Origin of the sequence: Tenacibaculum ascidiaceicola (assembly GCF_047470925.1) — a bacterium.
Taxonomy (GTDB): domain Bacteria; phylum Bacteroidota; class Bacteroidia; order Flavobacteriales; family Flavobacteriaceae; genus Polaribacter; species Polaribacter discolor.
This window is the reverse complement of sequence record NZ_JAZKJP010000009.1, coordinates 1-56,127: the sequence shown is the minus strand read 5'-3', so window position 1 is coordinate 56,127 and position 56,127 is coordinate 1. Positions and strand designations below refer to the sequence as shown.

The following is a 56,127-nucleotide window of genomic DNA, read 5'->3' as shown; positions in this document are numbered from 1 at the left end:
CCCCCGTTAGCTCCTGTCGCTCCAGTGTCTCCTTTTAAAGAAGTGATAAAATCGGCTTCGGTTCCGGTGTTTCCAGCATCCAACCATGTTTGATACGCAGATTTTCCGTCTACTCCATCTACCCCGTTAGCTCCTGTCGCTCCAGTGTCTCCTTTTAAAGAAGTGATAAAATCGGCTTCGGTTCCGGTGTTTCCAGCATCCAACCATGTTTGATACGCAGATTTTCCGTCTACTCCATCTGCCCCGTTAGCTCCTGTCGCTCCAGTGTCTCCTTTTAAAGAAGTGATAAAATCGGCTTCGGTTCCGGTATTTCCAGCATCTAACCATGTTTGATATGCAGATTTTCCGTCTACTCCATCAACTCCATCTGTCCCGTTAGCTCCTGTTGCTCCAGTGTCTCCTTTTAAAGAAGTAATAAAATCGGCTTCGGTTCCGGTGTTTCCAGCATGCAACCATGTTTGATATGCAGATTTTCCGTCTACTCCATCTGCTCCGTTAGCCCCTGTCGCTCCGGTGTCTCCTTTTAAAGAGATGATAAAATCAGCTTCGGTTCCGGTATTTCCGGCATCTAACCATGTTTGATATGCTGATTTTCCGTCTACTCCATCTACTCCATCTGCCCCGTTAGCTCCTGTCGCTCCGGTATCTCCTTTTAAAGAAGTGATAAAATCGGCTTCGGTTCCGGTGTTTCCTGCATCTAACCAAGTTTGATATGCTGATTTTCCGTCTACTCCATCTACTCCATCTGCCCCGTTAGCTCCTGTCGCTCCGGTATCTCCTTTTAAAGAGGTGATAAAATCAGCTTCGGTTCCAGTATTTCCGGCATCTAACCATGTTTGATATGCTGATTTTCCGTCTACTCCATCTGCCCCGTTAGCTCCTGTCGCTCCGGTGTCTCCTTTTAAGGAAGTAATAAAGTCTGCTTCGGTTCCGGTATTTCCGGCATCTAACCATGTTTGATATGCTGATTTTCCGTCTGCTCCTGTTGACAGTATTGGGCTCCATGAGTTTCCATCTGAACTATAAATTTCTCCAGAATTGGTATCTACATATAAAATACCTGTAGCTGGATCTATAGAATTACTAATAGGAGATCCTTTACCTGTTAATAATTCATTCTCTCCTAATAGAGATGATAAATCAACTGATTTTGAGCCCGCATTTTCTAACTCTAGGGTAAGAATGTTAGAACTATTTAAGAAGAAACTTTTTATTTGTTGGTTATCTACCTGTGTATCAATAAGACTTGAAACTGTAGCTAAATCTACCAGTTTTTCCCATAGCCTTCCATTCCAATAATAAAATCCTTTCCCGGATGTACTATTTGTATTATAAACTAATAAACTTTCATTAATTGTCGTACTACTTACTGGTGAAGCTGTACTTAAATTATCAATATTCAATCTGGGAATTAATAAACCTTTGCTATCTGACTTGATATCTAACTGAGCAGATACATTAGGTGTCAAGGTTCCTATTCCTACTTGTGCAGTAATAGTTACACTTAAAATTAAGAGTACGAGGGTTGTTACTTTTTTCATTAGTTTTTTTGTTTTGGTGGGACTTCTTAGTAATCATATATTACATTTAATTAAATTTTATTAATAAATTAAATTTTGATGTTCTATCTAGTAAGTAAAAGGGTTAATATCAGCACTGTCTTCATAGCTAAAAGGCGATAGATTTGAAGAAACACCTAAAACAAACTGATTTACAACATACTAACCTTTTACAATTTAGTAAAAAAATATTGATTCTGGTAAATCCTTTTTTTATTCTTCTTAATTATTAGGTAAAGTCCTCTAGAAACAACTCTTTTCATTAATGAATATAATTAGGCATTTTAAGTAGTTTAGAGTAGTTTGATAATTACAAAACGGAAACATTAAACAACAAAAAAGCCTTACTATTTCTAGTAAGGCTTATTGTGATCGCGACAGGATTACACTACTAATTTAATATTTTTTTATTTCATTTAACTCATTATATTTGAATTAACAAAGGCTTTGAAGTTATAAATTCAATACAGTTTAATTTGTTTTAATTTGAGTTTATCCCCCTTTTTAGCCCCCTATTTAATTTTAATTAATTCCTTTTAAAGTATTATTAAATTAAATCTAATTCAAAAGAGTTACACATTATATGGAACTAACTTATACCTTAAGAAAAGATAAAATAGATAAAAAAGGGTTAGCCCCAGTTAGATTACTTATTACAGTTAATGGTGAACGTATTAGACAAACAGTTAAAAATGTAAAAGTTAATCCCAAAGACTGGAAAAAGGAACGTATTAAGCCTAATCTTAAATCAGAACCTTATAATTTACATATTGAATACAATGAAAAGCTAGACAAATTAGAAACTAAGATTAAGTCAATATTTAGGTATATATTATCAAATGAATTACCACAAACAAAAGACATTGTCATCAAACTCTTAGAGGATGAAAATTTTGGTGAGAAGAAACTATCTAAAAAATTCTTTGATGTTTACGATGAATATATTTTAGCTAATAAAAACATAAGAACACCAGGAACACTTAGGAGATACAAAACAAATAAAAAGTTTTTTCAAGAATTTCAAGATTTTACTAATTATGAAGTAAGATTTGACACAATTAATTTGAAATTCTATCAAAAACTAACTGATTATGCTTTTGAAGAAAGAAATACTTTAAACAACTATTATGGCAAAATAATAGACGGTCTGAAAACTTTTATGAGATGGAGTTTTGAAAGAAATTATCATCAAAACTTGGAATATAAAAAATTTAAGTCATTGAAAGACAAAATAGAAGTTATATACCTCACTTTAGACGAATTAATGAAATTATATAAATTTGAATTCGAGTCAGAAAAGCTAGAACATGTAAGAGATTTTTATTGTTTTGGTTGTTTCACAGGTTTACGGTTTAGTGATATTAAACAACTTAAAAGCGCTAATATTTATGAAGATGAGATTAGATTAAATATTCAGAAAACTAGATCTATAGACCATACAATTCCCCTAAACTCATTCGCTAAAGAAATTTTAAGCAAATACAGAAACACAATTTACGAACCGTTACCTAAAATTTCCAGCCAAAAATTCAATGAGTACATAAAAGAAGCTTGTAAAAAAGCTAAAATCAACACCCAAATAAATATAACAAGATACGTAGGTCAAAAAAGGATTGATAAGGTAATTCCTAAACATAAATTGATCACTAGTCATACCGCAAAAAAAACCTTTGTTACCAACAGTTTGATATTAGGTATGAAAGAATCTGTTATCCAGCAAATAACTGGAAACTTAGATCACAGAACTTTTAAAGCTTATGTAAACATAGCTAACTCACTTAAAAAACAAGAAATGAATCAAACTTGGAATAAATTATAAATACTATGATTAAAACATTAAACTATCTACAACTTTATTTATTTAAAATAATAAGTTTCATTCCTAGTCAATGGAAAAAATTTGCAATAAAACATAGAAATTGCAAAAAAACACCTCTGATATTAATTATTCTTTTAATGGCTTCAGGATATCTGGCTTTATTTAAAGGACTGTTATCATATCTACCCTTACTTTGGAGTCTTCCTTTTCATTTCATTTTTTTTATTCTAATATCCACCCCTATAACTAAACTCCTGACAACTTGCGGATTTACTCAATTTGAAAATGCAATAATAGATCCATTCTTTAAACAAAAGAATGAATTAGATAAGGAATATAACAATAACAAATCAGGCATATTAGAAAAACAACAAATCGACATTAAACACGATATATATAGTCAAAAAAAACATTTTGAAAAAAAAATATTAATTCTCAAAAAAAACTTTAACCATTCAATAAACTCAAAAACGGAAGAGCTAAAAAACCTAACATATAACAATCTAGAAAAACATCAAGAAAAAATAAACAACATTGAAACCCTTTTAAAAACTAAAACTAAAAAAATAGTTTTTTCCAACAACAGTAAACAATATAACATAGAAAACTTGTTTAAAAACTATTTTAAAAAACATATAAGTAAAATTGATGGTGAAATTTTTTTGTATGAAGTAACTAATTATTTAGAATTAAATAAAATTGAAGTTTCTAATAAAACTTGCTACAAACACCTTAAAATTAAGTTAAACAAAAAAGAAAGAGAGGATCTAATATGTTTTCTAAAATTTTGTAAAGAAAAAGAGATTTTTGCACATCCACCATATAAAAACAACACTCTAAATTCATCCAAAACTATTGCACTTAGCTTAAAAGAAAACTACCCCTATTTAAGTGAGTCTAATGAAACATTAAGAAAAGACATAGATAAAAAAGAACTTGTCCTTACTGATTTTCTTAGAAAAGACTTCAATTATTACCTAACTAAACAATAAATTCTAAATATTTTTATTCTAATAAGGTTTTCAAAACCTCAATATCAAATACCTAACATACTAGGTATTAAAAAAAAACTCTAATCAGAATCTAATTTAGCCATGTAGAACTCAAAACAAATTAAACATGGCTAATGTATATGTACTTACACAAAAGCAACTTGACCAAACTATAGAACGAGTTGTAGAAAAGCTTCGCAAAACCGATTTAATTCATAAAGAATTAAAATCAGACATTAATGATCGTCTAACTCAAGTTCAGGCTTGTGAACTTCTAGGTGTTACAGTTCAATGCTTAATAGGCTGGAAAAAGAAAAATTTAATTCCATTTTATCAAGTAGGTAGAAGTATTTTTTATTCTAAATCTGAGTTACTTGAAGTAGCTAGAAAAAACCCTTCATTAATTAAACCTAGTCGCAAATAAAAAAGCGTAATGGCTCCAATCCATTACGCTTTAATATTTTCTCAAACAGTATTAACTACCGTGTAGGACAAATATACGGATATTCTTTAACTAATTATGGAAGAAACACCATACTTAAGAATTGGTACGTCATATTTTAAAATAGTGCAAGTACCAACAATTCACAATCAGTTTAATGAAACCCTTATTAAATGGGACAGAAATACCATTATACAAGACCATAACAGAAACTACTTAACCAAGATTCCAAAATACGATGGAAGTATTTGTTTTCCAAACCATATTAATTTCTCAAAAACTATTCATGGTTTCTATAACACCTATTCTCCCCTATCTCATCAACCCGAAAATGGAGAAGTAAAAAACACCTTAAGCTTCTTCAAACACATTTTCGGTGATCAATTAGAATTCGGGCTAGATTACTTTAAGCTTTTATACGAAAACCCAACACATCCTTTACCTGTTTTATGCTTAGTCAGCAAGGAAAGGGCTACAGGTAAAAGCTCATTTTTAAAATACTTAAAAGAAGTTTTTGGACACAATATGAGTTACCTAGACAGCCATTCATTAAATAGTAATTTCAATTTAGACTGGGGAAATAAATTAATATTAGGACTAGACGAAGCTTTTTTTCAAAAAGAAGAAATTACTGAAAAGATAAAATACCTATCTACTTCTAATAAAAATAAAATTGAAGCTAAAGGAAAAGAACGTTTTGAAGTGGACTTCTTCGGAAAATTTATAATGTGTAGTAATAAAGAAGATTCTTTTATTAAAATTGATGCTGACGAGATTCGATTTTGGGTAATTAAAGTTCCGAAATTACAATTCGAAGACGTAAATTTTCTAAACAAGTTAATTTCAGAAATTCCAGCATTCTTAAACTATACATTAAAACGAAAGCTTGCTAGTGAAAGGAAAACTAGAATGTGGTTTACTCCGCAACAAATCCACACAACAGCATTAGCTAAACTGGTTAGTAATAATCGGAATCGGGTTGAAAAGGAGATTGCTCATTTGCTAATTAGTATAATGGAAAAATTCGATTTAGAGGAAATCAATTTCAGCATAATGGATTTGTTAAATGCATTAAATAAAACTAGAATTAAAACCGATTTAACCCAGCTAAGAAATCTACTTAAAAACAACTGGAATTTACCTCAAAAAAACAACTGTTTTAAATATCAGAAATTCACCATTCTTAGCGATGGAGAAATTGTGCTTTTAGACACAAAAGGTAGATTTTTCACTCTTAAAAAAACATTTTTACTCAAAAACTTTGATGATTTGATGACGGAATAGATTATTTATCTATTAAACCTAGTAACAATAAGGGTTTAAGCCGTCATCAAAACCGTCATCAAAACGTCATCAAGATTTAACGTTGATGACACCAATAGAAAAAAGCTGATGATTTGATGATATTTTGATGATGAAACAAAGTCTTATTAATAAAGGGCTACAGACGAATCGTCATCAAATCATCAACTTTTACATTTTTTTACATACGCACCACATCATGAAAATAAACTGTTCAAAAGCTAAAAAAATAGATATTGTTTCTTACTTAAAAAAGCAAGGGTTTAAACCTATAAAAAACACATCAAATTCCGTTTGGTTTTTCTCTCCATTTAGGAGTGAAAAATCACCCTCATTTAAAGTAGATATAACTAAAAATGTTTGGTACGATTTCGGCGAAGGTAAAGGTGGAACTGTGATAGACTTTGTAATGATGTATTATAACTGCTCTATTAACGAAGCCTTAAAAAACCTCGAGAAAAATGATTTTTCTTTTCACCAGCATAAAAACTTACAAGAGGTTGAAATCAAGCCTAAATACTCTATCAAAAAAGTAGGAGAATTAACTAACTCTTTTTTGATAGAATATTTGAAATTAAGGAAAATAAACATTGAATATGCTAAGCGTTTTTTATTTCAAGTCCACTACTCTTTTGATTCTGAAAAAGAATATTATGGAATTGGATTTATGAATGATTTTGGAGGACTAGAAATTAGAAACAAATTCTTTAAAGGGTGCTTAGGTAAAAAAAGTATTACAACTATAAATAATAATTCTGATGTAATATCCTTGTTTGAATCTTGGTCTGATTTTCTTTCTTATTTGACTTTAAAAAAAATAATTCCAAATGAAAATTTTATCATTTTAAATTCTACTTCTCTTATTCAAAAGATTCCTGAACTAATTAAAGATTATTCCAAAACCAAATGCTTTTTTGATAATGATGAAGCAGGAAATAAAGCTCTAAAACACCTTAAAGAAAAAATATCTAAAGAGTTAATTGACTGTAGAATCCATTATAAAAACCATAATGATTTAAACGATTACTTAATCTCAAAATGTACCTGATTTAAGGTAGCAAGTTGAACAGGGGCAGACCCCCTATTATTCAACTTGCTCTGCGAGGCTTAACTTCTGTAAATGTGAACATTACAACTATAAACTATTTGTAAAATTTTATAACCCAATCATAAACAAACTCTTAACCTACTGAAAACCAACTCTAAAAATTATAAAATGAAGAAAAAAAGTATCATTATTGATGAATTCCACCACAAAGAATTAGTAAAGATTTCTAATGTATTCGGCGCTAAATATGGAGACTTTGCCGAATCTATGATTCTATATTTTAAAAAGACAGGCATTAACCCATTAGAAACTACAAATGATAATCCTGCTACAATGATTAAGGTTTTAGACAAACGAATTGTTTCTTTCCTAAAAGTACAAGAAAGAGACATTCTAAAACCTCTAAGAAATGAAATTTTCGAATATTCTGCTGAGCAAAAAAAACAGTATGAAAGCTTATCAAAATGGATTCAAGAAAGTATTATAAAAGTGAATCATTTTGACAAAGAAAGAACACAAAAAATCAATCAAGAGCTTAAAAATATATTCCAAAAAATAGAACACATTGAGAAAAAAATAGAAAAACAGCAAGAAGCTTTTTATACTATATGTGAATTGATAGATCAAAAAAACAAATCTGGTCTTAAAGGTAAATTAAACTCAATTTTTAACAATGCCAATTAGTAAACCTCATAGCACATTAGGAGCTACTAATACAGGTAGTTGTTCAGACCTTGCTTTGTATTTAGAAAAAGAAAATCAAGATTTAGATAAATTGTTACTAGCTCAAAACTCTTCTGAAGCTAAAAGGAATATTGAAGCCAGAAAACAATTCTTTTTTTCACACAATGAGCAAAATATTAGCACCAATGAAGCTATTAACTCCATAGACACTAACATAAAAAAGTTAGGCAAAAATGATGCTAAATATTTTGCTCCAACTATTAGCTTTAGTCAAGAAGAACTAAAACATATTCTTTGTATAATTTCTAAAAGTGAAGAAATAAAAAATATATGGCAATTAAATACAACTCAATACAAAGAGTATAACCGTATCATCATAGAATATACTCGAAAAGTAATGACCAACTATGCTGTAAATTTTAACAGAAAGGAAAAAGGTCTAATTTCTGGTGATGACTTGGTTTATTTCGGGAAAGTTGAACACTTCCGACGATTTAAAGGAACTGACGAAGAAGTTATAAAAGGAGACTACAAAGCAGGTGACCTGAAACCTGGTATTAACACTCATGTACACATTATTGTCAGTAGAAAATGTAAAAATCAACGGTTAAAACTTACTCCTACTACTAAAGAAAGAAAAACAGACAGATCTATTGGAGGAAACAAATATCGTGTTGGCTTTGATAGAATGCAATGGATTAACACAAACGAAGCAACTTTCGACGCTTTCTTTAATTATAAAAGAAAAGAACTCGAAAAATTTCAAAACCAATACATACTTAAAAATGGCTCTCCTAAAGAAATTAAAAAGCTAAAAGAGCATATCAAATTAAAAGAAACTTTAAACACAAAAAAAAACATCCATGAGCAAAAAAATACTCATCAAAAGCATGAAGGGTGGCGTAGGTAAATCGACACTCACTTTCAACCTAGCTCAAAACATATCTGAAAACGCCTCAGTAACTATTCTTGATTTAGATTTACAAGGTAGTTTATCTCAAGTTAAAGAGTTAGCTTCTGGTTTTGATATTATTCCTTACAAAGGGAAGATTAATGAAATTCAAAATCTGGAGTATGATTTCGTTTTTATCGACACTCCTCCCTACCTATCCAATCAATTACCTGAGCTTATTCAATTAGCTGATTTGATTATCATACCTACAAAAGCTGGCGTGTTAGATCTGTTAGCCATTAAAAGTACTATTGAGCTCATTGAAAACGAAAATAAAACTGATAATGCCTTGGTTGTTTTCAATATGATAAAAGCTAACACCACTTTAACCTTGGATATTTTGGTTGGATTAGAAGAATACAATATTCCTATTGCCAAAACTCACATATCTGACTTAGTTGCTTTTACTCGTTCAGTTTTGGTTGGTGGTGTTCAGGATGATAAAAATGCTCAAAAGCAATTAGACAATCTAACAAAAGAAGTACTAACAAAACTCATATAATTCTATACATCTACATTTATATAAAACTACAATTCTAGCATTATGGAAAAACAAAATTTTAACGATCTAATCAATAAAGCTAAGGCTAATAATCAAACCAAAACGATTCAAAAGATAGTTCCTATTCCTGCTAAAGAAAATGAAGAAGTTCAGTTTTCTTTTTACCTAGATAAAAACCTACTTAAAAAGATTAAACAACAAGCGTTAAACGAAGATAAGAGCATTAAAAACATCATCAACAAAGCCTTAGAAAACTATATTAAAACAACATAACATTTAAAATATCTGTAGTATCTTGCAAGAGATTTACGGATATAAAAAGACATATTAATTTATAAAGCGTTTAGCTTTTGGATTGGAACTAGAAAATCGCCAATTTTAAAACCTCCACATTCAAAACTAAGACGCCCACGTGCTGCGTGGGCTGTTCTTATTTGGAGGAAGGGTGTTTGGCGATACCACTAGTTCGATAAGATTCAGTTCCACGCTTTTTTTATTCATTTTATATCATGGAAAATCAAAACAAACAAATCGCCAACATTCAATTACACTTATCAGAAAACTGTTCTGACTTAGAAAAAGAAATTCTTCAACGTTACTGGAAACTTAATGAAACTGAGTTTGTAAATACTCCTAAAGCAATTAAAAAAAAGTATGCTATTTCTCAACCCGAATTAACTAAGATAACGGCTACTTACAGTACTTTAACTTTTTATCTATATTGTGATCATTGTCATTCATTTGAAAAATATGAAGCTAAAAGTCAATCTAGTTTTAATCAAACTATAAGAGAATTCCACAGTCGCTATTATCAGGCTTTTAAATGCAATCATTGTAAGGAAGTTCAAAAACAACAATTCCATTTAGAACAAGAAAGAAAGCGCAACGAATTAATAAAGAAGTTAGATGAAGCTATTGAGAATAAAAACTGGAAAAACCTATCAAATTTTGAAAAAGGTGTTTTAAAAAATAGCTTAGAAATGAACTTTTACACCTTAAAAAAACACTATGGAAAAATTTTAGGATCAGCAAACTTCAAACAACTAATTAAAGCTTTATATAACATTGAGAACCAAGAATTAATTATACTCGAAAGAGATAGAGGGGATTATATAATTAATTATCAGTATTTAAGCAAAATAAAAGACTTCAAAAATGAAATTACTACCCATAAAAATAACTCCGAATCTAAAGCTAGTTTTAACTCTGAAACCAACGAATTAAAGCTTAAACTTACTATTAATAAAGAAAAATTTCATCCTGATAGTCCATTATATGCGGGAACAATAACCTTTAAAAAACAAATTGTTATTAATCCTGATATTGAATATGTTTTTGCCCAATGGGAAAGAGCTAATGACAACTTATATTTCACGTTGATTCCAATCTCTGAATTTGAAAAGTTCCCCGAACAAAAGCCTATTTCAAATGTCCCTAAAATTTTAAGACAAGGAATTCATGAATTTTTAAAAAACTTAGGAAGTAATTTAGACGTCTAAAAATACCAAGCTCTTCTTATCTTCAAAAGAAGAGCTTTTTTATCCTATATTTATATAAAAATAGAATTATATTTTTATATTTATGCCAGTTAACTTGCTATGTTTAACTTCTTTTATTGATATAAGAAAATTGCTAGACTCTAAAAACATATATCAAATCAAGTATTGATGAAATAAATAGTCTTGTGCTTTTATTTTTTTAGTTAAGAACATACTTAGCAAAGAGTAACTAAAAGGATAAATCAAGGTAAAACTTCTCTTATCTCAAAATATAAACTAGATAAACAAACTATTTGTTTGCATATAACAAGTTGTGCGAAATGCCAAGACCGAGTGAGCAGAGAACAATAAGAACCTAAATGAAATAATATGGCTAGATATAAAAAATCACCCATAGAAAAATTACAAACTAAACTAAATAAGTTAACTGCAGAACCAGAAATAGTTGAGCAGAATAAGAAAATAAAGGTTCGAAATAAAATCCTTCTTGAATATTCTTCCCGATTGATTAAGTACTCTAAACGCAGATATTATCCGAGTAAAATAGAGGACTTAATTGACGAATACTTTACAGTTAAAATTCCTTTAAATCATAATAACCTAGAGATTCTTGGCTCAAACCCAATTAATCCGCCTTTTGGTGCTAGAAAAGTTATCGACTTATTCAGAAATGTAAGTACTACGCTTTTTGACTCAATAACAATTGGAGCCAGTGAAAATAAAATTACAGGAAAATCAATATCAATCACGAAGGAGTTATACGATACAATATTGAATATTGACAAGGAAGAAGGAAAAGATAAAAAAGCTAGATTCACTAGTCGTATCGCACCATTTTTGAGAACTGATTTTAACTTATCAATAAGTGTTGCATCAGTCGGAAGGAACTATTCTTTGTTACTTCAAGAAATGATTGCTAGTGGAGAACTTACAAAAACCGATCTTATTGCACTATCTGATAAGCTTGAATCGGGCGAAACAAATCAGGTCATAATCGAACGTCAGATTAATAAGCAAGTTAAATGGTTGATTGAAACTATTGAAAAGTTGCTAGAAGATACAGAACTAAATTCATCAAAAGCTAAAGATTTTGGTAATGAGAATTTTGGTTATAGCAAGGCTAGTATAACAGGACCAGAGCATTTAATTGAAAAGATTTTAAGTGATTATGGTCAATCTACTTTATTTGGCGTGCCTGCTTTATTAAATACAGATAAATATGTAATTACACCAGGCTCTCAGTCAAGGTCACAGTTTGATTTAATTTTAATAACTCATTTAGGTGATGTAGAAGTTGTTGAGCTAAAAAGAACAGACGAAACTATCTTAGATTATGATAGTAGTCGAGGAAAATTTTACCCATCCAAAAGTTTATCTATAGCAGTGGCTCAAGCCGAAAGATATATTTCTGCAGTTATTAAAGATAACGATGATGAGTATCAAATTGAAGGGAAAAAGATAAGAGAATACATAAATGAACAAGTTGGTGGAACTATGTTGATAGAATCTGTTAGACCGACAGCTTTGATTTTAATAGGCTCTTGGGAAACACTAACTAAGGACTATAGTAAATTAACAGCGGAAACGAGGTCTAAAGTTTCAGAATCTGATTATCGGGATGATGGATTACGAGCTTATAAAGAAATAAAAAGTTCATACAAGAATATTAAGGTTTTAAACTATTCGGAACTCTTAGAGCACGCAAGAACGAGACTTGAAATATTGAAAGAAGAATAAAGCACATACGCACAACATTTTGTATAAGTAATGGCAGGGAAAGTGCTAAATATCAAAGTTTGTAGCCCGCTCAAACAGCGTAACGATTTAACAGGAAACTACCACGCAATCTGCCACTACTCATACAATTTACCGTTAGGTGTAACTTTACTGATAAATTTGATTAAAAGAAAAACAAAAAATGATAGACTTAACAAAAACCCCATCTCAGAAATTTAGCAAGAAATTAGCTAACATCAAATTCTCGCAACTAATAATCAAAGACTTAGAGAAGCAATCTGACGTAGTTAAAATGAATTTAAAAACTCATTACCTTTTACAATCATATATCATAAATCTTGTGGCTGTTTGGCAGGTATTTGTAGAAGATCTTTTGAAATATGCAGTAGATGAATATATTAAAAGCAACTCAGATCCTAACACAGCAAAGAATTTAAAGTTTAAACTTAAGAGAAATTTAAAAATATTTAATACTCCTAATACTAAAAACATTGACAAAATATTTAAAAATGTATTAGGAATAGAAGGGGTTACTAGTACATTAGAGTTTGAAGGAATGAATTCGGAGAAGGCAAAAGATAGAATAAATAAAATATTAAAGATTAGACATAAAATTGCTCATACAGGTTATTCCGAAAAGAAATTAAAATTGAAAGAAAATTTTGATTTCATGAAACATTTATTTGAAGCAAGTAAACAGCTTGAATCAAAAGTAAAAGAAATAAAAGTAACTACACCCAACAGCAGGTCATAGCACATGCCGTGGTTTGGCTCGGCTGGATGCGGAAGTGATAATTTGAACAACAGAACACTAAACAACTAACCTGCGGAAACAACGGCACGCGAAACGTTACCAGCAATAAAAGAATCGACATCGCTACAATAAAATGACACAAAATGACAGAGTTAGAACTACAAGAATATATTGAGTCTCATTTTGACGAGTTCCAGTCATATATTTCAAATTATGACGATTTTACAAATGAGCTTGAACAACAGCAAAACAATATATATTCGAATGGAGATAAAATTCTCATATCTGACTTAATTAAATTTTCAGCAATAAAAAGGTTAAAAGTATCATTTTCAATGTTAAATAATTTGAAATTGATAGCTAAGGAGTATCCTCTTCTCAAAACAGGAAAGAGAGGTAAACAACCGTCAGTTGATTTAATTGCTCATAATGATGTAAATTTCTGTACTGCCTTAATAGAATTGAAAATTAACAATGTTTCAGAAAGAGAAGCGGTTTCTGAATTAAGTGCTTATACTCAAGGACTTCAAAATAGATTTCGAGGACTTTCAAATCTAGAAACTCTATGGATTCCTATTTCACCAGAATGGCGAACTACGCCAAAGTCAGCAGTTGAATATATATTGATTTGGCAGAATATATTAGTATCTCCCCTAAAACTATATATTCAAAACAACGATTTGACATCAATAAAACTGGAATGCTATAATCCTATCAATGAGATAACTGAAATTGAGTGTTTGAATTTGTTTTCATATGATTGCTTTGATGCATTTGATATTTATTTGCAAAATGAAGTCAACTCAAAAAAAGGACTAAAAAGTTATATAACTTCAATCTGTAGCAAATTGAATATAAATGGGTTTGTTATCTTTCATGAAGCCGAAGAGGGAATGATGTATCCATATGGTTTTACATTATGTATTTTTAATCCATACAAAGCATATTTACATAAAAAATTGTCTTTAGAGTTTGTAAAGCATAGTGGTGAGAAAAAATATTATGAGGCATTAGCTAAAACTGCAAGTATTGTAGATTTTGAATATGTAGATATAGATTTTTTAACAGATGAAATAAAAGAGTTTTATCCAAAACAAAAAAAAGTTCCAGATGATGTTAAAATTGAAGATTTAAACTTCTTTGATTTAATGCCAAATGGTTGGAATAAAGATTTTTTGAGTATTGCCAATTTTGCAGATAATGAGGTCGGTATTAATATTAATTATGTGTACAATGAGATTAAAGATAATTTAGAAAGTAATGGTTATGTTACAAAAGCACTTGGCTGTCCTGATTTTAATATACTTTTTAACCAACTAACCGAAGATCGTGTAGAATCGGTTCTTCCATTTGGGGTACATCAAGAATTGATTTTTAATAGAGTGAAAATTGAACATCGTCGCAAGATTCATAATAATGATATCTTTGACCTAACCTCTTCTCTTTCATTCTATAAACAGATTTTTAAAGAGTATAATTTAAAATAAAGCTGGTAACAGTATATAAATGGGCAAGATAATTGTAAGCTCGTGGGTTGTATCCTGTTTTAAATTATCATGTATGATAGGTTTGAAGCCCATAACCCCCCACATTTGTATATACTTGTTCGTGAAATATTTTGACTAACCAACCAAACCATGAATGAATCAACAGAACTTTTTGACAGCAAACTAAATGAAATTGATCATTATCGAAAGTTTCCTTCAATGCGACCTTTTATCGGGAAAAATTATGGTAGAAACAATGCAAATAAAATATTACTGGTTGCAGAAAGCCATTATTTACCACCAAATTCAACAATAAGCAAGAATCCAGAAAATTGGTATAACTCTATACAATCTGATTTATCCAATGAAGAAATTGCTTGGATAAATACGAGAAATATATTGAAAGGGAATTGGAAATCTGCTGGACATATGATTTTTAGAGAATTGAATAATCGAATGACTGAATTTATGAACGTTAAGGAATGTAGAGCTATGACAAACGTAGCGTTTATGAATGGGTTTCAAAGACCAGCTCCAGAAACTGGAGATTCAATAAAAAATTTCTGTAAACCAATCGACTATAAAATTGGAGCAAAAACTATTAATGCCGTTATTAAAATCATCGAGCCTGATTTAGTAATTTTTGTATCAAAACTATCTTGGGACAAATTAAGATGGAAAATCCCAAAATCGGAATCAGGAGTCAAATATGATTTTGTATGTCATCCTGGAACAGGTGGTCGGTATTGGCATAGTAAAAAGCATGAACACGGAATGAAAAAATTTAAGTCTCTAATAGAAAATGAAGTAAATAAAAACGTTTTACAACAAACCTCTATTCTGGCAGATTCGAGTAACTCTTAATATACCTAGAATTGCTAGTCTAAGTACTTAACTATAAAACAATCTACACCCCTTTCCTTGTCGTTGTGCGGCTCTTTATAATATTATATAAAAATAGAATTATATTTTTATATATTTATACCAATTAATTCGCTATGTTAAACTTCTTTTTTATTTAAGAAACTGCTATACTCAAAAATCACATATACAAAGGAATAGTATTCTATTTACTCCATTATAAAAGAAAAAACAACCCAAAACTTATTTATGCGTAAAAAAAGTAACATCCTTATCCTTATTGCCATTTTTCTTATTACGGCATGTAAATCAACACAAAAAAATTCTTTAGAAGTTGAGTGGTCAATAAATTTTGGAGGATCAAAATCTGATCGTGCTTCACGTATCATTCAAACCAATGATAACAACTATATCGTTATCGGTCAAACAAGCTCTTCTGACGGAAACATTAAATCAAATAAAGGTGATAGTGATCTTTTAATATTTAAAATAAACAGTTCTGGAAAAACCCAATGGGTAAAAACTTTCGGAGGGTCTGGAGCCGACTTTGCGACAGACATATCAAAAACCAATGATGGAGGATATATTGTTTGTGGATCCACTGAATCCAAAAATGGAGACGTTAAAGTTAATAATGGACGTTTTGATTATTGGATTTTGAAATTGACAAAAGACGGAGAGTTAGAATGGGAAAAGACTTTTGGAGGCTCAGATCATGATTATGCAAACTCAATAAAACCTACAAACGACGGAGGATATATTTTAGTTGGTGAATCTGTATCAAATAATGGTGATATTTTAAACAATAAAAAAGGAAATGATTACTGGATTTTAAAGCTAAATAAAATAGGAGATATTGTTTGGCAAAAGAATTTAGGAGGTTCAGCTTATGATGACGCTCTCATGGTTCATCAATTAAAAGATGGTGAATTTATCATTGGTGGACATTCAGAATCATCAGATGGAGATCTAAAAAAGAATAATGGCTATAGTGATTTATGGATTGTTAAACTAGATAAAAATGGAGTAATTAAATGGGAACGTAGCTTTGGAGGCTCAGAGTACGACAATTTTAAATCAATTTCTCCAACTAAAGATGGAGGATATATTGTAGGGGCTTCTACTTCTTCTAAAATTGGAGAAATAAAAAAAGATAAAAAGTATAATAATTTTTGGATTTTAAAACTAGATAAATTCGGAAAAATAGAATGGGAAAACATCTATGGCGGAAACGACAATGATTATTTATCTTTTGTAAAGCAAATAAAAGATGGAGGGTTTATAGCTTCTGGTTATACTAACTCTACAGATGGAGATATAAAAAGCAAAAATGAGCAAGGAGATTTTTGGATAATTAAAATAGATCAAAATGGATTATTAATTTGGGAAAAAACATTAGGAGGTAAAGATGACGATTATGCAAATTCCTTTATAGAAACTAATGACAATTCATTTATAATTATTGGAAATTCTGACCCTTACCTTACTCCGAATGTTTCAAATAAATATGATGTAAATATTTTGATTTATAAATTAAAAGAGAAATAATATTTTGTTTATGCTCATATGCCCTAAAAATCCGAAACACAATATTTCATATAAAAACTCTAATATCTAATAAACTTTTTAAATATAATTATCCCTTATAAACCTTAAAAAAAATGAAAAAATTAACAATTATATTATTATTAATTACATCTACCTTATTTGCACAAGAAAAATACGAATTTTTAAATAAATCAATAATAGAAAGTGTCCCAAAAGAATTTAAGAAAAAATTCAAAAAGTATAACTCTTTATCTTTCGACAATGGTTATCTCAAGGTGTATGACAAAAAAAAGTATTTTTTTGTTAATAAGAATTTTGAAAAAACAAAAAAACTTAGTTTTGCTACAAGTATCACAAGAGGTGGCTTCTTTTTAACTGGTGATAGAGTCGAAGGAAGAAATGACTATGGAAAAAAAAGTACCAGATATATTAAAAACTTAAAAGCTTTAAAGTTTAATGGAGAAGAAGTTAAAACTGATTTAAATAAATTTCCTAATGCTTATTTGGCTACACACCAAGTACGTGTATTTAGCTTTATTTCATCTAAAGAATTTGATTACATTGTGTTTCAAAATGATACTGAAAACAAAATGTTTGATGGGCTCTTGAATAACAAAGGAGAAATAATTTTAGATCCCAATAAAACATTAATTTCTCATATTATTGACGACTATTTTTTAATTAAAGATATAAGTGGTGTAAAATCAATATTTGATGCGGCTAATAAAAGAGTTCTTGTTAGTGATTTTGATGGAATTGTTATTAAAGAAGAAGTTTATCACGGCAAAAGACGCCTAGCTTACGGCTATAAAATATGGCTTAAAAAAAATGGTAAAGTAGGTATGTACAATATGTATTTAAAGAAATGGGATATTCCTTGTAAGTATTTAGATATTGATCCTTTTACAAGTTGGAAATTAGTACCACACCCTGAATTTTCTAATAAAACTAAAAAAGCAATTTTCACTGATTCTTATGCTGTTAAGGATTCAAATAATAAATGGGGGCTTGTTAGCTCAAACAACAAAATTCTAATTCCTTTTGAATTTTACGGAATTGAAAGGGATAACCTAGGAAAAATTACTGTTAAAAATAAAGACGGAAAAGAGGAGCTGTACTCTTTTGACCAAGAATAAACATAGACAAACTGTTAGTCATAATTTTACAAAAACTACATAGCTTTATGAGACTTTTTTTACTTACACTTTTAATACTTACCTTTTCTAGTTGTGAAATAAAAACTAAAAATGATGCTAAAGAAAATGACGAAATAGAACTTCTAGTTCAACCCAAAAAATCATCTACAAAAGAAGAAACTAAAGTATTCTCATCAATAGAAGAAGCTTCTAAACAACCTAATAAAGTAGAGTTCCTAAAATTAAATTACAATAGTTTAGACAAAATCCCTGATGAAGTATTTAAATTTAAAAACTTACGAGAACTTTATTTAAACACAAATAATATAAAACACATTCCGTCTGATATATTGAAACTAAAAAAATTAGAGCTTTTAGATTTAAACTATAATAAAATCTCTTCTCTCCCTAAAGAAATGTCTAAGTTAAAAAACTTGAAAGAACTTCGTTTACATTCTAATGAGCTTACTAACGATATTTTTAAAGTTATCTTATCATTAAAAAGTTTAGAATCTCTAAGTATAGGCGAGAACAATATTACTCTGATACCTGAAAACTTTGACAAACTTCAGAATTTAAAAATTCTAGGATTTTCTGGAAACCCAATTGATAGATTTCCTGATTGTTTATGTAGCTTAAATAAATTAGAAGACTTAACTTTTACGGGAACAAAAATTAAAGAGATCCCTGAGTGTATTGGGAAATTAAAAAACTTAAAAGTTTTCTGGAGCGTTGGAAACCCTATAAGTAGTTTACCCGAAAGTTTTGGTCAGCTGGTCAATCTAAAAACTCTTATATTAAATCAAAATCGTTTTGATTCTCTTCCTAATTCTCTATCTAAATTAGAAAATCTAGAAAGTCTTCAAGTTACAAGGAATAGATTACAAAAAATACCCAGAGATATTGGTAACTTAAAAAAACTAAAGAAATTAGAACTAGAATACAACAAACTAGAACAGTTACCAGAATCTCTAATCAACCTAGAAAATATAAACTACATATCATTACGAGATAATTACTTAATATCTATACCAGAAAACATTGGCAACTTAAAAAAACTAGAGTATTTAGATATCGGAAATAATAAAGTTACCACTATACCACTATCTATAATAGATATCGAATCCTTAAAATACTTTGGTTACTATAATAACCCTATCGATTCAACTAACTTAAAAAAGAAATATAAAACAACTACTCTTAGTGCTTACTTAAAATACCTTAAGGTTGATTAATTCTATCAAGTTCTAAGTGTAATAGAAAATGAAAAACAACAAAAGATTCGGACTTCCCTTTAATCGAAATCAAATTAAGTCTCACGTATCTGTTGCTCTTTTAGCAACAATGAAAGTCATTTCAAATAAACCTAATGGAAATAATACAAAAGTAGCTATTGCTTTACCTGACAATTATGAACATAGAAAGGTTGTAGACGAAATTATACCTGCCTTAAAAAAATTAGAAATAAAATTATTTTGGGTTTCCCTTAATTCTATTAAGGAGGAATAATACCTCTTAAACAAAACTTAAATCACTTCTAATCAACTAAAGTTTAAAATACTTATAAGATTAACACTTACCTATGCAGTACATATGCACATATTTTTTTAAGTTTACCCACCTAATTAAATAGCTATGTCTACAAATAAAAATGCCATTATTAGATATCAAACACTAGATCGGTGTTTTCAAAATTTTGGAAAACGTTTTTATATAGAAGATTTACTTGAAGCTTGTAATAATGCATTGACTGATATCAACCCTTCATCTGAAGGAATAAAAAAACGTCAACTATATGAAGACATCAAGTTTATGGAGTCTAACCAAGGATGGGGTATTGAGTTAGAGAAAATAAAAGATGGTAGACGAGCTTACTATGGTTATGCTGACAAAAACTACTCTATAAACAAACAACCCATAACTGAAATTGAAGCTGAACAAATAAAATCAGCTATGTTGGTGTTGAGTCGTTTTAAAGGTCTGCCTCAATTTGAATGGATAAATGAATTGATTCCTAAATTGAACAAAACCTTTCATTTAAAAGGACAAGAAGACTACATTATTAGCTTTGACAACAATGAATATTTAAAAGGTAAAGAATTTATTACTCCTTTGTTTAGCGCTATTAAAAATAAACAAGCTTTATTAATAACATACACCTCTTTTCAAAGAGATGAAGCTATTACCTTAACCTTTTCACCCTATCATTTAAAACAGTACAACAATCGTTGGTTTTTATTAGGAAAGCAAAAGAACATAAATAGCATTACCAATTTAGCTTTAGATAGAATCAATACTATTGAGTTCTCTTCTGCTAATTATGATATTAGCTTACAAACTAATTTTGACGAGTATTTTGAAGATTGTATTGGGGTTACTAAACCTATAAATGAGCAGCCAATACTTATAGAATTACTAGCCAAACCAAAACTAGCTCCGTACATAAAAACAAAACCTTTGCACGGCAGTCAAAAAAGAATTGAAGAAACCGAAAAAGGATATTGTTTTTCTATAGAAGTAATTCCTAATTACGAACTAGAAAAATTACTTCTTTCTTTCGGAGAAGACCTCAGGGTTATGAATCCTGCGCTCTTAAAAAATAAACTTAAAAAACGTATCCAGGAACAGTTAACACATTATTAATGCACAACCACTGCACAGTTTAAACATACCTTTGTAAGGTATCTAAAAATTGTACAGTTATGAAATTACATGAAGAAATGATTACAGGAGAATTAAAAAGTAAAATTGACAAAATCTGGAACGATTTCTGGACAGGTGGGATCTCAAACCCCTTAACGGTTATCGAACAATTTACCTACCTTATATTTTTACGTCAACTAGACGCAAGACAAACCAAAGCAGAAGAATCTGCCAATCTTTTAGGCATTCCGTTAGAAAACGAAATTTACGCTAAAAAATATGAGGTGTTTCGTTGGAAACATTTTAAAGAGTTAGAACCTGAAAAGATGTTTGAATTATTTACCAGACCTCAAAAAGACCTAGACAATTTAACCGCCTTCGACTTTATGAAGAGTATTGGTAAAAAAGGTGGCGTATTTGCACAGTACATGAAAGGAGCCATCTTTATGATTCAATCACCTAAATTACTTGATAAAGTAGTACAGCAAATCGATAAAATAGATTTAGACAATCGTGATGCTAAAGGTGATTTATACGAATATATGCTCTCTAAAATTGCCGAGGCGGGTACTAACGGACAATTCCGTACACCTCGCCACATTATCCGTATGATGGTAGAAATTATGCAACCTAAAAAAGAAGATATTATTTGTGATCCTTCAAGTGGTACTGCAGGTTTCTTGGTTACTGTTGGTGAATATATTTATGATAAACACCAAGATTGGTTTTTAGAAGAAGATTTCCGTAAACATTTTCACAATACCATGTTTAACGGTATTGAGTTTGACCCTACCATGTTGCGTATTGGTGCAATGAACATGCAACTGCATGGGTTAGACAACCCTAGCCTTATAGGTAAAGACGCATTAAGTGAAAGCAACGGAGATATCAACGAACAATTTTCTTTAATTCTTGCGAACCCACCTTTTAAAGGAAGTTTAGATTACGACGAAGTAGAAAGTAGCTTACTAAAAGTTACCAAAACTAAAAAAACCGAACTCCTATTTTTAGCGTTGATGTTACGTATGCTAAAAACTGGTGGTAGAGCCGCTGTAATTATACCTGATGGTGTATTATTTGGTAGCTCTAACGCTCATAAAAGCATACGTAAAGAACTGGTAGAAAACCAACAACTACAAGCAGTTATTTCTATGCCTTCTGGGGTTTTTAAACCCTATGCAGGGGTTAGTACTGCTATTTTAATCTTTACCAAAACCAACTCTGGAGGTACAGACAAAGTTTGGTTTTACGATATGAAAGCAGACGGGTTGAGTTTAGACGACAAACGTAATTTGTTAGTAGATGAAGCTACTTTTGAACAATGTTTTACTGAACCAGAAAATATCGTTAATGAAGTAAAAGGCAAATGTGACATCCCGCAAATTTTATTAGATGCTGATAAAATACTAAACTCTTCTGTCACTTTGAGCGCAGTCGAGAAGTCTTACACAGACCGCACCCAACAATCTTTTGTAGTACCCAAACAAGACATTATAAACAACGACTGGGACTTATCTATAAACCGCTACAAAGAAATTGTGTACGAAGAAATAGAATATGAAGCACCTAGTGAATTATTACAACAAATAAAAGAGTTGGATGCGCAACGCAATAAAACCATGTTGAATCTTCAAAAAATGATGGAGTAATGGAGTTAGTTGAACTTGGAGAGGTTTTAAAGTATGAACAACCTACAAAGTATATTGTCGAGAACACTAATTACAATGATGATTTTAAAACACCAGTATTAACAGCAGGACAATCTTTCTTATTAGGTTATACTAATGAAACTGAAAATATTTTTTCAAAAACTCCAGTAATTATTTTTGATGATTTTACTACAGCAAGTAAGTATGTCGATTTTTCTTTTAAAGTAAAATCATCGGCAATGAAAATTTTAAAAGCTGAAAAAGATAAAGCAGATATAAGGTTTTTATTCTATTTGTTACAGACTATAAAAATAAATAATGAACAACATAAAAGGTATTGGATTTCTAAGTTTTCAAAAATAAAAATCCTACTCCCTCCATTAGCTGAGCAAAAACGTATTGCCGCAATTTTAGACGAGGCAGACAAACTTCGTCGACTCAACCAACAGCTTATAACAAAATATGAGCAACTAAGCCAAAGCTTGTTTTTAGAAATGTTTGGAGATCCTGTTACCAATCCTAAAGGGTGGGAGAAAAATGAATTAATTAGTTTTGGTAGAATAGTTACAGGTAATACTCCATCAAGAAAAAACCAAGATAATTATTCTTCAAATTTTATTGAATGGATAAAAACAGATAATATCACATTGTCTAATATTTATATTTCAAAAGCAAAAGAATATTTATCAGAAGAAGGGTTAAAATCGGCTCGATTTGTTGAGAAAGGTTCGCTTTTGGTTGCTTGTATAGCAGGAAGTATAAAATCCATTGGAAGAGCAGCGTTAACAGACAGAAGAGTTTCTTTTAATCAGCAAATAAATGCTTTAGAACCTAATGAAAATGTAAACTCTACATTTTTATATCATCTATTTAGAAATTCTACAGAATATATACAAAGTCACTCTTCAAAAGGAATGAAAAGAATGTTAAGTAAAGGTTCTTTTAGTAAAATTAAAATGGTTAAACCTCCAATTGAACTCCAAACCCAGTTCGCCGAACGTGTTGGTTTAATCGAGGCACAAAAAAAACAAGCCCAAGAAGCCTTACAAAAAAGTGAAGATTTGTTTAATGTGCTATTACAAAAAGCGTTTAAAGGAGAGCTATAACGTTATTACGAATGAAGTAAGAGTGATGCAATCTCCAAATAAAAAACAACAATAAAAAAGAAAAAGAAATGATTACTGCCAGTGAACAATTATTAGTAACCAAAGAGATTAACAATATAGTAGTAGCCTTTGCTAAAGACAAAGTATTACGCAAATTAATTACTCAATTTGCTTTTGAAAACAATACAAACAAGCCCACCGACTTACTACAAACGGTAAGCTTTTATCATGGAGATATCCCACCTCCAGAAGAACATTTAACCATCTTAGAATTGGTATGGGATTTTCAAAAGCAATTAACTAAAGAAGAAGAAACAGCATTGCATTATTGGGTACTCAACCAAGAATACATGAACTATTTTGACAATGCCGAGGCTAAAGATTTAGCACCTGAAGATTATGATGCTTTTGACACAGAATTTGGTAGGGAACTAGCACACAGATTATACAATCCTAAAGAAACAAGATTTGAAGAGGATATTGAAAAACAATTAAAATATTTACTTATCAATTTCGCTTCAGAGTTAGACCTTTCTTCAATAGATGAATATACAGAAGAACATATCTTAGAAATTATTGATAATTATTGCTCATAAATTAATGCTAACATGATTGAAAAAGAAAAACTATCAACACTACTAAAAAACACAAGAAAAATTGTAAAACATCACAACGAAATTGCCAAATTAAAAGGAGAACGTTTTAATATCTTTTCTATCTTAAACATGGAAAGTAAAGAAAATGCAACACACTCTGCTTTTTTGGGTGAATTACTAAATCCTAAGGGTTCTCATCTTATGGGGTATACATTTTTACAACTATTTCTTGAAAAAGTACAGCATAACAAACCTTTTGATCTTACTACGGCTACTCTTACTCTAGAAAAATTCATAGGAAAACGTAATGACATTGACAAAGTTGGAGGTCGTGTCGATATCTATATTGAAGATGCTCATGGCAATACTATTTGTATAGAAAATAAGATTTATGCAAACGATCAAAATGTACAAATAGAACGTTACGTTAATCATAACTCATCTAAAAACACAGTATATTACCTAACCTTACACGGAGATGAGCCTAATGAAGCTAGTAAAGGAAACTTAAATTCTGGTGAGCATTTTTTTAATCTTAGTTATAAAACAGATATTACTAATTGGTTAAACGTTTGTGCCAAAGAAGCTATAGAGCAACCTATTTTGAGAGAAACTATTAAACAATACAATATTCTTATAAAAAAACTAACGCACACTATGAACGAAAAAGAACCACAAGAACTCAATGCTATGATTTTAGAATACTTAAACGAAGCTGAATACATAGCTGAGAATTTTCACAATGCTATTACAAATATTAAAGAAAATTTTAGACTAGCTGTTTTTAATGAACTAAAACACAAATTAGATGATAGCCATTACGACATAAAATTAGGTAGCGATGCTAAAAAAGGAGTCTTTTCTCAAATTTGGATCTTTGTAAAAGGAAGAAGTATAGAGCAACATTACGGGTTAGAAACCTTTACTGGGAGTCCTAAAGGCAATTTAAAAGGAGATTTATTTATTGGAATTTTAGATAGTAAATGGGGAAAAACAGGTTTTTTAAAAGAATACAATACTGAAGACAATGGCTTTATAAAAGTTAATACTGGATGGGTGGTTGCTCAAAAATTAACGTCTTCTGAAGGCAACATAAACCTTTCTAACAATGAGCTTTTAAAAAAATTAGGAAAACCATCAAGTCAATTTTTTGAAAAGACCGTTCAGAAAATCTGCAAACAAGTAATAGAGTTTATAACAAATACTAAAGAACTTTTATAATGAATACTAAAGAACTATTACATTATATAAATCAAGAACAAAAAAACACATTTAACTCTATTGCAAGTTTTAAAACCCATAAACTCTTAAACACCAAACAGCGTGGATTGTATTGGTTTTGGACAGATTTAGAAAACAACCAATTAAAAAATATTGATACTAGAAAAGACACCAAAGAAGTTCCTTTTTTTTCTTTAGTAAGTAATAGAGACGGTCTTAAAAATGTTTGCTCTATAAAACAAAACAACTTTACAATTGTTTACAATGGTATTGGTGGGTACCATAAACCCTTTGCTTTTGGACTAAGAGAAAGAATCAATCAAGAAATTAATTGTAATGACTTTAGAACTGGAACTTTAAACCTACAACGAAGAAGTAACCTTGACCATTGGGGTATATCTTATTTTAATTTCGATGACCCAAAACATTTAGATACCCTGGTTAATTTTACTTCAAAAAATGAAGAATGGATAGCTGAAAACTTTTACTTAGAATTTGCTAAAGAACTAGAAAGTTTATGGCGCTTAGAATTTGGTACTCCAATTTTATGTAGGTACTAATTTTTTAAAACTATAATTATATATTTATAGAAAAATATAAATTGCTTAGCATGTCTAACTTTTCTTTTTTACAAAACGAGTTTCCGCAATTATACCACGAAGCTATTAAAGCTGAAGAATATACATTTAAAGAACCAAAATTTGGTGCTTTACAATGTCGTACAGTATTAGAATTAGGGGTTAAATGGTTGTACAATAACGACACCGACTTTATACTACCATACGACACTAATTTGAGTAGCTTAATGCATCAAGATAGTTTTAGAAACTCAGTACGTCCGAGCATGTTTACGGAGCTTAACTTAGTTCGTAAAATTGGTAATAATGCGGCACATGGTAAAAAAGTTGACAATAGGCAATCGTTAGCAGCTTTAAGAGGTGTTTTTAGCTTTTGTGTATACATCAGTAAGTACTATAGTAAAGCAAACCCTACTATTTCATCTTTTGAAGAAGCTTTACTACCATTGCCTGATACAGCTACTTCTAAAATTTCTGAAAAAGATTTTGAACAAAAAATAGCTGCTGCTGAAGAAATTATTAAAAGATTTCAAACAGATCATGAAAATCAACAAGAACTTGCTGCTAAGAATGAGCTTTTACAACAGCAACTTCAGCGTTTAGAAAAAGAATTACAAGAAAGAAAAGAAGAAAGAAAAACTACAGTAAATGAGCATGTAGAAATACCTAAGCTTACACCTGAAGCCGAAACTCGTAAACTATATATAGATGTTTTACTTGAAGAAGCAGGTTGGCAAAACCTACAAGAAGGTAGAGATCTTGAATACCCTGTAACAGGGATGCCTCATAGTACTAATAAATCAGGAATTGGATATGCTGATTACGTGCTTTGGGGAGATAATGGTTTACCGCTAGCAGTTATTGAAGCAAAGAGTACTTTACAAGAAGCTAGTAAAGGAAAACATCAAGCCAAATTATATGCTGATTGTTTAGAACAAATGCATGGACAACGTCCTATTATTTTTTACACCAACGGCTACCAAACCTATTTGTGGGATGATACTTTTTATCATGTTAGAGAAGTAGATGGTTTTTACACTAAAGAAGAACTAGAGTATCTTATTTTTCAACGTAACAATCGCGAAGATCTCAGAAATTTCAAAGTAAATACAAATATAGCAGGTAGAGCATATCAACTAGAAGCTGTAAAACGTGTAGCTGAAGCATTAGTAACTACTTCTCCCGAAGGAAACTTAACAGGTAAAAATAGAGAAGCTTTGTTAGTAATGGCTACAGGGAGTGGTAAAACAAGAACTGCTTGTGCTATCGTAGATATGCTAACTAAAAACAAGTGGGCTAAAAGAGTATTATTTTTAGCAGATAGAAATGCATTGGTGACACAGGCAAAAAATGCTTTTAAAGAACATTTACCTAATTTAAGTGGTATTGATTTAACACAAGAAAAAGAAGATAATGGCACTCGACTGGTATTTTCTACCTACCCTACCATTATGAATAAAATTGATGCTTTAAAAAATGAAGATGGGCGTTTTTATGGTGTTGGACATTTCGATTTAATTATTATTGATGAAGCACACCGCTCTGTTTACCAAAAATACCAAGCTATTTTTGAATATTTTGATGCTATATTGATAGGACTAACTGCAACTCCTAAAAATGATATCGATTATAATACGTATAGCTTATTTAAGATAGAAGACGATAACCCAACCTTTGCCTATGAACTAAACGATGCTGTAAATCAAGGGTTTTTAGTTCCTCCAAAATCATATAAAGTACCTGTCAAATTTATAAGAGAAGGAATTAAGTATAGTGAGCTCTCTGAAAAAGATAAAGCTAAATTTGAAGAAAAATTCGGTATTCAATCTGATTCTGAGATTGATGTTACCATCGATAAAAGTACTATTAATAAATTCTTTTTCAATACTAAAACTGTTGATCTTGTTTTAGACCATCTAATGACCCATGGTTTAAAAGTTAAAGGAGGTAATAGCATTGGAAAAACTATAATATTTGCTAAAAACCATAGGCATGCCGTTTTTATTGAAGAACGTTTTTATAAAAACTACCCGCAATACAATAGCAACTTTTTACGTGTTATTGATAATTACGAAAGTAAAGCTCAGGACTTATTAGAAAAATTCTGTGATGATAAAGAAGATTTATATCCTCAAATTGCAGTTTCTGTAGATATGATGGATACTGGTGTAGATGCTCCTAAGGTTTTGAATCTTATCTTTTTTAAAGAAGTACGCTCGTATGCTAAATACTGGCAAATGGTAGGTAGAGGAACCCGATTAAGACCTAACATATTTGGAATAGGAAAAGACAAAGAGTTTTTTTTAATATTTGATATTTGTAAAAACATTGAGTTTTTTGAGGCAAACCCTGAAGGTTACCAAAATAAAGTTCAAAAGTCAGTTTCTTCACAAGTTTTTGAAGCCAAACTTAACTTAGTAACAGCAATAAGAAACTACCATAATGCTACTAATGAAGATGACGCTTTAGCTAAACAATATACAAATGAACTACACGCCTTAATTTCGAACCTAAACCCAGAAAGATTTGAAGTAAGAAAAGTACAAGCAACTGTAGATAAATATCAAAATAGAGAGCATTGGGACAATTTATCTGTCGGAAATATTTCTGAAATTTTAAATGATTTAGCTAGTTTAACAAACTCTACAAACACAAACGAATTAGAAATTCGTTTTGAATTATTAATGCTCCGTTTTCAATTAGCTTTATTACTACAATTAAAAACACAAGAAACATATATAACTAAAATTATTGATATAGGTAACCAACTCTACACTAAGAGAAATATTCCAACAGTAGCTAATAAAATTAACGTGATTAACAATATTATTGATATTGAATATTGGAAGACTGTTGATGTTTCAACTCTAAACTCAATAAAAGAAGAACTAATTGAGTTAATAAAGTTTTTAGACAAAGATAAAACTGAAATTGTGTATACTGATTTTGAAGACGTACTAGACAACTCTAACGTTGAAGAAGTTAACATTCTTGAAAACTACACCAAACTACAACCATATAAAGATAGAATTACCACTTTTATTAGAAAGAATAAGTCGCATTTAGTTATTGATAAACTACATAAAAATATTCCCATTACTGAAGCAGAACTAGAATTATTAGAATCTTTCCTTTTTGAAGAAACAAATAGCACTAAAGACCAGTACACAAATGAATTTGGTAATGTTTCACTAGGTAAATTCATTAGAAGTATAATCGGATTAGATACTTTTATCGTTAATACTGAATTTGCAAATTTTATTCAAGAAAACAGTTTAAACAGTGCTCAAATTACGTTCATCAATACTTTAATTAATTTCTTAACTCAAAATGGTGTTATAGATAAAAATTTATTGGTAAAACCTCCTTTTAATCAGACTCACGATAATGGTATTATTGGAGTGTTTGATAATGATGCTTCAAAAATCACAAAAGTTGTATCTATTATTGATAGAATAAATGTTAATGCTGGACTAGACCTAGCCTAAACATTAAATTATAGTTTTATATTTCTAATAAGAATTAAATACAATATTAATTCTTAAACTTAAAAAAATGAAAGGAAAAGTTATCATTATATCCAAGCATCTTGGATTTATAGAATACGACATCGATAAAAGAATCTCTTTTTTTCTTAAAGACTACCCAAACCCGAAAATAGGTGATTCGGTTAATTTTGATATTGTAGAGAATGAAGTTGTTGGTACAAACCATTCGGTATTTAGAGCAATAAATATTAAAACAACAAGCAAATCAGAAACTGTAAAGAAAACTTTTCGTTTGAATAAAGTTTTAAGAGAATTAAATATTTCTTTAGATAAAACAATTGAAATCTATAAATCATATGGTTATGAGGTTGAAGCAAGACCAACAACTAAAATAACTGAAGAGCAATATTTAGTGCTAAAGCAACATTTTGAAAATATAACACTCGTTACTCAAACAAAAAAAGTTGACCATGAAAATGGTAATAGAGGTGATACCATTGAAACTAAAATATATGATATTATATATCCGTCTCTTGTCTTGGTAAATTTCTTTGGTGGTAAAAAAGCTTTATTACCTTTAGAAAATTTATCGTGGAATATAACACGATCAGAGAAAACTATAAATTCATTAAAAAAGGGAGATGATATTAAGGTTGTAGTCATTAAAAACAGTAAGCATCAACCAGTTATAGTTAGTAGAAAACATCTTCTTTCGCGTCCAAATCAAACTAATGATTGGAATAACTTAAAAACAGGTAGTAAGGTAAAAGGTACGGTATATGAAATATTAATTAACAAAATAATAATAGAGCTAGAAATAGGCTTTTTTGGTGTATTAAACTCTAATGATAAAAAACTAAAAAAAGGAGAAAAAAAATATTTTATTGTTAACTCTAAAAACAATGATAATCAAACATTAAGTATTTCTTTATTCAAACAAAGGAAAGAAATCGATTCATTAAAAAAGGAAATCGAGAATGAAAAAAGAAATCAAAAGATATCTAATGAGGTAGAGAAAAAAATTAAAGAAGAGGCTTTAAGTTCAATAAAAAACTTCAAAGAATCTATTTATTATGACCTTTCACAAAAAGAGGAAATTGAGTTCATAGAAAAAGCTTTTGAAAATAATTCTGCCTTATTCTCTAATTCTATAAATATACCTAGGCCGCTATTCATACTATTTAAAATGAATTTACCAGCTTGGGAAAGTGATTTTAAAAACAAACTTTTACCTCATTTATCTGAAAACAATACTGATATAGATAAAGCTATAAAGTACCTCAATGAACAAAAGTATTGGATAGCTATAAATAGATATACGAAAGAGAATGTTGAGAAAATTTCATGGACATTATTTAATGAAGAAATTCAACTTTCAGGTTTTATAGACATAGAGAACTTTAACTTTATTGTTTTAAGTCTAACCATACAAAGAACAAATAAAAACAAATCAAGACTTAGAAAAAAAAGTTTAAAGAATGGTTCTTTTTTGTTTAATTCAAGTATAAAATTCTTAACCCCTTTTCAAGATCTTCCTTTAGGAGAAACAAATGAAAGCGTTTTTAATACACTAGATTATAAAACAACAGCTTTTAATATTATAAATAGGCTGAGAGAAGAATCTGGAGCCTTATTAATTGAAGAGGGAGAATCATTAAAAATTTTCGATAGCTTTCTGGAGTTCCAAGAAGATAAAATTAAAAAAGATAATTCAAAAAAGTCAATAAGAATTGATTCAAAATTTACTAGAATTAAAAGCGATTTGGGCCAATTTTCAATTGAATTAGAAGAGAATCTCGATGATTTATTAGCAAATACTGAAGAAAACAAACTTAAAGTAATCTTACGTATAGTTAAAGAATCGACAAAAAAAGGTCGTGACGAAGAAAAAGTATTCTTTAGTAAAGCTTTACTTGATAGTAAAGATGATAAAAGTCGTCTTCATTTTAGTAATTCAGATATCTCTATCAGTGAATTAAAAAATGGATTTTATTTAGAACCCGATATAAATGTAAGTCAGTTTAGAGCTCAACGTAAAGTATTACAAGATTTTTTAAATAAAAAAATTGAATTAAAACATATTGAATCGTTATTATTAAAACCAGAAAAAATCTTACCTCCTGATATTCCTAAGGTAGATTTTTTCAATAAAATGTTAAAAGAAACAGAAAAGAAGAATACTTCTAATAACCAAGTAACATCAGTAAAAAAAGCTATTGGTAATAAAAACATATTTCTTATTCAAGGACCACCAGGTACTGGTAAAACAACAGTTATTGCAGAAATTGTACAGCAACTTGTAAAAAACAATGAAAAGATTTTAGTTACAAGTCAGACACATATTGCTGTTGACAATGTTTTAGAAAAATTAGCCGAAACTAAAGAATTATCTCTCTTAAGATTAGGAAACCTAGAGCGTGTAAATCCTCCTTTACGGAATTTTCACAAGGATAGACAATTAGATATTTATTCTAATCACTATAAAGAACTTATTGAAATTAACATTAGGATAATAAATTATTATGTTGAAAACAATGGATTGCCTGAAAGAGAACAACTAATAAATTATTTAGAAGAGATTGAAAAATACGATGATAATTTAAAGCCCCAGTTAGTTCAACAAAACTTAGATTTTATAGATTCTCTAATTAATTTAACTTCAGAACAAGCTTCTTTATTACCAAACATTTTAAGTGAATGGGCACTTAATTTATCTAAAGAAGAGAATGCACTTGTTCAATCTCTATTATTTAATTCTATAGATGTTGTATTTGCTACATGTATTAGAGTCAGAACAGATCGCGATTTAGCTGATTACAATGTTAAATTTGATACTGTAATTATTGACGAAGCTGGAAAAGCTAATTTATCAGAGTCAATCGCTGCTATATCTATGGCTAAAAAAGTCATTTTAGTTGGAGATCAAATGCAATTACCTCCATATATCGATGGTAGCCTCTTAGATCCCGAAGAAAAAGATAGTTTCCCAAACTCTAAGTTTGGTAAAAGATATTTAAATGAAGAAATTCAACACGCATTAAGAACTTCTTTTTTTGAGTTTTTAGTTAATAGAATTGACAAAGAAGGATTCCCTGAAACCAATATCGAATTGCTTAACTACCAGCATAGAATGCATCCAGATATAGGACAATTCATATCAGATGCTTTTTATAATGGTAATGTAAAAATGGGAGAAAAAACTATTCTTAATAAATTAGTCTTACCTGCTCCTTTTGACAAACAAGTAGTTTTTATAGATACATCAACTGCATATAGCCCTTATGAATCTAAAGAAGGAGTTTCTGTGAAAAATGATACGGAAGCTCAATGTATTACTCAACTAGTTATTCCTAAATTATTAGAAGCAAATCTTAATACAGATCAATTTGCAGTAGTAGCACCATATAAATCGCAAGTAGCTAATATTAAAAAGCACTTAAAATCAGCAAACATCCCTAACTATAACCAAGTTGAAGTTTCTACTTTAGATTCTTTTCAAGGTATGGAATTCGATGTAATCATTTTTAGTTTTACTAGATCAGAAAAAAACACAAAAGTTGGTTTTCTAGATGACGCTAGAAGACTTAATGTTGCTTTTTCTAGAGCTAAGAAAAAATTAATCTTAATTGGTAATTCAGTTACTTTAAAAGACCCTAGATCACACTACGATCAACTGTTTCCTTATACTGATTTATTTAAAAAGTTAGTAAACTTATCTAATGAAGAAAGTGTAGGTAATTTTGTAAATGTAACAGATTACACAAATCTAAAGTCTAAATTTCAAGTAAATAAAGGAGATTATAAAGAAGGGCAACGTGTTATATGTAGTCACAAAACTACCTTTGAAAAAGACAATTACCTAGGTCATATTTTTATTTTAGAGAATGGACTAGAAGCCATGTTTAGAGATAACAATAAAGAATATATATATGAACAAGGTCTAGATTATCAGCTGTTTATTAAATTCATAAATCAAGAAAGAGAATCAATTTACTTAACGACTAAAGAGCCTGTAAAAGCAATCTTTTTGAGAGAGCAAAAGAAAGGAAATAAGATTCAGGCTACTTATAAAACTTCAATATATAACGGTCATTTTTTCCAAATTGATTTTGGATTTGACTGTTTTATGTATGATCCAAAGCAAATTAATCAATTTGAAAAAGGAGTCCAATATGATTTAATTATAGATAAGATTGACAAAACTAATAAAAGAGTTTCTGTTAATTTAGAAGATGCAAAGAACCATAGAACTCCTTTCAAAAGAAAAAAACGAATTCCAAAAGAAAAGTCTTCATTTAATAATGAGGTTGTCAAATTAAAGTTTTTTAAATCACATAGTAAGGGACAAGTTATCAATGTTAAATTCAAAAAAAGTATTGATGCAGGACACTTTTTTAAATTAGATAAAGGTTTCGATGGCTTTTATAAAGACACCTCAAAAAGTCAAAAATACTTTATTAGAGACAAAGAATATCCTATGAGAATTGTTAATATGAATGAACATAAAAAACAGGTAAGCTTAGAACCTATAAAAAAATAATATGGCTTTATTTAACTTAGATATAGAGCGATTTATTTTAGCTCAAAAAGAAAAAGGAAAATTACTTAGAGGTATTGCATGTATACAATACCCTGTTTATTGTGTTCATTCAGAAATTAAAGATGAATCTCCAGGTCCGTTAGATGAACTTGATACTGGAATAGCAAAACTTTTTAATCAAGTAACTAATAACCATTCAGTTATTGCTAATATACTATCTGTTAAAGAAAAGGGGGTTAGAGATCGTATAAAATATTTTCATGATAATAAATATTTAACACCAGATAAAAATCAATTAAGCCAACTAGGCTTTAATACATTAATAAAATTAACTGAGAAAAAAGTTATTAATAGATCCTATGATTTTTTTATAGATGGTATAACTTTCCAGCCATTACCTTCTCAACTTTATTATAAAAAATATCGTCAGGCTATGTTTGAAGAATTTGAGTGTAATTTTTACACAGATAATAAGGGTAATATTAGAACAGAAAAGCCATTCTCCCCAGATATTATACACACTCCTTTTAACCCAACTAAAGTAAATGATGCAATCATAAATGTAGAAAAAGACAAAAGAGATTCATTGTCAATACCCCAAGGCCTTATTGCTATTAATGAAATGATCTTTACTAAAATGTCATTGCCTGTTTTAATAGGCTTATTCGACAAAGGAGGAGAACCTGTCAAGGAATTAATAAACGGCTTTGATAGTTTAGGTAGTTATGATGATATTAAACAGTTTGAGGTCAATTTAGAAAAAAGAATTAAAAACCTTGAATTTAGACTAGATTCTTGGAAAGATAAAAACACAGAAGAAATTAGATATAACTTTAACTCTAATTGGAATGAAATAGATGTTAAAAATGATGAAGATAAAATTTTCTGGGTATCAAAACAAGATCTAAAGGAGGCTCTAGAAACAGAGTATGAAATTGAAAATATTCCTCTTAACAATATCATTACAGACAAAAATGAAATAGGTTTAATGATTGATAAAGAATTATTGAATAAAACTTCAAATAAAAGGGTTTTGATAAATAATTTAAAAAGAGGAAGAGACTACCTACTAAAGAATAACTATTTCAACACAGGTGTTTGGGTAACATTTTTTAACTTTAAAACAGAATGTAATTACACTATAGAGCTATTGGAGATTATTAAATTTATAGACAATGCAAAAGAAAAAGACTTAAAAATTGATCACTATGTATCTAGATTATTGACCTATCCATATTTTAGAGAAATGTTAATTTTCTTAGAAGAATTTAAGTTATTAGAAAAAATAGATATTAAACTAACTATGCACCAAGTTAATCATGACAAATAATAATTCCAGTTCTCCAATTTCTTTTAGTGGTGGTTACTTTATAAATAACAACGAACAAATTAAGACTGAATTTCAACAATCAGTTAATATGCTTCTCACGCTGCCTTATATCCAATCTATAAAAAAGGAAATTATCAATTTAATACAATCGGCAAAAACCAGTATTAAATTGTGTTCATTTATTCTTACTGATATAGAAATTTACGAAATACTTTTAAAAAAAGTAAAAGAACACAAAACTGCTGTTTTTGTGTTGACTCAACTAGATAATTCCAAATTATTAACATCATTTCTCTCAGCAGAAGAACAAACAGAAAATTTTTACCAAGCACATATAGATATAGTTAGCAAATTATATAATAATGGTGCTCATATTAGAGCAGCTAAGGCAGCTCACGCAAAATTTATTATAGTAGATAGAAGTTCCGCTATATTAATGAGTGCAAATATTACCACACCTTCTTTAAATCAAAATCCAGAATCTGGTGTTTTTATTAATGATAATGATTCTTTAAAATCTTTAGATAATTTATTTGATATCATATTTCAATATGGTACCGAATACACAAGTTTTAAATCTGCATCTAATAGTAAGCAATTTGTTGTATCTCGTAATACAAAATTGAAAAACGACTGGTTAACTCCATTAGATTCAAATAACTTAAAATTTACCTGGAAAGAGACTAACCATAGCTTATTTAAAGAACTTATTAAATCAATAAAAACTGCTAAAGATGAAATTGTTATTTCATCCTACAGTGTTGTTGGTTTAGAACATATTCCTGAATTAACAGAAACCATAAAGGAGTTTATTGACAAAGGCGGCAAAATAAAGCTATTTTGTAGAGGTATGAATTATAGATCCGATCATCTAAAAAACTGCTTAATCCTTGCCAATTTTGGAGTTGAAATATATGGTGATTATTTTAACCACTCTAAAGGGATTGTAACAAATAATAATGCCTTCATCTTTACGGCTAATATAGACGGTAATCACGGACTAATCAATGGTTTTGAAGTTGGTTACAAATTAGATAGAAATCAAACAATCGAGTTTAAAAACTTTATACAATGGCAAATAAAAAGCGCTCCGTATAAATTTATTATCAACCCTACTAAAGAGGAATATTACAACACATATGATGATTATTGTAGAATAAAAGAAATTAATCCCCCAACAACATACCTTGACATTAATATAGAGTCACATCTTACAGACAAGTATTTAAATTCTAACTTAGAAAAATATCCAATCTATCTAGTATATAACTCAAATAAAGAGGTTGTGGCTACAAATATTAACGGGAAATATTTCTTATCAGAAATGACAGGTAATACCTTAAAAATAAAGGAAAAGGCGGGCAGACCTAATTTTAAAGAATCATATTTGTTAAAATATAACTCAATAAGCATCACCCAAAAGAAATTAAACGTAAATGGATAATCAATTAAAATATTTAGAAGAATGGAAAGAGCTTGCCAGTCATGGTAATTTTAAATTAGCTGAAAACCTATATTACGACAAGCTTTTCCACGAGGTTATAGATAAATTTTCAGATCAATTCAGCACCTTGTTTCCAGAAGAGAACAAAGTGTTAATTTCTATGTTAGGGTTTTCTCCAGAGCCTTTAATTTTAACCGCAAAAGCTGTAAATCCAGATCATCATTTTATCGTAACGACAGAAGTACGAGATGATATCATCAATAGAATAGAAGAATATATAGGAAGTGATTTTGAGCTTGTGATACTAAAAGATTCTAAGTTTCAAACGGTATATAAAACATTAAAAGAAATATATATTAATCAAAGTGATTCTAATATAACATTAGATATTACGGGAGGTAAAAAAGCTACCGTTGCTAGTGCAGCTATATTTGGTAAAGACTATAGGGCAAAAATAACTTATGTAGACTTTAAAGATTACATAAAAGAATTAAGAAAACCATTACCGGGTACTGAGTTTATAAACATTGTGTACGATCCAAATAAAGACCAACCAGAACTAAATTATTATCAAATAGTATGATACGTCAAATAACTCTATTAGGAGGACAACCATTACCTGTTTTTTGGGGTATAAAAGAGAAATCTCCAAATGTTGTTCATATCTTATATACAAAAGAAACAAGAGAAGCTATATCTCCTATCCAGAAACAATTTAATGGTATCAAATTTAACCCACACCAAATAGATCCGTATGATTTTAAAGGAATTAAAGAACTAGTAGAAAATATTGTTTTTGAGAATGAAAAAGATAATTTCCAACTAAACTTAACTAGTGGCACCAAAGTAATGGCACTTGCATGCCAAAGTGTTTTTAAATCTTTAGAGCTTGATGTATTTTATATTGATCAAAAAAACAGAATTTTTAATTTAAATGAAGAGGAATTTACTCCATTAAATAGTACATTAAAAATTAAAACATCAATTAATCTATCTGGTCATCAAGACTTTACTTCAAATAAACTAGCTGATTATAGCAAAGAAGAAAAAGAACTAGCACATAAAGTTTTACAATTAACCACCAATAACTCAGGTATAAAAGCATTATTTAAAAATGTAAGAAATACTGATATAAAAGTAGATACATGTAAAAACTTTAATAAATATGGTGTAGTGTGGAAGAATGATAAATTAAAAATTAATTTATCAAATCATACCATAACTGCACATAGTAAGATTGCTTTTAAAATTGTATTTGGTGGTCTATGGTGGGAAATATTAATTGCAGAGGTTACTAAAAAATGGTCTAAGTGTAAAGAGCAATTAATGAGTGTTTCTATTCAAACTAAAAAAAATCAAAACCTCACAAAAAACGAAATTGACATCGTATTAAATACAGGTCAAAATATGATTCTTATAGAATGTAAGTCTGGTAATGTAACCCAAGCAGATATAAACAAAATAAGAACTGTTAAACGTTTATACGGTGGCATATCTAGTAAATCAATCTTGATATGTAGATACACTCCCAGAAAAGATATTTTAGAAAAATGCAACGATTTAGGAATCGATGTCTTTTCTTATCAAACAAATAGTAAAAAAGGAAAGTTAATCTCATTAAAGAAATTAGATGATATCAATAAAAAACTAGACCAATTAATTAATAAACTAAACATCTAACCCCCTATTCTTCCCCCTAAAACACAAAAAAGCCTTGAAAATCAAAAGATTAACAAGGCTTATTGTGATCGCGACAGGATTCGAACCTGTGACCGTCTGCTTAGAAGGCAGATGCTCTATCCAGCTGAGCTACGCGACCATTGTGTCGGGGTGGCAGGATTCGAACCTGCGACCTCCTGCTCCCAAAGCAGGCGCGATGACCGGGCTACGCTACACCCCGATTGGTGTCATCTACAACTTTTTTTGCGGAGAGACCGGGATTCGAACCCGGGCATCCCGAAGGATGACAGCTTAGCAGGCTGCTGCATTACCACTCTGCCACCTCTCCTTAATTCTTGCCGAAGCGTGAACTAAAAATTGCGAGTGCAAATGTATAACTATATATACGTTTCTACAAACTTTTTTGATAAAAAAATTACCTATTCTGGATACTCAACTCGTAAGTGGTAGATATTCATTAACTTATTCTTAATAATTTTTTTAATTTTTTCTATTTCTCTAAAAGTAATATCTGAATTTATGAACTGATTATCGTTTTTTTGCTTGTCTACAATTCTATCAATTAATACATCGATAGATTGTGCTGTTGGATTTTTTAAACTTTTTGAAGCTGCTTCTGCTGCATCACACATCATTAAAATTGCTGTTTCTTTTGAAAATGGAATTGGCCCTGGATATTGAAACTTTTGAATATCAACATCTGGATTATTTTCTTCTTCTTGCTTGTAGAAATAATAAGTAACACTTGTTCCGTGATGTGTACGAATAAAATCTATTATTCTATCTGGCAGCTTATGCTTTTTTGCTATTTCAATACCGTTAATTACGTGATCTAAAATAATACGTGCACTGTCTACTGGTAATAAATCATTATGTGGATTTACGCCTGTAGATTGATTTTCGGTAAAATACATTGGATTCGCCATTTTACCTATATCATGATACAATGCTCCTGTTCGCACCAACATTGAGTTTGCTCCTATTTCATTAGCCGCTGCTTCAGCCAAATTAGCTACCTGCATAGAGTGTTGAAACGTTCCTGGTGCTTTTTCATTCAAATCTCTTAATAGTTTTGAATTTGTATTAGAAAGCTCTAACAAGGTTACATCAGAGACCAACCCGAATAGTTTTTCATAAAAATAGATAAAAAACACTGCTAAGAACGATAATAATCCATTGGCTGCAAATAGTCCAAAGTACATCCAATTTATTTTATCTGCATTTCCTTCCTTTAAAATGGAAAAAGCAAAATAGGTAACCATATAAATTAATGTAATTTGCCCTATAGACATAAATAGACTTGCTCGTTTATATAGTTCAGACACTGTTAATATTGTTACAATTCCTGCAATAATGTGTAAGTAAATAAACTCAAAACTATTTGGCACAATAAATCCTAATAGCAACACTGTTAGTACATGGGTAAACAAACCTAATCGAGCATCAAAAAAAGCTTTAAGTACAATTGGCAAAATACTTAACGGAACAACATATAGGTAATCTGAATTGTATTTTACCACCATAGTTTGTACAAAAATCATTAAAAAGATGTTGAAGAAAATAAAAGTTACTTTATTATTATCGTTAAAAGTATCAAACCTATATCTTTCAAGAAACAATAATAACATTAGCAATGCCAAGGCTACTAAAATCGTATACCCAAATACAATCCAATAATAATTTGATTTTGTCCAAATTCTAGAACTTGATGCTACTTCGTATGATTTTAAAACATTATATTTTCTTCCTTCTACAATATCTCCTTTTAAAATAATTAATTCTCCTTTTGATACTTTTCCTTTTGCATAAGAAATACTTTGTAAGCGTTCATTTAACTCCTTTTCACTATACTTATAATCGTACGTTACATTAGGTCGTAAGTTACTTGACAAATAATTAATGAGCAGGCGTTGTTTATAATACTGAAGTCCTTCTGTATTGGTTCGTAAAAAACTTAAAATATCTTTTGATTGTACTAATCTTGAAAATGGAACATCATCTATAGAATTCCCTTTTCGTAAGACCACTACATCCCCTCTACTAGCTTTATCAATACTTGCATCATCTAAAAAACCATACAAGTATATTTTATCGATAAGTTTTCCTCCTTTTTTAATTATATCTCTAATCGCGCTAGTTGATAAAGAGTCTAGGCTTGTAACTTGATTGGTAAATGAACGTAGTACTTCTGTTTTTATTGATGTATCGACTACAAAATATTTTTTGGATCCACTTTCAAGTTCCTTTTTCTCTTCTGCTATTTCTTCTGGAGTTTTTTGAATAGCAAAATCAAAAGGAGCATATAAATTATCATATTGCCAAGGTTTTCCTTGTGGAAAATCATACTTAAACTGTCCTCCCTTAGGAAACAAGTATACTATGGCAATTACTGTTATTAAGAACAACAATACTTTGTAAATTATCGTGTTATTCTTGTACAGTCTGTTGATTAAATCGTTCATTTTTGATGTTTATAAAATGTAAATATAACCTTTCTCTATTATTTGAGTACTTGTTATAAAATGGTTATTTTCGCAAAACAAATCTTAATACAATTCACCCAATACATGAAATCAATAGTAGAAAAATAATTATTAAGCACTTAACAGCTTTATTATTTTAGTCGTTTTTGGTTATTGGGATAAATAAAAATTAACAAATAGTAGCACATGAAAGAAGTAGTAATAGTATCGGTTGCAAGAACTCCAATTGGTAGTTTTTTAGGAACATTATCAACTACACCTGCACCAAAATTAGGTGCTGTAGCCATTAAAGGAGCTTTAAATAAAATTAACTTAAAACCAGAAATGGTTGAGGAAGTTTTTATGGGTAATGTAGTTTCAGCAGGTTTAGGACAAGCACCAGCTCGTCAGGCTGCAATCTTTGCAGGAATTCCTGATACTGTACCTTGTACTACTGTTAACAAAGTTTGTTCATCAGGAATGAAGTCTATCATGTTAGCTGCACAAACTATTGCTTTAGGTGATGCAGAAATTGTTGTAGCTGGAGGTATGGAAAACATGAGTATGATTCCACATTATCAACATGCTAGAACAGGTTCTAAATTCGGACCTATTAAGATGGAAGATGGAATGCAAAAAGATGGGTTAGTTGATCCTTATGAGCAAGTAGCTATGGGTGTTTGTGCTGATGAATGTGCTGTTGAATATGAATTTTCAAGAGAAGATCAAGATGCTTTTGCTATTGAATCATACAACCGTTCTTCAAAAGCTTGGAGTGAAGGTAAATTTGCTGATGAAGTTGTTCCTGTAGAAATACCTCAACGTCGTGGTGAGCCTATCATTTTTTCTGAAGATGAAGAATTTAAAAACGTAAAAATGGATAAAATTCCTGCTTTACGTCCTGCTTTCACAAAAGAAGGTACAGTAACTGCTGCAAATGCTTCTACTATTAATGATGGTGGTGCTGCATTAGTATTAATGTCTGCTGAAAAAGCTGCTGAATTAGGATTAACTCCACTAGCAAAAATTAAAGGTTATGCTGATGCTGCTCACGAACCAAAATGGTTTACAACTGCTCCTGCAAAGGCATTACCAAAAGCCTTAGCTAAAGCTGGGGTTTCTATTGATGATGTTGATTATTTTGAATTAAACGAAGCTTTTTCTGTAGTTGGATTAGCTAACATGAAAATTTTAGGTTTATCAGCTGACAAAGTAAATGTAAATGGTGGTGCGGTTTCGTTAGGACACCCGTTAGGAGTTTCTGGAGCTAGAATTATTATTGCCTTAACTTCTATTTTAAAACAAAACAATGCTAAAATTGGTGCTGCTGGAATTTGTAACGGTGGTGGTGGTGCTAGTGCAATGGTTATTGAAAGAGTTTAATTGTTTTAAAAGCCCCTATTAGTAGATGTCTTTCGGAATTTGTAATTTGAGTATTGTTCCTCTTCGATTAGAACCTTCTGATGCTTCAGAAATGGTGAATCAAGTTGTTTTTGGTGAACATTTTGAAGTCTTAGAAAAATCTAAAAAGTGGAGTAGAATCCGTTTAGCTTTTGATAATTATGAGGGATACATCGATAATAAACAATACGAAGAAATTTCAGAAGAAACACATACTCTTTTATCTAAAGAGAAAAAGCACTATGCTGGTGAATTAATTGATTTTATTACTGATAATAATAGTAACTTAACTACTATTCCTATGGGAGCTCGTCTTCCATTATTTAAGAATAGTAAAATAAACATTAACAACACTTCCTTTTTATATGAGGGCAAAGTATGTAATAGCAAACTGGCTAAATCTTCAATTGTAGAAACTGCTTTTTTATTCTTAAATGTTCCTTATTTGTGGGGAGGTAAATCGCCTTTTGGTATTGACTGCTCTGGTTTTACACAAACTGTGTATAAGTTATGTGGGTACAACTTACTTCGTGATGCTAAACAACAAGCAACTCAAGGAGAAGTATTGAGTTTTATTGAAGAGAGCGAACCTGGTGATTTAGCTTTTTTTGATAATGAAGAAGGTATAATTACTCATGTGGGGATTATTATGAATGATTACAATATTATACATGCTCATGGAAAAGTTCGTATTGACAAGTTAGACCATAGCGGTATTTATAATGTTGACACACAACAACACACTCACAAACTTAGAGTTATAAAACGTTTAGTTGATTAAAAACTAATTCTATAACATAAAAAAAACCGAAACTTTAAAAAGTTTCGGTTTTTTTTTATTATCTGAATAATTTCTTATTTCATTGATTTATACAGCTCTCTGTATTCAGAAGCTTTATCACTCATTTCTAAAACTTCATATAAATTCATTAAAGTTTTTACAGTTTCTACATTTCTATTTAAACTGTCAGCTTTTTCTAAGAATGGTATAGCTTCTTTATAAACTTCTTTTTGTTTTGCTGCTAACTCATCATACTTTTTAAAATTTGATAAGTTTTTATTCATTTCTTCAACAATAGCTTTTTCTTTATTTAAAACCACTACTGCTAAATTCATGTAAGCATCAGCATAATCTGGTTTTAACTCAACTGCTTTAGTGTAATACTTCTTAGCATCATCTACTCTTCCTTCATTGAAGTTTACAACACCTAAGTTATAATATAAAGTTGGATTTTCTGGATCTAAAGCCACAGCTTCATTCATCAACTCTCCAAACTTATCCATTTTACCCATATCAACATAAAGTTGAGCTTCATTTAAAATTAAATTTAAATCCTTAGGATTAGAAGCACGAGCATCTTTAAAAGCAGCAATAGCCTCATCAGTTTTTCCTTGCTCTTTTAATATTAAAGCTACATTTTTAACAATTGTTGCTGATTTTGACTCTGAAGATTTAGTCTCTGGTTTTACATAACCTCCAGTTTTCACCATTAGATCTCTTCTAGCTTTGTCATTGCCGAAACTCTCTACTTTTCCGGTTGCCTTATCAGTAGCTACATATTGTTTTTCAACACCTGTATAACCTATTTTTTGCAACTCTCTATAATACTCAATTGCTTTATCATAGTCTTTAGCTTGAGTAGCTGAAACCGCAGCATTATAAGCAAAAGAAGTATCCGTAGGACTTAATGTATATGTTAAGTAGAAGTCTTCAGCAGCACCTTTATAGTCTTTTTTATTATTATATAAGTCTACTGCTTTATTTGACACCTCTTGAATCATTTGATTTAAAATAGGTTTAGCTTCGTCTGTATACTTATTCTCTTTCATTGCTATTAAAGCATTCAAAGCCTCTCCTGCCTTCTTGTAATCTTTTTTAGCAGCTAATGCTTTTCCTTTTAAGAAATAGAATTTAGACTTATATTTATCTTCACCGTTCATCATTAAAGAACCCTCAATAGCGTTAAGGGTACTTAATGCTGCAGTAAAATCTTGTTTTTTTATAGCCTTCTCAGCAGCTTTAAGTTCTGATTTTTGAGCAATTGCCCCTAACGACATTAATCCTAAAGAAAGGGCTAAGATTTGTTTTTTCATCTTTGTTATGATTTATTTATTGTTGTTCTTGACTTTCATTCGTTTCATTTTCAATTTCCGTGCCATTTTCTTCTTCATCTTTTTCGTGCATAACTTTTGCTACTGCAGCAATATCGTCATTATCTTTAATATTGATTAACTTAACTCCTTGAGTTGCTCTACCCATAACGCGTAAATCTTCTACAGCCATTCTGATAGTTAACCCAGATTTATTAATAATCATTAAATCGTTAGAGTCATCAACATTCTTGATAGCGACTAAATTACCAGTTTTTTCTGATATATTCAACGTTTTAACTCCTTTACCTCCACGGTTTGTTATACGGTAATCTTCTAAATTAGAACGTTTTCCATATCCTTTTTCTGAAACTACTAAGATATTACTTTCCATATCGTTTACAGCTACCATACCAATTACCTCATCATTTTCATGTGACAATGTAATACCACGAACTCCTGAAGCTGTTCTTCCCATCGGACGTGTTTTGGCTTCTTCGAAACGAATTGCCTTTCCAGATTTAAGTGCTAACATTACTTGGCTATCTCCAGTAGTTAACTTTGCTTCTAATAACTCATCTCCTTCTTTAATGGTAATAGCATTAATACCATTAGCCCTTGGACGAGAATATTGCTCTAAAGGTGTTTTCTTAACCTGACCACGTTTGGTAGCCATAATAACGTAATGATTGTTGATGTAATCTTCATCTTTTAAATCACCTGTTACTAAGAACGCTTTTACCTTATCGTCTGGTTCAATATTTATTAAGTTTTGAATAGCTCTACCTTTTGTATTCTTTCCTCCTTCTGGAACTTCGTACACACGCATCCAGAATACTTTTCCTTTTTGAGTAAAGAACAACATATATTGGTGGTTGGTACCTACAAATAAGTGTTCTAAGAAATCTTCATTACGAGTAGTTGCTCCTTTTTGTCCACGTCCTCCTCTATTCTGAACTTTATATTCATCTAAGTTTGTACGCTTCACATAACCAGCATGCGAAATAGTTACTACTACTTTAGAGTTAGGAATCATATCTTCGATTCTCATATCTCCTCCTGCATATTCAATTACTGAACGACGATCGTCACCATATTTCTCTTTGATGTGTAATAATTCATCTTTAATAATTTGGTAACGTCTTGGTTCATTAGCAAGAATATCTTTTAAATCTGCAATAGTCTTAATGATTTCATCATACTCAGAACGTAGTTTGTCTTGTTCTAGTCCTGTTAACTGACGTAAACGCATTTCAACAATGGCACGTGCTTGAATTTCTGTTAATTCAAAACGCTCCATTAATTTTTCACGTGCTTGATCGGCATTTGAAGAACCTCTAATAATTGCAATTACCTCATCAATATTATCCGAAGCAATGATTAATCCTTCTAAAATATGAGCACGAGCTTCTGCTTTCTTTAATTCAAATTCTGTTCTACGAACAATTACTTCATGTCTGTGTTCAACGAAATAATGTATTAACTGCTTTAAATTTAATTGCTCTGGGCGACCTTTTACTAACGCAATATTATTTACACTAAACGATGTTTGTAATTGTGTATATTTAAATAACTTGTTTAAGACAATGTTAGGAATTGCATCACGCTTTAATATATAAACGATACGCATTCCTTTACGGTCAGATTCATCACGAATACTTGCAATACCTTCTAACTTCTTTTCATTAACCAAGTCAGCAGTTTTCTTAATCATTTCTGCTTTATTCACTTGGTAAGGAATCTCAGTTACAACGATACACTCACGTCCTTTTACCTCTTCAATAGTAGCTTTAGCACGCATTACAATACGTCCGCGACCTGTATGGAAAGCATCCCTTACACCATCATATCCATAAATAATTCCTCCAGTAGGAAAGTCAGGTGCTTTGATGTGTTGCATTAACTCATCAATCTCAATGTCTCTATTATCAATATAGGCAATAGTACCATTAATAACTTCTGTTAAGTTATGTGGTGCCATGTTTGTTGCCATACCTACTGCAATACCTGACGCTCCATTAACTAATAAGTTAGGAATACGTGTTGGTAATACCGTTGGCTCTTGTAAAGTATCATCAAAGTTTAACTTATGGTCTACAGTATCTTTTTCAATATCAGACAACATTTCTTCTGATATTTTCTGCATACGCACCTCAGTATAACGCATTGCTGCAGGGCTATCACCATCAACAGAACCAAAGTTTCCTTGCCCATCAACCATCATATAACGCACACTCCAATCTTGTGCCATACGCACCATAGAGTCGTACACCGAAGTATCTCCGTGTGGGTGATACTTACCAAGCACTTCTCCTACAACTCTTGCAGATTTTTTATATGCTCCTGTAGCTTTAATTCCTAATTCATGCATACCAAATAATACTCTTCTATGCACTGGTTTTAAACCATCTCTTACATCTGGTAATGCTCTCGATACTATCACCGACATAGAATAGTCGATGTATGCTGACTTCATTTGCTCTTCAATGTTGATAGGTATCAACTTTTCGCCATCTGCCATATATTTTCTTTTAAAATATTAGTATTTATTTTCGTCAAAAAAGTGAATTTTACACTCGATAAAACTCACTTTTAAAATGCTTTCTAGTTCTCTGCATTTTCTAAAACATTGCAAGATACTATAACCCTCAGTTTTACACAAAAAATATATAGACTGTTTTGCGGTTATTTATTAACAATTTTATAAGGTTATTAAACATTAAAACGCCTTATTTTACTCGTCAGAATGTCAGTTAAAAACTATTGGCACCTTTTTTGTAATTTTTAAGAAAAAAACTTACTAACTTTACAGAGACAGAAAATAAATTTATGGACGATAATTTTTCACCACAGGTTAGAGATGTGATCACTTTCAGTAAAGAGGAAGCCTTACGACTAGGACATGACTTTATTGGAACGGAACATCTTTTGTTAGGTTTGATTAGGAAAGGTGACGGAAAAGCCATTGAAATATTAACAACTTTTGATGTTGATTTAGATTTAGTTCGCAATAAACTAGAAAAGCTAAATCCTACGACCCCATCTTTAACAAGCCCTCAAAGGAAGAGTTTACATCTTACCAGACAAGCAGAGAAAGCTATAAAAACAACGTTTTTAGAAGCTAAATTATATCAAAGTAACGCAATAGACACTGCACATTTACTACTGTGCATCTTACGTAACGAGAATGATCCTACCACAAAACTACTTCAAAAATATGATGTAGATTATGAGCAGGCTAAAAACTTGTACAAAGAGCTACATGTAGATGATGATACGTTTATTTCACCTATAGGAGAAACTCCATCTGATGATGAGTTTGCTGACGAAAAGTCAAATCCTTATGGTCAACAACCACAAAAAGGAAAACAAGTTAAAAAGTCTAAAACTCCTGTTTTAGATAACTTCGGACGTGATTTAACAGCCCTAGCAGTTGCAGGAAAGTTAGACCCTGTTGTAGGTCGTTTAAAAGAAATTGAGCGTGTTTCTCAGATTTTAAGTAGACGAAAAAAGAACAATCCAATGCTTATTGGTGAACCAGGTGTTGGTAAATCTGCTATTGCAGAAGGATTGGCTTTACGTATTGTAGATAGAAAAGTATCTCGAATCTTATTCGATAAACGTATTGTTTCTCTTGATTTAGCCAGCTTGGTAGCTGGAACAAAATATAGAGGTCAGTTTGAAGAACGTATGAAAGCGTTGATGAATGAGCTAGAAAAGAATGATGATATCATATTATTTATTGATGAGATTCATACAATTGTTGGTGCTGGTGGAGCTACAGGTTCATTAGATGCTTCTAACATGTTAAAACCAGCTTTAGCAAGAGGAGAAATTCAATGTATTGGTGCAACTACTCTTGATGAATATAGAACTAACATTGAAAAAGACGGTGCTTTAGAACGTCGTTTTCAAAAGGTAATCGTAGATCCTACTACCGTTGAAGAAACCATACAAATTTTACATAATATTAAAGGTAAATACGAATCGCATCATCATGTTACTTTTACTGATGAAGCTATTGATGCCTGTGTAAAATTAACCAATCGTTATATGACTGATCGCTTTTTACCAGACAAAGCTATTGATGCTTTAGATGAAGCTGGGTCAAGAATTCATATTACAAACATTGTAGTTCCGCAGCAAATTTTAGAATTAGAAGCGAAACTAGAAGAAATTAGAGGACGTAAAACTAAAGCGGTAAGCGGACAAAAGTATGAAGAGGCTGCAAAGCTTCGTGATGACGAAAAGAATATAGAAACAGCCTTAGAATCTGCACAACACCAATGGGAAGAAGATTCTAAACTTCATAGAGAAACTGTTACTGAAGATAATGTTGCTGAAGTAGTATCAATGATGACAGGAATTCCTGTAAATCGTGTTGCCGAAGCAGAAAGTAGCCGTTTGGCAGAATTACCTCAATTAATAAAAGGTAAAGTAATTGGTCAAGATGAAGCTGTTACTAAAGTTGTTAAAGCTATACAACGTAACCGTGTTGGATTAAAAGATCCTAACAAACCAATTGGGTCTTTTATCTTCTTAGGTTCTACTGGTGTTGGTAAAACACAGTTAGCTAAAGTACTAGCGCGTGAGTTGTTTGACTCTGACGATTCTTTAATTAGAATTGATATGAGTGAATACATGGAGAAGTTTGCCATTTCTCGTTTAATTGGTGCACCTCCAGGATATGTTGGTTATGAAGAAGGTGGACAGTTAACCGAAAAAGTACGCCGTAAACCTTATTCTGTAATCTTATTAGATGAGATTGAAAAAGCGCATCCTGATGTATTTAACATGCTGTTACAAGTCTTAGATGACGGACACATAACTGATAGTTTAGGTCGTAAAATAGATTTTAGAAACACCATTATTATTATGACTTCAAATATTGGAGTTCGTAAACTTAAAGATTTTGGTGGTGGTGTTGGTTTTGGAACTGCTTCTAAAAAAGAACAAGAAGATGCACACGCTAAAAGTATTATTGAAGGTGCTTTAAAGAAATCGTTTGCTCCTGAGTTCTTAAACCGTATTGACGATGTTGTAATCTTTAACTCATTAGAGCGTGAAGATATTCATAAGATTATTGATATTGAATTAGACAAATTACTAAGACGTATTGATGATTTAGGTTACAAGCTACACTTAAGTGAGAAAGCCAAAGATTATATTGCCGATAAAGGTTTTGATAAACAATATGGTGCTCGACCATTAAAAAGAGCTATTCAGAAATACATTGAAGATGCATTAGCTGAAGAAATTGTAAACTCAAAACTTGATGAAGGTGACACCATCTTTATGGATTTAGATGAGAAAGACAAAAAACTCATCATAAAAATAGAAAAAGGCGAAAAACCAAAAGAGACTCGTACCGAAATAGACGAAGACCAATAAAATAAAAATCCCGAGCAAAACACTCGGGATTTTTTTATCCCTCAGATTTTACCCCTGCTCATAAACTAGTTTCATTTATCCCTAATAATTGAACTTGATAAGACTGAAAAGATTAATTATAACAACTAAACTATGAACTCAATAAATGAAAACCAAATTACCCCTTCAAGAATCATGGAGGTAGGTATGGGTTTTTGGGCTTCAAAAACTTTACTTACTGCAGTTAAAATGGGGGTATTCACACATTTAGGCAAAGGGGGATTATCAGGAAAAGAAATTCAAGATAAGCTCAAACTTCATGATAGATCTCTTTACGACTTTCTTGACACATTAGTTGCTTTAGGCTTCTTACAACGTTCTGGATTAAAAGAAAGCGCTATATATAGTAATTCTGAAGACTCCAATTTGTTTTTAGATAAAAACAAACCAAGCTATATGGGAGGTATATTGGAAATGTCTAACAACAGATTGTATCCTTTTTGGAACAACCTAGAAGAAGCTTTAATTACTGGAAAACCACAAAACGAGGCAAAAAATGGTGGCAAACCGTTATTTGAAGCAATTTATGCAGATGAAAATAAGCTCCGAGAATTTATACACGGAATGTCAGGTGTTCAGGCTGGAAATTTCATAAAATTAGCTCGTGATCTTGATTTTTCTAAATACAACACGCTATGTGATGTTGGTGGTTCTGGAGCATATTTATCAATACAAATAGCTAAAAATAACCCACATATAAAATGTATCTCTTTTGACCTTCCTGCTGTTGAACCAATAGCAAAAGAAAATGTAAACCATTTTGGCTTAAACGACAAAATAGAAACTCGCTCAGGTGACTTCTTTACTGATGAATTACCCAAAGCAGACGTTATTACCATGGGAAACATTCTTCATGATTGGGGTACAAAAGATAAATTAATGCTCATAAAAAAAGCCTATAATGCACTACCTAAAGATGGTGCACTAATCATTATTGAAAATATTATTGATAATGACAGAAACAAAAATACTTTTGGTTTAATGATGTCGCTAAACATGATTATTGAAACAGATGAAGGCTACGATTTTACACTCTCAGATTTTAATAAATGGGCAAAAGAGGCAGGTTTTAGCAATACTAGAATGATGCATTTAACAGGCCCTACAAGTGCCATTATTGCCGTTAAATAATTTTAAAAACTAAAAAACGTCATACCAAAATAAACGAAGATCAATAAAAATCCCGAGCAAAATACTCGGGATTTTTTGTTCTACTATTTTCTTACTTCAACAAGAAGAAAGTAAAAATTAGTACTTTTAAAACTTACAACTACTAATAATTAAAACACATTAGCATTAACACAACTGCAAAATGAATAAATACTGCATTCTTTTCATTACACTTTTTATTCTTTCATGTGCTGGTAACACATCTTCAGAAAAAACATTAAAAACAAACACTCTATCAAAACAAAGTATAAGTAATGTTTCCATTGTAATTCTTGGAACTATTCAAGACGCAGGCTCTCCTCAAATTGCATGCAAAAAAGAGTGTTGTGCTAATCTTTTTAAGAATCCTGATAAAAAAAGACAGGTAACTTCATTAGGAGTAATTGACAAACAACATCAAAAAACCTACTTGTTTGAAGCAACTCCAGATATTGCGTTACAAATGAAGACACTTACTAAATTAGAAGGTAAAAGTGATAAAGAAATTGCAGATGGAATATTTTTAACACATGCTCATATAGGGCACTATACAGGTTTAATGTTTTTAGGTAAAGAAGCTATGGATGCTAACAAAGCACCTGTGTATACTATGCCTAGAATGAAAGAGTTTCTATCAGAAAATGGTCCTTGGGATCAATTGATTACTCGAAAAAACATAGAGCTTCATCAAATAGAAAATGAAAGACCAATTGAGTTAACCAAAAACATCAAGGTTACTCCGCTTATTGTTCCTCATAGAGATGAGTATTCTGAAACCGTGGGCTATCGCATAACTGGCCCTAATAAAAGTGCTTTGTTTATTCCTGATATTGACAAGTGGGAAAAATGGGACAAAAACATTATTAATGAAATTAAAAAAGTAGACTATGCTTTTTTAGATGCTACTTTTTATAGTGGAAAAGAAATAAATAGTAGAGATATTAGCCAGATACCACATCCTTTTATTGTTGAAAGTTTAGATAAGTTTAAAGGTTTAAGTAAACAAGAAAAGAACAAAATTATCTTTATTCACTTCAACCATACAAACCCTATAATAAATCCTACTAGTGAAGAAAGTAAATTTGTAACATCACAAGGATATAGAATTGCAGAAATTGAAACTGTTTTTGATTTATAGCAATCACTTCTTTTTATCTTTGTAAACCTAACAACTATAATTAAAAACACTATGACACTCACAATCAAAAACATGGTTTGCAATCGCTGTATTATGGTAATTCAAAATGAATTAGACAAGCTAGGTGTGGGTGTAAAGAATATTAAATTAGGTGAAGTTACACTTGAAAAAGAGCTTACTTCCGAAGAAAGAGAACATTTAAACAAAACCTTACTTAGTTTAGGGTTTGAGATTATTGACGATAAAAAAAGTCGCATTATTGAAAAGATTAAAAACCTAATCATCAATTTAGTGCACCATCAAGACAGTGAAACAAAAATCAATTTATCTGAATTATTAAGCAACGAACTACATCACGATTACAACTACCTATCTAACCTTTTTTCTGAAGTAGAAGGTACTACTATAGAAAAGTATTTTATTGCCCAAAAAATAGAAAAGGTAAAAGAGTTACTTGTTTACGATGAATTATCGTTGAGTGAAATTGCTTTCCGTTTACACTATTCAAGCGTAGCGTACTTAAGTAATCAGTTTAAAAAAGTAACAGGATTAACCCCGAGCCACTTCAAAAAAATCCGTAAAGACAAACGCACACCGTTAGACGAGGTGTAAATCTTATAAATCAATTACAAAATTCCACAATAAATTTTCTTTACCTTATTGCCAACTTTGTAGCATACAAATTCATACAAGAAAAAAATGGCAACAAATAATAATAAAGATATCATTTACCTCCCCTTAGAAGGTGTGGAAAGTGAACACTGTGCTTTAATCGTTGAAAAAGGGTTAGCAAAGGTTAATGGAATTGAAACTCATAAAGTAGAACTAAACAACCGAAGAGCTGCCATTACAGTTAGTAGCGAAGAAGTTCTTGCTAATGCCGTTACTACTATAAAAGATTTGGGGTACGGTGTTACTACTGTTAAAAAAGTTTTTCCAGTATTGGGTATGACCTGCGCCTCTTGTGCAGGAAGTGCTGAAAGTATTGTTAGCTTTGAATCAGGCGTAGTTAATGCTTCAGTAAATTTTGCTAGCGGAAACTTAACGGTAGAATACCTTCCTAATATGACCAATGCTACAAAACTGCAAAAAGCTGTACAAGGTGCGGGTTATGATTTGTTAATTGAAGACGAAACCAAACAGCAAGAAACCTTAGAAGCAATTCACGAAAAGAAATTCAACCAATTAAAAACTAAAACCATTTGGTCGGTAATACTCTCGTTACCTGTGGTTATTATTGGTATGTTTTTTATGAATATGCCTTATGCAAACCCTATTATGTGGGCCTTCTCTACCCCAGTGTTGCTATGGTTTGGTAAAGACTTTTTTATCAATGCATGGAAACAAGCCAAACATCGTTCTGCAAATATGGATACCCTAGTAGCCTTAAGTACGGGTATTGCTTATATATTTAGTGTATTTAACATGGTATTTCCTAAGTTTTGGGAATCTAGAGGATTAGAAGCACATGTATATTTTGAGGCTGCTTCAGTTATTATTGCATTTATTCTTTTAGGAAAATTATTGGAAGAAAAAGCCAAAGGAAATACCTCATCTGCCATTAAAAAATTGATGGGTTTACAACCTAAAACCGTTGTTGTGATACAACCTGACGGAACGGAAAAGCAAACTGCTATTGAAGAAGTGAACGTAGGTGATATTATTCTTGTAAAACCAGGAGAAAAAATTGCGGTAGATGGTATGGTTACTACAGGAAGCTCGTATGTAGATGAAAGCATGTTAAGTGGTGAACCTGTTCCGGTACTAAAAGAAGAAAATGAAAAAGTATTTGCAGGAACCATTAATCAGAAAGGAAGTTTTCAGTTTAAAGCTGTTAAAGTTGGAAAAGAAACCATGCTTGCTCAGATTATTAAAATGGTGCAAGATGCACAAGGTAGTAAGGCTCCTGTACAAAAATTAGTTGATAAAATCGCCAGTATTTTCGTACCTGTAGTTATGAGTATTGCTGTTATTACATTTATTATATGGTTTGTTTTAGGTGGAGATAACGGAGTTGTTCAAGGATTATTAGCTGGTATTACGGTACTGGTTATTGCATGCCCTTGTGCTTTAGGACTTGCTACTCCTACCGCTATTATGGTGGGTGTGGGTAAAGGTGCTGAAAACGGTATTTTAATTAAAGATGCTGAAAGCCTTGAATCTGCTAAAAAAGTAAACGCTATTATTTTAGACAAAACAGGAACTATTACCGAAGGAAAGCCAGAAGTTACTGGTATATCTTGGTTACAGAATAATGATACTGCTAAGAACATTCTTTTAAGTATTGAGAAAAAATCTGAACACCCATTAGCAGAAGCTGTTGTAAAGTTTTTAGGAGATACTTCCACTACCCCACTAACAAATTTCGACAGTATTACGGGGAAAGGTGCTAAGGCAGATTATAATGAGGAAACCTTTTTTGTGGGTAATAAAAAGTTATTGGCTGAAAATAAGATTACCATAGCGGAAGAACTTTTAAAACAGGCTAATGAATGGAGCAAACAAGCCAAAACAGTTATTTGGTTTGCTAATAATAAGGAAGCACTTTCTGTACTTGCTATTTCAGATAAAATAAAAGAGACCTCAGTACAAGCTATTAAGGAGCTACAGGCTATGGATATTGAGTTATATATGCTTACGGGTGATAACGAAGCTACTGCAAAATCTATCGCTAAAGAAACAGGTATTCAACATTATAAAGCTGAAGTATTACCACAACATAAAGCCGACTTTGTAAAAGAATTACAACAACAAGGAAAAACTGTTGCCATGGTTGGTGATGGTATTAACGATAGTACTGCGTTGGCTACTGCTGATGTTAGTATTGCCATGGGAAAAGGTAGTGATATTGCAATGGATGTTGCTAAAATGACCATTATATCATCCGATCTAAGTAAAATTCCGCAGGCTATAAAACTATCAAAACAAACGGTGGCGACTATTAAACAAAACCTATTTTGGGCATTTATTTATAACCTTATTGGTATTCCTATTGCAGCTGGTATTTTATACCCAATTAATGGTTTCTTATTAAATCCTATGATTGCTGGTGCAGCTATGGCTATGAGTAGTGTTAGTGTGGTTAGCAATAGTTTACGTTTAAAATGGAAAAAATAACAAGTATTTCGGCACTAACAAGTCAAGTGTCGGAATATTTCAAACCTTACTTAGTAAGTAAATCTGTAAATCTCATAAATCAATCTTTAAATTGTACAACAAAAAATAACGGTGTTGTGCTGAAATTTGTAGTATTCAATAACAAGTAAATTTTTAATATAATGGAAAGCAATAAAGAACTAAAATTTAAAACTAACCTTAACTGCGGAGGTTGTGTATCAAAAGTACAAGCTGATTTAGATAATGCTGAAGGTATTTGCCATTGGAATGTAGATACTAATTTTGATGACAAAATTCTTACCGTAAGTTCTAAAGGAATTACTGCGGATGAAGTAATTGCTATTGTAAAAAGTAAAGGTTTTAAAGCAGAGCCTTTAGTATAAAAACAATTACGCGACTCTCACTTACGGTACAAATTAAAACAAGCGAGAACACCTGTGCTTTTGTTGGCTGTTAAGTTAACTATTTATAAAACTTTACACTTAAATACACTCCTCTTTGGGGTGTATTTGTTTTTTAAAATGGTTTCTTTATACACCACAGCACCTAACAAACATTTTTCTACACAATACGAATATTTTACCTTTTTACTTGTTTGAAGTTGCTCCCCTTAGGCAGTGAATGACACTCCCCTTAGGCGGGGAGCATCGTTCCCCTTACCGAGGGAGTGTCACTCCCCTTAGGCAAGGAGTGTCGACCCGATTAGGCTTGGGGTGGCGACCCGATTAGGCTTGGGGTGGCG

General features: G+C 30.8%; 41 protein-coding genes, 3 tRNA genes and 1 pseudogene. 38 read left to right on the top strand and 7 right to left on the bottom strand.

Annotated features, from left to right (window positions below; genetic code table 11):
- Positions 1–1,541, bottom strand: a pseudogene (locus VBY68_RS09840) (hypothetical protein); the annotation flags it as partial.
- Positions 1,542–2,142: 601 nt separating this feature from the next.
- On the opposite strand from VBY68_RS09840, the gene VBY68_RS09835 reads away from it, so the two are divergent.
- The 30 genes from VBY68_RS09835 (at position 2,143) to VBY68_RS09690 (ending at position 38,597) form a co-directional block, all read left to right on the top strand.
- On the top strand, positions 2,143–3,378 hold the full coding sequence (locus tag VBY68_RS09835) for a site-specific integrase (RefSeq protein ID WP_415269613.1): 1,236 nt from the start codon (positions 2,143–2,145) through the stop codon (positions 3,376–3,378).
- 5 nt (positions 3,379–3,383) lie between these two features.
- The gene (locus tag VBY68_RS09830) at positions 3,384–4,370 is read left to right on the top strand and encodes a hypothetical protein (protein ID WP_415269612.1); all 987 of its coding nucleotides are present in this window, start codon (positions 3,384–3,386) and stop codon (positions 4,368–4,370) included.
- Between the two features lie 127 nt (positions 4,371–4,497).
- On the top strand, positions 4,498–4,794 hold the full coding sequence (locus VBY68_RS09825) for a helix-turn-helix domain-containing protein (RefSeq protein ID WP_173361205.1): 297 nt from the start codon (positions 4,498–4,500) through the stop codon (positions 4,792–4,794).
- Between the two features lie 96 nt (positions 4,795–4,890).
- Positions 4,891–6,096 (top strand): primase-helicase family protein, encoded by a 1,206-nt coding sequence (locus VBY68_RS09820; protein ID WP_415269611.1) that lies wholly within the window; start codon positions 4,891–4,893, stop codon positions 6,094–6,096.
- Positions 6,097–6,313: 217 nt separating this feature from the next.
- Positions 6,314–7,162, top strand: a complete 849-nt coding sequence (locus VBY68_RS09815; protein ID WP_415269610.1) for a toprim domain-containing protein — start codon at positions 6,314–6,316, stop codon at positions 7,160–7,162.
- Positions 7,163–7,330: 168 nt separating this feature from the next.
- Entirely contained in the window at positions 7,331–7,846 is a 516-nt protein-coding gene (locus VBY68_RS09810; RefSeq protein ID WP_415269609.1) for a BfmA/BtgA family mobilization protein, read from the top strand.
- Entirely contained in the window at positions 7,836–8,756 is a 921-nt protein-coding gene (locus VBY68_RS09805; protein ID WP_415269608.1) for a DUF5712 family protein, read from the top strand. Before VBY68_RS09810 ends, VBY68_RS09805 begins: the two co-directional genes overlap by 11 nt.
- On the top strand, positions 8,710–9,300 hold the full coding sequence (locus VBY68_RS09800; RefSeq protein ID WP_415269607.1) for an AAA family ATPase: 591 nt from the start codon (positions 8,710–8,712) through the stop codon (positions 9,298–9,300). Before VBY68_RS09805 ends, VBY68_RS09800 begins: the two co-directional genes overlap by 47 nt.
- 42 nt (positions 9,301–9,342) lie before the next feature.
- Positions 9,343–9,573 carry a hypothetical protein gene (locus VBY68_RS09795; RefSeq protein ID WP_415269606.1) on the top strand — a complete coding sequence of 77 codons (231 nt, stop codon included), beginning with the start codon at positions 9,343–9,345 and terminating at the stop codon, positions 9,571–9,573.
- Positions 9,574–9,809: 236 nt separating this feature from the next.
- The gene (locus tag VBY68_RS09790; RefSeq protein WP_047789751.1) at positions 9,810–10,799 is read left to right on the top strand and encodes a myosin/kinesin family protein; all 990 of its coding nucleotides are present in this window, start codon (positions 9,810–9,812) and stop codon (positions 10,797–10,799) included.
- Between the two features lie 369 nt (positions 10,800–11,168).
- Entirely contained in the window at positions 11,169–12,536 is a 1,368-nt protein-coding gene (locus VBY68_RS09785) for a Shedu anti-phage system protein SduA domain-containing protein (protein WP_047789752.1), read from the top strand.
- A gap of 181 nt (positions 12,537–12,717) precedes the next feature.
- Positions 12,718–13,290: a HEPN domain-containing protein gene (locus tag VBY68_RS09780; protein WP_053056713.1), complete on the top strand. Its 573-nt coding sequence runs from the start codon at positions 12,718–12,720 to the stop codon at positions 13,288–13,290.
- A gap of 143 nt (positions 13,291–13,433) precedes the next feature.
- On the top strand, positions 13,434–14,777 hold the full coding sequence (locus VBY68_RS09775) for a hypothetical protein (protein ID WP_047789753.1): 1,344 nt from the start codon (positions 13,434–13,436) through the stop codon (positions 14,775–14,777).
- A 150-nt stretch (positions 14,778–14,927) separates the two neighbouring features.
- The gene (locus tag VBY68_RS09770) at positions 14,928–15,641 is read left to right on the top strand and encodes a hypothetical protein (protein ID WP_415269605.1); all 714 of its coding nucleotides are present in this window, start codon (positions 14,928–14,930) and stop codon (positions 15,639–15,641) included.
- A 246-nt stretch (positions 15,642–15,887) separates the two neighbouring features.
- A complete protein-coding gene (locus VBY68_RS09765; RefSeq protein ID WP_053056714.1) occupies positions 15,888–17,186 on the top strand; it encodes a hypothetical protein in 1,299 nt (432 codons plus the stop codon).
- A gap of 113 nt (positions 17,187–17,299) precedes the next feature.
- Positions 17,300–18,322, top strand: coding sequence for a hypothetical protein (locus tag VBY68_RS09760; protein WP_415269604.1), 1,023 nt, complete (start codon positions 17,300–17,302; stop codon positions 18,320–18,322).
- A 47-nt stretch (positions 18,323–18,369) separates the two neighbouring features.
- Entirely contained in the window at positions 18,370–19,557 is a 1,188-nt protein-coding gene (locus VBY68_RS09755) for a leucine-rich repeat domain-containing protein (RefSeq protein ID WP_053056715.1), read from the top strand.
- 28 nt (positions 19,558–19,585) lie between these two features.
- Positions 19,586–19,831, top strand: a complete 246-nt coding sequence (locus tag VBY68_RS09750; protein WP_053056716.1) for a hypothetical protein — start codon at positions 19,586–19,588, stop codon at positions 19,829–19,831.
- 126 nt (positions 19,832–19,957) lie between these two features.
- On the top strand, positions 19,958–20,965 hold the full coding sequence (locus VBY68_RS09745; RefSeq protein WP_415269603.1) for a helix-turn-helix transcriptional regulator: 1,008 nt from the start codon (positions 19,958–19,960) through the stop codon (positions 20,963–20,965).
- 59 nt (positions 20,966–21,024) lie between these two features.
- Positions 21,025–22,614 carry a type I restriction-modification system subunit M gene (locus tag VBY68_RS09740; RefSeq protein WP_415269602.1) on the top strand — a complete coding sequence of 530 codons (1,590 nt, stop codon included), beginning with the start codon at positions 21,025–21,027 and terminating at the stop codon, positions 22,612–22,614.
- Positions 22,614–23,720, top strand: coding sequence for a restriction endonuclease subunit S (locus VBY68_RS09735; protein ID WP_415269601.1), 1,107 nt, complete (start codon positions 22,614–22,616; stop codon positions 23,718–23,720). The genes VBY68_RS09740 and VBY68_RS09735 overlap by 1 nt, the downstream gene beginning before the upstream one ends.
- Before the next feature lie 68 nt (positions 23,721–23,788).
- On the top strand, positions 23,789–24,316 hold the full coding sequence (locus VBY68_RS09730; RefSeq protein WP_415269600.1) for a hypothetical protein: 528 nt from the start codon (positions 23,789–23,791) through the stop codon (positions 24,314–24,316).
- A 12-nt stretch (positions 24,317–24,328) separates the two neighbouring features.
- The gene (locus tag VBY68_RS09725) at positions 24,329–25,537 is read left to right on the top strand and encodes a PDDEXK-like family protein (protein ID WP_415269599.1); all 1,209 of its coding nucleotides are present in this window, start codon (positions 24,329–24,331) and stop codon (positions 25,535–25,537) included.
- The gene (locus tag VBY68_RS09720) at positions 25,537–26,097 is read left to right on the top strand and encodes a hypothetical protein (protein WP_415269598.1); all 561 of its coding nucleotides are present in this window, start codon (positions 25,537–25,539) and stop codon (positions 26,095–26,097) included. Before VBY68_RS09725 ends, VBY68_RS09720 begins: the two co-directional genes overlap by 1 nt.
- Positions 26,098–26,147: 50 nt before the next feature.
- Positions 26,148–29,603 carry a DEAD/DEAH box helicase family protein gene (locus VBY68_RS09715; RefSeq protein WP_415269597.1) on the top strand — a complete coding sequence of 1,152 codons (3,456 nt, stop codon included), beginning with the start codon at positions 26,148–26,150 and terminating at the stop codon, positions 29,601–29,603.
- A gap of 67 nt (positions 29,604–29,670) precedes the next feature.
- Positions 29,671–34,143, top strand: coding sequence for an AAA domain-containing protein (locus tag VBY68_RS09710; protein ID WP_415269596.1), 4,473 nt, complete (start codon positions 29,671–29,673; stop codon positions 34,141–34,143).
- A 1-nt stretch (position 34,144) separates the two neighbouring features.
- Positions 34,145–35,473 carry a hypothetical protein gene (locus tag VBY68_RS09705; RefSeq protein ID WP_047789762.1) on the top strand — a complete coding sequence of 443 codons (1,329 nt, stop codon included), beginning with the start codon at positions 34,145–34,147 and terminating at the stop codon, positions 35,471–35,473.
- On the top strand, positions 35,463–36,917 hold the full coding sequence (locus VBY68_RS09700) for a phospholipase D-like domain-containing protein (RefSeq protein WP_047789763.1): 1,455 nt from the start codon (positions 35,463–35,465) through the stop codon (positions 36,915–36,917). Before VBY68_RS09705 ends, VBY68_RS09700 begins: the two co-directional genes overlap by 11 nt.
- Positions 36,910–37,500 (top strand): hypothetical protein, encoded by a 591-nt coding sequence (locus VBY68_RS09695; RefSeq protein ID WP_047789764.1) that lies wholly within the window; start codon positions 36,910–36,912, stop codon positions 37,498–37,500. The genes VBY68_RS09700 and VBY68_RS09695 overlap by 8 nt, the downstream gene beginning before the upstream one ends.
- Complete coding sequence (locus VBY68_RS09690; protein ID WP_047789765.1) at positions 37,497–38,597, top strand: Card1-like endonuclease domain-containing protein; 1,101 nt, start codon at positions 37,497–37,499, stop codon at positions 38,595–38,597. The genes VBY68_RS09695 and VBY68_RS09690 overlap by 4 nt, the downstream gene beginning before the upstream one ends.
- A gap of 65 nt (positions 38,598–38,662) precedes the next feature.
- On the opposite strand, the gene VBY68_RS09685 is transcribed toward VBY68_RS09690, so the two are convergent.
- From VBY68_RS09685 to VBY68_RS09670, 4 genes are all read right to left on the bottom strand, one after another.
- Positions 38,663–38,736: transfer RNA gene (locus VBY68_RS09685), tRNA-Arg, on the bottom strand.
- Positions 38,737–38,742: 6 nt separating this feature from the next.
- Positions 38,743–38,817 (bottom strand) — tRNA-Pro (locus VBY68_RS09680).
- Positions 38,818–38,843: 26 nt separating this feature from the next.
- Positions 38,844–38,925: transfer RNA gene (locus VBY68_RS09675), tRNA-Ser, on the bottom strand.
- Between the two features lie 91 nt (positions 38,926–39,016).
- Positions 39,017–41,059: an HD family phosphohydrolase gene (locus VBY68_RS09670; RefSeq protein ID WP_415269595.1), complete on the bottom strand. Its 2,043-nt coding sequence runs from the start codon at positions 41,057–41,059 to the stop codon at positions 39,017–39,019.
- Between the two features lie 207 nt (positions 41,060–41,266).
- Between VBY68_RS09670 and VBY68_RS09665 the strand changes: the two genes are divergently transcribed.
- On the top strand, positions 41,267–42,442 hold the full coding sequence (locus VBY68_RS09665; RefSeq protein WP_415269594.1) for an acetyl-CoA C-acyltransferase: 1,176 nt from the start codon (positions 41,267–41,269) through the stop codon (positions 42,440–42,442).
- Between the two features lie 25 nt (positions 42,443–42,467).
- On the top strand, positions 42,468–43,241 hold the full coding sequence (locus VBY68_RS09660) for a C40 family peptidase (protein WP_415269593.1): 774 nt from the start codon (positions 42,468–42,470) through the stop codon (positions 43,239–43,241).
- 74 nt (positions 43,242–43,315) lie between these two features.
- Here the strand turns inward: VBY68_RS09660 and VBY68_RS09655 are convergent, their stop codons facing one another.
- Both VBY68_RS09655 and gyrA read right to left on the bottom strand, forming a co-directional pair.
- Complete coding sequence (locus VBY68_RS09655) at positions 43,316–44,554, bottom strand: tetratricopeptide repeat protein (RefSeq protein WP_415269592.1); 1,239 nt, start codon at positions 44,552–44,554, stop codon at positions 43,316–43,318.
- A gap of 16 nt (positions 44,555–44,570) precedes the next feature.
- Positions 44,571–47,072 (bottom strand): DNA gyrase subunit A, encoded by a 2,502-nt coding sequence (gene gyrA, locus VBY68_RS09650; protein ID WP_099214145.1) that lies wholly within the window; start codon positions 47,070–47,072, stop codon positions 44,571–44,573.
- A 308-nt stretch (positions 47,073–47,380) separates the two neighbouring features.
- Between gyrA and VBY68_RS09645 the strand changes: the two genes are divergently transcribed.
- The 6 genes from VBY68_RS09645 (at position 47,381) to VBY68_RS09620 (ending at position 55,768) form a co-directional block, all read left to right on the top strand.
- A complete protein-coding gene (locus VBY68_RS09645) occupies positions 47,381–49,942 on the top strand; it encodes an ATP-dependent Clp protease ATP-binding subunit (RefSeq protein ID WP_099214144.1) in 2,562 nt (853 codons plus the stop codon).
- 132 nt (positions 49,943–50,074) lie between these two features.
- Complete coding sequence (locus VBY68_RS09640) at positions 50,075–51,112, top strand: methyltransferase (protein WP_415269591.1); 1,038 nt, start codon at positions 50,075–50,077, stop codon at positions 51,110–51,112.
- Positions 51,113–51,293: 181 nt separating this feature from the next.
- Positions 51,294–52,268 carry an MBL fold metallo-hydrolase gene (locus VBY68_RS09635; RefSeq protein WP_415269590.1) on the top strand — a complete coding sequence of 325 codons (975 nt, stop codon included), beginning with the start codon at positions 51,294–51,296 and terminating at the stop codon, positions 52,266–52,268.
- 51 nt (positions 52,269–52,319) lie between these two features.
- Complete coding sequence (locus VBY68_RS09630) at positions 52,320–52,880, top strand: helix-turn-helix domain-containing protein (RefSeq protein ID WP_099214141.1); 561 nt, start codon at positions 52,320–52,322, stop codon at positions 52,878–52,880.
- 87 nt (positions 52,881–52,967) lie between these two features.
- A complete protein-coding gene (locus tag VBY68_RS09625) occupies positions 52,968–55,385 on the top strand; it encodes a heavy metal translocating P-type ATPase (RefSeq protein ID WP_415269589.1) in 2,418 nt (805 codons plus the stop codon).
- A gap of 161 nt (positions 55,386–55,546) precedes the next feature.
- A complete protein-coding gene (locus VBY68_RS09620; protein ID WP_099214139.1) occupies positions 55,547–55,768 on the top strand; it encodes a heavy-metal-associated domain-containing protein in 222 nt (73 codons plus the stop codon).
- Positions 55,769–56,127: the final 359 nt, after the last annotated feature.

What these genes read in the sequence shown, in the direction of transcription:
- VBY68_RS09640 (WP_415269591.1), top strand. Translation starts at nt 50,075, where the DNA reads ATGAACTCAATAAATGAAAACCAAATTACCCCTTCAAGAATCATGGAG.
- VBY68_RS09830 (WP_415269612.1), top strand. Translation starts at nt 3,384, where the DNA reads ATGATTAAAACATTAAACTATCTACAACTTTATTTATTTAAAATAATA.
- VBY68_RS09620 (WP_099214139.1), top strand. Translation starts at nt 55,547, where the DNA reads ATGGAAAGCAATAAAGAACTAAAATTTAAAACTAACCTTAACTGCGGA.
- VBY68_RS09710 (WP_415269596.1), top strand. Translation starts at nt 29,671, where the DNA reads ATGAAAGGAAAAGTTATCATTATATCCAAGCATCTTGGATTTATAGAA.
- VBY68_RS09665 (WP_415269594.1), top strand. Translation starts at nt 41,267, where the DNA reads ATGAAAGAAGTAGTAATAGTATCGGTTGCAAGAACTCCAATTGGTAGT.
- VBY68_RS09755 (WP_053056715.1), top strand. Translation starts at nt 18,370, where the DNA reads ATGAGACTTTTTTTACTTACACTTTTAATACTTACCTTTTCTAGTTGT.
- VBY68_RS09820 (WP_415269611.1), top strand. Translation starts at nt 4,891, where the DNA reads ATGGAAGAAACACCATACTTAAGAATTGGTACGTCATATTTTAAAATA.
- VBY68_RS09815 (WP_415269610.1), top strand. Translation starts at nt 6,314, where the DNA reads ATGAAAATAAACTGTTCAAAAGCTAAAAAAATAGATATTGTTTCTTAC.
- VBY68_RS09715 (WP_415269597.1), top strand. Translation starts at nt 26,148, where the DNA reads ATGTCTAACTTTTCTTTTTTACAAAACGAGTTTCCGCAATTATACCAC.
- VBY68_RS09730 (WP_415269600.1), top strand. Translation starts at nt 23,789, where the DNA reads ATGATTACTGCCAGTGAACAATTATTAGTAACCAAAGAGATTAACAAT.
- VBY68_RS09795 (WP_415269606.1), top strand. Translation starts at nt 9,343, where the DNA reads ATGGAAAAACAAAATTTTAACGATCTAATCAATAAAGCTAAGGCTAAT.
- VBY68_RS09725 (WP_415269599.1), top strand. Translation starts at nt 24,329, where the DNA reads ATGATTGAAAAAGAAAAACTATCAACACTACTAAAAAACACAAGAAAA.
- VBY68_RS09690 (WP_047789765.1), top strand. Translation starts at nt 37,497, where the DNA reads ATGATACGTCAAATAACTCTATTAGGAGGACAACCATTACCTGTTTTT.
- VBY68_RS09720 (WP_415269598.1), top strand. Translation starts at nt 25,537, where the DNA reads ATGAATACTAAAGAACTATTACATTATATAAATCAAGAACAAAAAAAC.
- VBY68_RS09705 (WP_047789762.1), top strand. Translation starts at nt 34,145, where the DNA reads ATGGCTTTATTTAACTTAGATATAGAGCGATTTATTTTAGCTCAAAAA.
- VBY68_RS09760 (WP_415269604.1), top strand. Translation starts at nt 17,300, where the DNA reads ATGAAAAAATTAACAATTATATTATTATTAATTACATCTACCTTATTT.
- VBY68_RS09660 (WP_415269593.1), top strand. Translation starts at nt 42,468, where the DNA reads ATGTCTTTCGGAATTTGTAATTTGAGTATTGTTCCTCTTCGATTAGAA.
- VBY68_RS09785 (WP_047789752.1), top strand. Translation starts at nt 11,169, where the DNA reads ATGGCTAGATATAAAAAATCACCCATAGAAAAATTACAAACTAAACTA.
- VBY68_RS09670 (WP_415269595.1), bottom strand. Translation starts at nt 41,059, where the DNA reads ATGAACGATTTAATCAACAGACTGTACAAGAATAACACGATAATTTAC.
- VBY68_RS09805 (WP_415269608.1), top strand. Translation starts at nt 7,836, where the DNA reads ATGCCAATTAGTAAACCTCATAGCACATTAGGAGCTACTAATACAGGT.
- VBY68_RS09780 (WP_053056713.1), top strand. Translation starts at nt 12,718, where the DNA reads ATGATAGACTTAACAAAAACCCCATCTCAGAAATTTAGCAAGAAATTA.
- gyrA (WP_099214145.1), bottom strand. Translation starts at nt 47,072, where the DNA reads ATGGCAGATGGCGAAAAGTTGATACCTATCAACATTGAAGAGCAAATG.
- VBY68_RS09765 (WP_053056714.1), top strand. Translation starts at nt 15,888, where the DNA reads ATGCGTAAAAAAAGTAACATCCTTATCCTTATTGCCATTTTTCTTATT.
- VBY68_RS09770 (WP_415269605.1), top strand. Translation starts at nt 14,928, where the DNA reads ATGAATGAATCAACAGAACTTTTTGACAGCAAACTAAATGAAATTGAT.
- VBY68_RS09825 (WP_173361205.1), top strand. Translation starts at nt 4,498, where the DNA reads ATGGCTAATGTATATGTACTTACACAAAAGCAACTTGACCAAACTATA.
- VBY68_RS09790 (WP_047789751.1), top strand. Translation starts at nt 9,810, where the DNA reads ATGGAAAATCAAAACAAACAAATCGCCAACATTCAATTACACTTATCA.
- VBY68_RS09745 (WP_415269603.1), top strand. Translation starts at nt 19,958, where the DNA reads ATGTCTACAAATAAAAATGCCATTATTAGATATCAAACACTAGATCGG.
- VBY68_RS09740 (WP_415269602.1), top strand. Translation starts at nt 21,025, where the DNA reads ATGAAATTACATGAAGAAATGATTACAGGAGAATTAAAAAGTAAAATT.
- VBY68_RS09750 (WP_053056716.1), top strand. Translation starts at nt 19,586, where the DNA reads ATGAAAAACAACAAAAGATTCGGACTTCCCTTTAATCGAAATCAAATT.
- VBY68_RS09800 (WP_415269607.1), top strand. Translation starts at nt 8,710, where the DNA reads ATGAGCAAAAAAATACTCATCAAAAGCATGAAGGGTGGCGTAGGTAAA.
- VBY68_RS09655 (WP_415269592.1), bottom strand. Translation starts at nt 44,554, where the DNA reads ATGAAAAAACAAATCTTAGCCCTTTCTTTAGGATTAATGTCGTTAGGG.
- VBY68_RS09625 (WP_415269589.1), top strand. Translation starts at nt 52,968, where the DNA reads ATGGCAACAAATAATAATAAAGATATCATTTACCTCCCCTTAGAAGGT.
- VBY68_RS09775 (WP_047789753.1), top strand. Translation starts at nt 13,434, where the DNA reads ATGACAGAGTTAGAACTACAAGAATATATTGAGTCTCATTTTGACGAG.
- VBY68_RS09695 (WP_047789764.1), top strand. Translation starts at nt 36,910, where the DNA reads ATGGATAATCAATTAAAATATTTAGAAGAATGGAAAGAGCTTGCCAGT.
- VBY68_RS09700 (WP_047789763.1), top strand. Translation starts at nt 35,463, where the DNA reads ATGACAAATAATAATTCCAGTTCTCCAATTTCTTTTAGTGGTGGTTAC.
- VBY68_RS09645 (WP_099214144.1), top strand. Translation starts at nt 47,381, where the DNA reads ATGGACGATAATTTTTCACCACAGGTTAGAGATGTGATCACTTTCAGT.
- VBY68_RS09810 (WP_415269609.1), top strand. Translation starts at nt 7,331, where the DNA reads ATGAAGAAAAAAAGTATCATTATTGATGAATTCCACCACAAAGAATTA.
- VBY68_RS09630 (WP_099214141.1), top strand. Translation starts at nt 52,320, where the DNA reads ATGACACTCACAATCAAAAACATGGTTTGCAATCGCTGTATTATGGTA.
- VBY68_RS09835 (WP_415269613.1), top strand. Translation starts at nt 2,143, where the DNA reads ATGGAACTAACTTATACCTTAAGAAAAGATAAAATAGATAAAAAAGGG.
- VBY68_RS09635 (WP_415269590.1), top strand. Translation starts at nt 51,294, where the DNA reads ATGAATAAATACTGCATTCTTTTCATTACACTTTTTATTCTTTCATGT.
- VBY68_RS09735 (WP_415269601.1), top strand. Translation starts at nt 22,614, where the DNA reads ATGGAGTTAGTTGAACTTGGAGAGGTTTTAAAGTATGAACAACCTACA.